41 protein-coding genes, 1 rRNA gene and 1 other RNA gene (2 of these 43 cut by a window edge) are annotated in these 57,671 nt (G+C 32.9%); 23 read left to right on the top strand and 20 right to left on the bottom strand.

The genetic code is table 11. The features are described 5' to 3' along the window. Both QWY99_RS06620 and QWY99_RS06625 read right to left on the bottom strand, forming a co-directional pair. Nucleotides 1-8,083, bottom strand: the 5' portion of a protein-coding gene (locus QWY99_RS06620) for an Ig-like domain-containing protein (RefSeq protein WP_290262967.1). 1,352 nt of this gene lie to the left of the window's left edge; the window shows 8,083 of its 9,435 coding nt (coding positions 1-8,083); it begins with the start codon at nucleotides 8,081-8,083; its stop codon lies off the left edge, out of view. Nucleotides 8,084-8,120: 37 nt separating this feature from the next. Further along, nucleotides 8,121-8,699 carry a hypothetical protein gene (locus tag QWY99_RS06625; RefSeq protein ID WP_290262970.1) on the bottom strand — a complete coding sequence of 193 codons (579 nt, stop codon included), beginning with the start codon at nucleotides 8,697-8,699 and terminating at the stop codon, nucleotides 8,121-8,123. Between the two features lie 635 nt (nucleotides 8,700-9,334). Between QWY99_RS06625 and QWY99_RS06630 the strand changes: the two genes are divergently transcribed. From QWY99_RS06630 to QWY99_RS06660, 7 genes are all read left to right on the top strand, one after another. Further along, entirely contained in the window at nucleotides 9,335-9,820 is a 486-nt protein-coding gene (locus QWY99_RS06630) for a SixA phosphatase family protein (RefSeq protein ID WP_290262972.1), read from the top strand. Further along, nucleotides 9,817-11,904 carry a polyphosphate kinase 1 gene (ppk1, locus tag QWY99_RS06635; protein ID WP_290262974.1) on the top strand — a complete coding sequence of 696 codons (2,088 nt, stop codon included), beginning with the start codon at nucleotides 9,817-9,819 and terminating at the stop codon, nucleotides 11,902-11,904. Before QWY99_RS06630 ends, ppk1 begins: the two co-directional genes overlap by 4 nt. Nucleotides 11,905-11,950: 46 nt before the next feature. Further along, entirely contained in the window at nucleotides 11,951-12,841 is an 891-nt protein-coding gene (locus QWY99_RS06640; protein ID WP_290262976.1) for a Ppx/GppA phosphatase family protein, read from the top strand. Between the two features lie 22 nt (nucleotides 12,842-12,863). After that, nucleotides 12,864-13,451 (top strand): TMEM175 family protein, encoded by a 588-nt coding sequence (locus QWY99_RS06645; protein WP_290262978.1) that lies wholly within the window; start codon nucleotides 12,864-12,866, stop codon nucleotides 13,449-13,451. A 49-nt stretch (nucleotides 13,452-13,500) separates the two neighbouring features. Beyond that, nucleotides 13,501-14,061, top strand: a complete 561-nt coding sequence (locus QWY99_RS06650; protein WP_290262980.1) for a Crp/Fnr family transcriptional regulator — start codon at nucleotides 13,501-13,503, stop codon at nucleotides 14,059-14,061. 62 nt (nucleotides 14,062-14,123) lie between these two features. After that, nucleotides 14,124-15,152 (top strand): saccharopine dehydrogenase family protein, encoded by a 1,029-nt coding sequence (locus tag QWY99_RS06655; RefSeq protein WP_290262981.1) that lies wholly within the window; start codon nucleotides 14,124-14,126, stop codon nucleotides 15,150-15,152. Nucleotides 15,153-15,158: 6 nt separating this feature from the next. Next, nucleotides 15,159-15,737: an NAD(P)H-dependent oxidoreductase gene (locus QWY99_RS06660; RefSeq protein ID WP_290262984.1), complete on the top strand. Its 579-nt coding sequence runs from the start codon at nucleotides 15,159-15,161 to the stop codon at nucleotides 15,735-15,737. Nucleotides 15,738-15,921: 184 nt separating this feature from the next. Here QWY99_RS06660 and QWY99_RS06665 read toward each other — a convergent pair whose 3' ends face one another. From QWY99_RS06665 to dnaX, 3 genes are all read right to left on the bottom strand, one after another. Next, on the bottom strand, nucleotides 15,922-16,479 hold the full coding sequence (locus QWY99_RS06665) for an acetate uptake transporter (protein WP_290262986.1): 558 nt from the start codon (nucleotides 16,477-16,479) through the stop codon (nucleotides 15,922-15,924). Nucleotides 16,480-16,599: 120 nt separating this feature from the next. Then, complete coding sequence (locus tag QWY99_RS06670) at nucleotides 16,600-16,887, bottom strand: DUF8439 domain-containing protein (protein WP_290262988.1); 288 nt, start codon at nucleotides 16,885-16,887, stop codon at nucleotides 16,600-16,602. Nucleotides 16,888-17,240: 353 nt separating this feature from the next. Continuing rightward, nucleotides 17,241-18,326 carry a DNA polymerase III subunit gamma/tau gene (dnaX, locus tag QWY99_RS06675; RefSeq protein ID WP_290262991.1) on the bottom strand — a complete coding sequence of 362 codons (1,086 nt, stop codon included), beginning with the start codon at nucleotides 18,324-18,326 and terminating at the stop codon, nucleotides 17,241-17,243. A gap of 308 nt (nucleotides 18,327-18,634) precedes the next feature. Here dnaX and QWY99_RS06680 point away from each other — a divergent pair, with 308 nt between their 5' ends. The 3 genes from QWY99_RS06680 (at nucleotide 18,635) to QWY99_RS06690 (ending at nucleotide 21,699) form a co-directional block, all read left to right on the top strand. Further along, a complete protein-coding gene (locus tag QWY99_RS06680) occupies nucleotides 18,635-19,201 on the top strand; it encodes a DUF4256 domain-containing protein (RefSeq protein ID WP_290262993.1) in 567 nt (188 codons plus the stop codon). 321 nt (nucleotides 19,202-19,522) lie between these two features. After that, nucleotides 19,523-20,401 carry a HEPN domain-containing protein gene (locus QWY99_RS06685; protein ID WP_290262996.1) on the top strand — a complete coding sequence of 293 codons (879 nt, stop codon included), beginning with the start codon at nucleotides 19,523-19,525 and terminating at the stop codon, nucleotides 20,399-20,401. Nucleotides 20,402-20,814: 413 nt separating this feature from the next. After that, nucleotides 20,815-21,699: a HEPN domain-containing protein gene (locus QWY99_RS06690; RefSeq protein ID WP_290262998.1), complete on the top strand. Its 885-nt coding sequence runs from the start codon at nucleotides 20,815-20,817 to the stop codon at nucleotides 21,697-21,699. Nucleotides 21,700-22,109: 410 nt separating this feature from the next. Here the strand turns inward: QWY99_RS06690 and QWY99_RS06695 are convergent, their stop codons facing one another. After that, nucleotides 22,110-22,403 carry an SH3 domain-containing protein gene (locus QWY99_RS06695; protein ID WP_290263000.1) on the bottom strand — a complete coding sequence of 98 codons (294 nt, stop codon included), beginning with the start codon at nucleotides 22,401-22,403 and terminating at the stop codon, nucleotides 22,110-22,112. 122 nt (nucleotides 22,404-22,525) lie between these two features. Here QWY99_RS06695 and rnpB point away from each other — a divergent pair. Both rnpB and QWY99_RS06705 read left to right on the top strand, forming a co-directional pair. Beyond that, nucleotides 22,526-22,851, top strand: an RNA gene (gene rnpB / locus QWY99_RS06700) — RNase P RNA component class A. A gap of 131 nt (nucleotides 22,852-22,982) precedes the next feature. Further along, nucleotides 22,983-23,915 carry a ketopantoate reductase family protein gene (locus QWY99_RS06705; protein WP_290263003.1) on the top strand — a complete coding sequence of 311 codons (933 nt, stop codon included), beginning with the start codon at nucleotides 22,983-22,985 and terminating at the stop codon, nucleotides 23,913-23,915. Here the strand turns inward: QWY99_RS06705 and QWY99_RS06710 are convergent. Then, on the bottom strand, nucleotides 23,912-24,601 hold the full coding sequence (locus tag QWY99_RS06710; protein ID WP_290263006.1) for a response regulator transcription factor: 690 nt from the start codon (nucleotides 24,599-24,601) through the stop codon (nucleotides 23,912-23,914). The genes QWY99_RS06705 and QWY99_RS06710 overlap by 4 nt on opposite strands. A 225-nt stretch (nucleotides 24,602-24,826) precedes the next feature. After that, a complete protein-coding gene (locus QWY99_RS06715) occupies nucleotides 24,827-26,188 on the bottom strand; it encodes a sensor histidine kinase (protein WP_290263008.1) in 1,362 nt (453 codons plus the stop codon). Nucleotides 26,189-26,324: 136 nt separating this feature from the next. Here QWY99_RS06715 and QWY99_RS06720 point away from each other — a divergent pair, with 136 nt between their 5' ends. The 4 genes from QWY99_RS06720 (at nucleotide 26,325) to QWY99_RS06735 (ending at nucleotide 30,918) form a co-directional block, all read left to right on the top strand. Next, nucleotides 26,325-27,278: a hypothetical protein gene (locus tag QWY99_RS06720; protein WP_290263010.1), complete on the top strand. Its 954-nt coding sequence runs from the start codon at nucleotides 26,325-26,327 to the stop codon at nucleotides 27,276-27,278. Beyond that, entirely contained in the window at nucleotides 27,278-29,374 is a 2,097-nt protein-coding gene (locus QWY99_RS06725) for a TonB-dependent receptor domain-containing protein (RefSeq protein ID WP_290263012.1), read from the top strand. Before QWY99_RS06720 ends, QWY99_RS06725 begins: the two co-directional genes overlap by 1 nt. A 347-nt stretch (nucleotides 29,375-29,721) precedes the next feature. Next, on the top strand, nucleotides 29,722-30,258 hold the full coding sequence (locus QWY99_RS06730; protein WP_290263015.1) for a hypothetical protein: 537 nt from the start codon (nucleotides 29,722-29,724) through the stop codon (nucleotides 30,256-30,258). Nucleotides 30,259-30,264: 6 nt separating this feature from the next. Beyond that, nucleotides 30,265-30,918: a hypothetical protein gene (locus QWY99_RS06735; RefSeq protein ID WP_290263017.1), complete on the top strand. Its 654-nt coding sequence runs from the start codon at nucleotides 30,265-30,267 to the stop codon at nucleotides 30,916-30,918. A gap of 70 nt (nucleotides 30,919-30,988) precedes the next feature. Here the strand turns inward: QWY99_RS06735 and QWY99_RS06740 are convergent, their stop codons facing one another. Both QWY99_RS06740 and QWY99_RS06745 read right to left on the bottom strand, forming a co-directional pair. Next, entirely contained in the window at nucleotides 30,989-31,591 is a 603-nt protein-coding gene (locus QWY99_RS06740; protein ID WP_290263019.1) for an RsmD family RNA methyltransferase, read from the bottom strand. Then, nucleotides 31,588-32,409 carry a DUF3822 family protein gene (locus QWY99_RS06745; protein ID WP_290263021.1) on the bottom strand — a complete coding sequence of 274 codons (822 nt, stop codon included), beginning with the start codon at nucleotides 32,407-32,409 and terminating at the stop codon, nucleotides 31,588-31,590. The genes QWY99_RS06740 and QWY99_RS06745 overlap by 4 nt, the downstream gene beginning before the upstream one ends. A gap of 153 nt (nucleotides 32,410-32,562) precedes the next feature. On the opposite strand from QWY99_RS06745, the gene QWY99_RS06750 reads away from it, so the two are divergent. Continuing rightward, nucleotides 32,563-33,987 carry an ATP-dependent DNA helicase gene (locus tag QWY99_RS06750; RefSeq protein WP_290263024.1) on the top strand — a complete coding sequence of 475 codons (1,425 nt, stop codon included), beginning with the start codon at nucleotides 32,563-32,565 and terminating at the stop codon, nucleotides 33,985-33,987. Nucleotides 33,988-34,013: 26 nt separating this feature from the next. Beyond that, on the top strand, nucleotides 34,014-34,844 hold the full coding sequence (gene ygiD, locus QWY99_RS06755) for a 4,5-DOPA-extradiol-dioxygenase (RefSeq protein WP_290263026.1): 831 nt from the start codon (nucleotides 34,014-34,016) through the stop codon (nucleotides 34,842-34,844). A gap of 293 nt (nucleotides 34,845-35,137) precedes the next feature. Here ygiD and QWY99_RS06760 read toward each other — a convergent pair whose 3' ends face one another. After that, nucleotides 35,138-36,457 (bottom strand): outer membrane protein assembly factor BamB family protein, encoded by a 1,320-nt coding sequence (locus QWY99_RS06760; protein WP_290263028.1) that lies wholly within the window; start codon nucleotides 36,455-36,457, stop codon nucleotides 35,138-35,140. A 145-nt stretch (nucleotides 36,458-36,602) separates the two neighbouring features. Between QWY99_RS06760 and kdsB the strand changes: the two genes are divergently transcribed. Beyond that, nucleotides 36,603-37,337: a 3-deoxy-manno-octulosonate cytidylyltransferase gene (gene kdsB, locus QWY99_RS06765; RefSeq protein WP_290263030.1), complete on the top strand. Its 735-nt coding sequence runs from the start codon at nucleotides 36,603-36,605 to the stop codon at nucleotides 37,335-37,337. Nucleotides 37,338-37,552: 215 nt separating this feature from the next. Here the strand turns inward: kdsB and QWY99_RS06770 are convergent, their stop codons facing one another. From QWY99_RS06770 to QWY99_RS06805, 8 genes are all read right to left on the bottom strand, one after another. Beyond that, the gene (locus QWY99_RS06770; protein ID WP_290263032.1) at nucleotides 37,553-39,958 is read right to left on the bottom strand and encodes an alpha-ketoacid dehydrogenase subunit alpha/beta; all 2,406 of its coding nucleotides are present in this window, start codon (nucleotides 39,956-39,958) and stop codon (nucleotides 37,553-37,555) included. Nucleotides 39,959-40,145: 187 nt separating this feature from the next. After that, nucleotides 40,146-42,893 (bottom strand): gluzincin family metallopeptidase, encoded by a 2,748-nt coding sequence (locus QWY99_RS06775; protein WP_290263034.1) that lies wholly within the window; start codon nucleotides 42,891-42,893, stop codon nucleotides 40,146-40,148. Between the two features lie 196 nt (nucleotides 42,894-43,089). Then, the gene (locus QWY99_RS06780; RefSeq protein ID WP_290263037.1) at nucleotides 43,090-43,818 is read right to left on the bottom strand and encodes an LOG family protein; all 729 of its coding nucleotides are present in this window, start codon (nucleotides 43,816-43,818) and stop codon (nucleotides 43,090-43,092) included. Between the two features lie 155 nt (nucleotides 43,819-43,973). Further along, entirely contained in the window at nucleotides 43,974-46,805 is a 2,832-nt protein-coding gene (uvrA, locus tag QWY99_RS06785; protein WP_290263039.1) for an excinuclease ABC subunit UvrA, read from the bottom strand. 101 nt (nucleotides 46,806-46,906) lie between these two features. Then, entirely contained in the window at nucleotides 46,907-47,860 is a 954-nt protein-coding gene (locus tag QWY99_RS06790; RefSeq protein WP_290263042.1) for a Fic family protein, read from the bottom strand. 60 nt (nucleotides 47,861-47,920) lie between these two features. Continuing rightward, nucleotides 47,921-49,705, bottom strand: a complete 1,785-nt coding sequence (locus QWY99_RS06795; RefSeq protein ID WP_290263044.1) for a chloride channel protein — start codon at nucleotides 49,703-49,705, stop codon at nucleotides 47,921-47,923. A 126-nt stretch (nucleotides 49,706-49,831) separates the two neighbouring features. Continuing rightward, a complete protein-coding gene (gene ggt / locus QWY99_RS06800) occupies nucleotides 49,832-51,517 on the bottom strand; it encodes a gamma-glutamyltransferase (RefSeq protein ID WP_290263046.1) in 1,686 nt (561 codons plus the stop codon). Further along, on the bottom strand, nucleotides 51,514-52,098 hold the full coding sequence (locus tag QWY99_RS06805) for an acyl carrier protein phosphodiesterase (RefSeq protein ID WP_290263048.1): 585 nt from the start codon (nucleotides 52,096-52,098) through the stop codon (nucleotides 51,514-51,516). The genes ggt and QWY99_RS06805 overlap by 4 nt, the downstream gene beginning before the upstream one ends. Nucleotides 52,099-52,288: 190 nt before the next feature. Here QWY99_RS06805 and glmM point away from each other — a divergent pair, with 190 nt between their 5' ends. Beyond that, nucleotides 52,289-53,677 carry a phosphoglucosamine mutase gene (gene glmM / locus QWY99_RS06810; RefSeq protein WP_290263049.1) on the top strand — a complete coding sequence of 463 codons (1,389 nt, stop codon included), beginning with the start codon at nucleotides 52,289-52,291 and terminating at the stop codon, nucleotides 53,675-53,677. A gap of 56 nt (nucleotides 53,678-53,733) precedes the next feature. On the opposite strand, the gene QWY99_RS06815 is transcribed toward glmM, so the two are convergent. Then, a complete protein-coding gene (locus QWY99_RS06815; RefSeq protein WP_290263050.1) occupies nucleotides 53,734-54,615 on the bottom strand; it encodes a lysophospholipid acyltransferase family protein in 882 nt (293 codons plus the stop codon). Between the two features lie 114 nt (nucleotides 54,616-54,729). On the opposite strand from QWY99_RS06815, the gene QWY99_RS06820 reads away from it, so the two are divergent. The 3 genes from QWY99_RS06820 to QWY99_RS06830 form a co-directional block, all read left to right on the top strand. Continuing rightward, nucleotides 54,730-55,368 carry a rhomboid family intramembrane serine protease gene (locus tag QWY99_RS06820; RefSeq protein WP_290263053.1) on the top strand — a complete coding sequence of 213 codons (639 nt, stop codon included), beginning with the start codon at nucleotides 54,730-54,732 and terminating at the stop codon, nucleotides 55,366-55,368. 48 nt (nucleotides 55,369-55,416) lie between these two features. After that, nucleotides 55,417-56,109: an SIMPL domain-containing protein gene (locus QWY99_RS06825; protein WP_290263055.1), complete on the top strand. Its 693-nt coding sequence runs from the start codon at nucleotides 55,417-55,419 to the stop codon at nucleotides 56,107-56,109. Between the two features lie 956 nt (nucleotides 56,110-57,065). Next, nucleotides 57,066-57,671, top strand: a 16S ribosomal RNA gene (locus tag QWY99_RS06830); it runs 908 nt beyond the window's last position.

Below are 57,671 nucleotides of genomic sequence, written 5' to 3' on the forward strand. Positions count from 1 at the left end.
TCCAAGTTGGTTTAGTAGTATCTTCGATAGTAATCACTTGCGTGAAAGTATCCGAAACATTACCACAATTATCAGTAACTGTCCAAGTGTTAGTGTATGTTCCAGAGTTACCACAAGACGTAGAAGCTACAAACGCACCAGTTACTTTTGCAATATTTGCTATATCCGTATCACAATTATCAGTTGCAGTAGGGAAAGTTGCTTGCGCAGTTGCTAATCCTTCGGCATCGCTACATTGTAATGTTGTATTAAGAGCAGTTGCATTAGTAGACCATACTGGTTTAGTACTGTCTTCGATAGTGATTACTTGCGTGAAAGTATCCGAAACATTACCGCAATTATCAATAACCGTCCAAGTGTTAGTATATGTTCCAGAGTTAGCACAAGACGTAGAAGCTACAAACGCACCAGTTACTTTTGTAATGTTTGCTACATCAGTATCACAATTATCAGTTGCTGTAGGGAAAGTTGCTTGCGCAGTTGCTAATCCTTCGGCATCGCTACATTGTAAAGTTGTGTTAAGCGCAGTTGCATTAGTAGACCAAGTTGGTTTAGTAGTGTCTTCAATAGTAATCACTTGTGTGAAAGTATCCGAAACATTACCACAATTATCAGTAACCGTCCAAGTGTTAGTATATGTTCCAGAGTTACCACAAGATTCAGACGCTACAAACGCACCAGTTACTTTTGTAATGTTTGCTACATCAGTATCACAATTATCAGTTGCTGTAGGAAAAGTTGCTTGCGCAGTTACTAATCCTTCGGCATCGCTACATTGTAATGTTGTGTTAAGCGCAGTTGCGTTAGTAGACCATACTGGTTTAGTACTGTCTTCGATAGTGATTACTTGCGTGAAAGTATCCGAAACATTACCGCAATTATCAATAACCGTCCAAGTGTTAGTATATGTTCCAGAGTTAGCACAAGATTCAGAAGCTACAAACGCACCAGTTACTTTTGTAATGTTTGCTATATCAGTATCACAATTATCAGTTGCTGTAGGGAAAGTTGCTTGCGCAGTTGCTAATCCTTCGGCATCGCTACATTGTAATGTTGTATTAAGAGCAGTTACATTAGTAGACCAAGTTGGTTTAGTAGTGTCTTCGATAGTAATCACTTGTGTAAAAGCTGCTGTGATATTACCGCAATCATCTTTAGCAACCCAAGTGTTAGTGTAAGTTCCACTGTTAGCACATGATTGTGATGGTGAAAACAAACCACTTGTTTTAGTATAAGTTACTATTGAGCAATTTGCAGTAGCAGAAGGCTCTTGATTCTGTGCAGTTGCTAAACCTGCAGTATCGCTACATTGTAATGTAATGTCTAATGTTCCAGCTTGAGTAATCCAATTTGGAATAGCAGTGTCTTCAATAGTTATAACTTGAGTAAAAGTATCAGAAACATTACCACAACTATCAGTTGCTGTCCATGTATTAGTGTATGTTCCTGTGCTTCCACAAGCTCCTCTTTGAAGAATACCAGTTGTTTTTGTATAACTAACAGTTCCGCAATTATCAGTAGCAACTGGAGCACTAGCTTGAGCATTGTTTAACCCTTCAGTATCGCTACATTGTAAAGTTACATTAAGAGCAGTTGCATTAGTTGTCCAAGTTGGTTTAGTAGTGTCTTCAATAGTAATCACTTGCGTGAAAGTATCCGAAACATTACCACAATTATCAGTAACCGTCCAAGTGTTAGTGTATGTTCCAGAGTTAGCACAAGACGTAGAAGGTACAAACGCACCAGTTACTTTTGTAATGTTTGCTACATCAGTATCGCAATTATCAGTTGCTGTAGGGAAAGTTGCTTGCGCAGTTGCTAAACCTGCAGTATCGCTACATTGTAATGTTGTATTAAGAGCAGTTGCATTAGTAGACCATATTGGTTTAGTAGTGTCTTCGATAGTAATCACTTGTGTGAAAGTATCCGAAACATTACCACAATTATCAGTAACCGTCCAAGTGTTAGTATATGTTCCAGAGTTAGCACAAGACGTAGAAGCTACAAACACACCAGTTACTTTTGTAATGTTTGCTACATCAGTATCACAATTATCAGTTGCTGTAGGGAAAGTTGCTTGTGCAGTTGCTAATCCTTCGGCATCGCTACATTGTAAAGTTGTATTAAGCGCAGTTGCATTAGTAGACCATACTGGTTTAGTAGTGTCTTCGATAGTAATCACTTGCGTGAAAGTATCCGAAACATTACCACAATTATCAGTAACCGTCCAAGTGTTAGTGTATGTTCCAGAGTTAGCACAAGATTCAGAAGCTACAAACGCACCAGTTACTTTTGTAATGTTTGCTACATCAGTATCACAATTATCAGTTGCTGTAGGGAAAGTTGCTTGCGCAGTTGCTAATCCTTCGGCATCGCTACATTGTAAAGTTGTGTTAAGCGCAGTTGCATTAGTAGACCAAGTTGGTTTAGTAGTGTCTTGGATAGTAATCACTTGTGTGAAAGCTGCTGTGATATTACCGCAATCATCTTTAGCAACCCAAGTGTTAGTATAAGTTCCACTGTTAGCACATGATTGTGATGGTGAAAACAAACCACTTGTTTTAGTATAAGTTACTATTGAGCAATTTGCAGTAGCAGAAGGCTCTTGATTCTGTGCAGTTGCTAAACCTGAAGTATCGCTACATTGTAATGTAATATCTAATGTTCCAGCTTGAGTAATCCAATTTGGAATAGCAGTGTCTTCAATAGTTATAACTTGAGTAAAAGTATCCGAAACATTACCACAACTATCAGTTGCTGTCCATGTATTAGTGTATGTTCCTGTGCTTCCACAAGCTCCTCTTTGAAGAATACCAGTTGTTTTTGTATAACTAACAGTTCCGCAATTATCAGTAGCAACTGGAGCACTAGCTTGAGCATTGTTTAACCCTTCAGTATCGCTACATTGTAATGTTGTATTAAGAGCAGTTGCATTAGTAGACCATACTGGTTTAGTAGTATCTTCGATAGTGATCACTTGCGTGAAAGTATCCGAAACATTACCACAATTATCAGTAACCGTCCAAGTGTTAGTATATGTTCCAGAGTTAGCACAAGACGTAGAAGCTACAAACACACCAGTTACTTTTGTAATGTTTGCTACATCAGTATCGCAATTATCAGTTGCTGTAGGGAAAGTTGCTTGCGCAGTTGCTAAACCTGCAGTATCGCTACATTGTAATGTTGTATTAAGAGCAGTTGCATTAGTAGACCATATTGGTTTAGTAGTGTCTTCAATAGTAATCACTTGTGTGAAAGTATCCGAAACATTACCACAATTATCAGTAACCGTCCAAGTGTTAGTATATGTTCCAGAGTTAGCACAAGATGTAGAAGCTACAAACACACCAGTTACTTTTGTAATGTTTGCTACATCAGTATCACAATTATCAGTTGCTGTAGGGAAAGTTGCTTGCGCAGTTGCTAAACCTGCAGTATCGCTACATTGTAATGTAGTGTTAAGGGCAGTTGCATTAGTAGACCATACTGGTTTAGTAGTATCTTGAATAGTTATTACTTGTGTAAAAGTTGTAGAAGAATTATTACACACATCTTTAGCAACCCAAGTATTAGTATATGTTCCTGCATTAGCACAAGTTGTAGAAACTGCAAAAGTTCCAGATACTTTAGTGTAAGTAACAGTTCCGTTACAAGAATCAGTTGCTACAGGAGCACTTGCTTGAGCAGTAGTTAAACCAGCAGTATCGCTACATTGTAAAGTAACATTAAGAGCCGTTGGTGCAGTAGTCCAAGTTGGAGGCGTTGTATCTTGAATAGTTATTACTTGTGTAAAAGTTGTAGATGAATTGTTACATACATCCTTAGCAACCCAAGTGTTAGTATACGTCCCTGCATTAGCACAAGTTGTAGAAACTGCAAAAGTTCCAGATACTTTAGTGTAAGTAACAGTTCCGCTACAAGAATCAGTTGCTACAGGAGCACTTGCTTGAGCAGTAGTTAAACCAGCAGTATCACTACATTGTAAAGTAACATTAAGAGCCGTTGGTGCCGTAGTCCAAGTTGGAGGCGTTGTATCTTGAATAGTTATTACTTGTGTAAAAGTTGTAGATGAATTGTTACATACATCCTTAGCAACCCAAGTATTAGTATAAGTTCCTGCATTAGCACAAGTTGTAGAAACTGCAAAAGTTCCAGATACCTTAGTGTAAGTAACAGTTCCACTACAAGAATCAGTTGCTACAGGAGCACTTGCTTGAGCAGTAGTTAAACCAGCAGTATCACTACATTGTAAAGTAACATTAAGAGCCGTTGGTGCCGTAGTCCAAGTTGGAGGCGTTGTATCTTGAATAGTTATTACTTGTGTGAAAGTTGTAGAAGAATTATTACATACATCTTTAGCAACCCAAGTGTTAGTATACGTACCTGCATTAGCACAAGTTGTAGAAACTGCAAAAGTTCCAGATACTTTAGTGTAAGTAACAGTTCCGCTACAAGAATCAGTTGCTACAGGAGCACTTGCTTGAGCAGTAGTTAAACCAGCAGTATCACTACATTGTAAAGTAACATTAAGAGCCGTTGGTGCCGTAGTCCAAGTTGGAGGCGTTGTATCTTGAATAGTTATTACTTGTGTAAAAGTTGTAGATGAATTGTTACATACATCCTTAGCAACCCAAGTATTAGTATAAGTTCCTGCATTAGCACAAGTTGTAGAAACTGCAAAAGTTCCAGATACCTTAGTGTAAGTAACAGTTCCACTACAAGAATCAGTTGCTACAGGAGCACTTGCTTGAGCAGTAGTTAAACCAGCAGTATCACTACATTGTAAAGTAACATTAAGAGCCGTTGGTGCCGTAGTCCAAGTTGGAGGCGTTGTATCTTGAATAGTTATTACTTGTGTGAAAGTTGTAGAAGAATTATTACATACATCTTTAGCAACCCAAGTATTAGTATATGTTCCTGCATTAGCACAAGTTGTAGAAACTGCAAAAGTTCCAGATACCTTAGTGTAAGTAACAGTTCCACTACAAGAATCAGTTGCTACAGGAGCACTTGCTTGAGCAGTAGTTAAACCAGCAGTATCACTACATTGTAAAGTAACATTAAGAGCCGTTGGTGCAGTAGTCCAAGTTGGAGGCGTTGTATCTTGAATAGTTATTACTTGTGTAAAAGTTGTAGATGAATTGTTACATACATCCTTAGCAACCCAAGTGTTAGTATAAGTTCCAGCATTAGCACAAGTTGTAGAAACTGCAAAAGTTCCAGATACTTTAGTGTAAGTAACAGTTCCGCTACAAGAATCAGTTGCTACAGGAGCATTTGCTTGAGCAGTAGTTAAACCAGCAGTATCATTACATTGCAAAGTAACATTAAGAGCCGTTGGTGCAGTAGTCCAAGTTGGAGGCGTTGTATCTTGAATAGTTATTACTTGTGTGAAAGTTGTAGAAGAATTGTTACATACATCCTTAGCAACCCAAGTATTAGTATACGTCCCTGCATTAGCACAAGTTGGAGAAACTGCAAAAGTTCCAGATACTTTAGTGTAAGTAACAGTTCCACTACAAGAATCAGTTGCTACAGGAGCATTTGCTTGAGCAGTAGTTAAACCAGCAGCGTCGCTACATTGTAGAGTTACATTAAGAGCCGTTGGTGCCGTAGTCCAAGTTGGAGGCGTTGTATCTTGAATAGTTATTACTTGTGTGAAAGTTGTAGAAGAATTGTTACATACATCCTTAGCAACCCAAGTGTTAGTATAAGTTCCAGCATTAGCACAAGTTGTAGAAACTGCAAAAGTTCCAGATACTTTAGTGTAAGTAACAGTTCCGCTACAAGAATCAGTTGCTACAGGAGCACTTGCTTGAGCAGTAGTTAAACCAGCAGTATCACTACATTGCAAAGTAACATTAAGAGCCGTTGGTGCCGTAGTCCAAGTTGGAGGCGTTGTATCTTGAATAGTTATTACTTGTGTGAAAGTTGTAGAAGAATTGTTACATACATCTTTAGCAACCCAAGTATTAGTATACGTACCTGCATTAGCGCAAGTTGTAGAAACTGCAAAAGTTCCAGATACTTTAGTGTAAGTAACAGTTCCGCTACAAGAATCAGTTGCTACAGGAGCATTTGCTTGCGCAGTAGTTAAACCAGCAGTATCGCTACATTGTAAAGTAACATTAAGAGCCGTTGGTGCAGTAGTCCAAGTTGGAGGCGTTGTATCTTGAATAGTTATTACTTGTGTAAAAGTTGTAGAAGAATTATTACATACATCTTTAGCAACCCAAGTATTAGTATACGTACCTGCATTAGCGCAAGTTGTAGAAACTGCAAAAGTTCCAGATACTTTAGTGTAAGTAACCGTTCCATTACAATTATCAGTTGCAACAGGAGCTTGACCTTGAGCTGTTGTTAAGCCAGCTGTATCACTACATTGTAAAGTCGTATTAAGAGCCGTTGGTGCCGTAGTCCAAGTTGGAGCAGTTGTATCTTGAATCGTTATTGTTTGATTAGCGGTTACATTACCACAACCTGCAGTAACTTTGTAAGTTCTAGTTACGATTATTGGACAAGTGCCAGTTGTTGTATCAGAGTACGATATAGTATAAGTACCAATTGAACCACTATTGGCTAATGAGCCTCCTGCAGTATTTAATTGAGCAAGAGTAATGTTTACGCTTGTAGCACTAAAAGGAAGACCTGTTATTGCATTTGTCCCACAACCTGCTATAGTTGAATTTGCAGGTGCCACTAGAGCAGCTGCAGGACTTATAGTTACTACTGATGGTGCAGAAGTTAATTCACAGTTTGTAGTTCCATTTTTTACTTTCACAGTATATGACCCACTTGCTGTTGCAACTAGTGTAGAAGAAGTTTGTCCGTTTATAACGATATTATCTTTAAGCCAGATATAAGTTGGAGAAGTTGCATTTGTAGTTGCAGTTAGTGTTGTTGAACCGCAAGCATTTAAAAGCCCTGTAATTACTGGGGCACACGGAACAAAATAGGGTAATGTTGTAATAGGAGTAGTACCATTGGCACAGGTAGAATTTTGATAAGTTAAACTAGATGTACTAACTGTTTGAGAACCACATGCCGTTCCATTTGGAGTTAATTGATAATTTAAAGTAATAGTCTCAGAATTTAAAAAATCTGTATTCCAAGTAATTACTTGCCCAGCTGTAGAGGTTGTTCCTTTACTTATTGTGACAGCTCCTATTGTGAAGCCTGCAATTACTGTTTCTTTTTCAACTAAACTTTGGGCAACCCATGATATTTGAGTTGCTATCTGATTGTATATTGCAGTTAAATTAGCACCGCTTTGTGTGATATAAGCAGGACTTCCTTGAATTCCATCTAGAGTAAATTTAGCTACATATTGATCGCTTCCTACAGTATTTATATTACCAGGAATACCACCAAACAAACCAACAGAAAAAACTTGATTGTTATAGGTGATAGAAGATTTCACAGTAGTTTTTGCATTGGTAGCGGCAGTTATAGCACTGGTAACACAAGTAGATGTTGTACTAGTATTGCAACTAGTATTACCACTAGTTCCAGTTAAGTTGGTTACACCATCGGTTAGTAAAATAATTGCTCTTGCTGTTTCACAATTAAATCTACCTTTGCTTTCTAATTCTGTTTCTGCTTTTACTAGACCGTCTTGAATATTAGTCCCGCTAAGCGGAACCAAAGCATCAATTTTTGCGTTTATAGCAAGTACACCTGCTGCAGTCAAATTAGTTAAACCAATTTCTAACTTAGCAGTTGTTGTGTATGATACTATAGAAATTCGATTATTAGTATTTGTAGCAGCTTGATTAACGTAAGCTTTAGCCGCCGCTTTAGCGTAATCCATAGAGGTATTCATGTCATTATTAATGGCAAAACCCATACTACCAGATACATCTATAACCAAAATTACATCAGAGTTACGAGATGGCGGATTAGAACCAGTAATGTCTACTTTTACATTAATAACACCGCAATTAGTTGCATTTGCAGTTATTGTTTTGTTAGTGTTTATTGATTGAGCAAAACCAAATAAAGAAGACAGAAGAAATAATATTACAAAGTATATTTTTTTTATATCTCGTAAATAATTGCTAGAAGAGTGTAATAGTTTTTCCATTTTTAATTATTTTAAGGGAATACTTGATATATTTATTTTAATCATTAGCTGGATTAATGACGTAGGTATGTAAAACGGTAGAAATTGAATAATTGGTACAGTTTTTTGAAGTCGCAGTAACCTGATTACAAGACCATTTTTCTACAGGAGTTCCCATCGGTAAAGTAACATGGATATAAAATTTTGCAGATTGTCCTGCGCCTATAGTAATTTGACTAATATCATTTTTTTCAGAATCAATAAAATCAGTATTGATAATTACATTTTTGGATGTAGGACTACCGTCGGTATTTGAACAGCTGGTATTTATGTTCTTAGCATCTAAAATGTATGTGTCAGTGGATGAGCTATTGTTAGTGAGAATCATTGAATAGTAAGTTCCATTGGGAGGAGTACTTCTATTGTTTCCGTTATTTTCGACGACAAGAGTTGCATTACAGGAACCTCTTTGTGCAAATGAAAATGTTGAAGTTAGTATGACAATTAATACCAAAATAAATTTTGAATTAATTTTTGAAACTGGATTTGTATCAATTAAATCTTTTATTGAATATAAATTTAGCTTACAGAATCCTTTAGTTTTTGTTGTCGCTTTAAGAGTAGTTTTAGTTCCCATATTATTAGCTTTATATTTTATTAAATTTTTAATTTTTTAACATAATCAAAGTTATATAGTCTACTTTTAATTGATTTTTTTTCCTTTAAATAACCCAAATACTCGTTGAAATGTATTTTTTTGTTGAAAAAACCAAAAAAAACACCCTTTTTTTTTGTAAAATATATTTTTTTTTATCCTAATTTTTAGAAAAAAATAGTCCGAAATTAAAAAACAAAAACTAGTCTAATTAATTAATAATCAAGTGTTTAGATAATCGTCTTTGTCAGAAAAAAATATCGACGAAATACATTTATCATAGATTAAATACATGTTTTCTTAAAAATATTTTTAATATTTCCTTGGAAAGTTAAAATTTATTAGTATTCGCAATTTTAGAAATTGTTGTCGAAATCGGAAGATTTTTGTTTAAGGATTTATTATGATAAGTTATTTAACTATATAATCTGAAATATAAAAAATCGATAAAAGAGATGCCTTTATAAAATTCTTTTGTAAATTGTAGCTAAATTTTCAACACTGTTTTTGAGGTTTAATCATAAAGTATCTTTTTTTAGTAGTGATTTAAAAAAGAATATACTCAAGTCATAAAATTTAAAAGCATCTTCTTTATAAAAACAAATAGCATTCGTAATATGAAAAACTTAATATTAATCAGACATGCAAAATCAAGTTGGGAGGCACCTTTAAAAGATTTTGATCGGCCTTTGATGAAAAAGGGAATTCTTGATGCACACAACGTTTCAGCTAATATTTCAAAATTTCTGCCTAAGACCTTTTTGATATGGAGTAGTACTGCGGCGAGGGCTCTAGAAACAGCACTTATTTTTGCGCAAAACATTTCATATCCTTTAGAAAGTATCATTTACAAAGACGATCTTTATACATTTGATGAGAAACAATTAGAAAAGGTTATTAAATCATGTGATAATGCTTTCGAAAGTGTTATTCTTTTTGGACATAACGAGGCTATTACAAATTTTGTTAATAAATTTGGGGATGTTTTCATCGACAATGTGCCTACTTCAGGTTTTGTATCGTTACAATTTGATGCAGAAAGTTGGGACGAAATAGATAAAGGCAGAACCCAAAAAACCATTTTCCCTAAAGATTTAAAATGAATACAGTGTACGAACAAAAATATATAGATAGAGAAAAAAGTTGGCTAGCATTTAATGCAAGAGTATTACAAGAAGCAGCCGATATTACAGTACCACTTTTAGACAGATTACGTTTTTTAGGAATTTTTTCGAATAACTTAGATGAATTTTTTAGAGTTCGTTATGCCGCTATTCGTAGACTAAGTCTTTCAGGCATTTCAGGCGAAAAATATTTAGGAGGTATATCTGCCCAACAATTAGTTAAAGACATTACCGAAATTGTGATTCAGCAACAATCGGAGAGTTTAAGAATATTGAGCAATATTGAAGCTGAACTCGAAACAGAGAATATCTTTATTATTACCGAAAATGAGATTACAAAAGATCAAGAAGAATATCTAAAGAATTTTTTCATTGAAAAATTAAGTCCTGAATTGGTTACAATCATATTAAATGATTTAGCCGAATTTCCTGTTTTAAAAGATACCTTAGGTTATTTGGCAGTACGTTTAGAAATGAATCATACTGGAGAAGTTAGATATGCTGTAATCGAAATACCTAAAACAATCAATCGATTTGTTGTTTTACCATCTCATGACGATAAGAATTATATTATTCTGATAGATGACGTTATTAGACACAATTTGAGTAGCATTTTTACCATTTTTGATTACAAGAGTGTCTCTGCACATATGATAAAAATTACTCGTGATGCACAATTGGATATCGATAGTGATTTGAGTAAGAGTATGTTGGAGAAAATTGCGTCATCAGTAAAAGATAGACGTATTGGTGAACCAGTTCGTTTTATTTACGATCAATTGATTGAACCAGATACATTGCAGTTTTTTCTCGAAAAAATGAAAATCATTTCTACTGATAGTATAATTCCAGGAGGTAGATATCATAACCGACGTGATTACATGAATTTTCCTAATTTAGGGAGGTATGATTTGTTATATAAAACAAATTTACCATTGCCAATTCCAGGGCTAAGTATGGAAGGAAGCATATTAGAAAAAATTGGAAAAAAAGATTATTTACTTAATGCACCATATCAGTCGTTTTCATACGTGACTAAGTTTTTACGTGAAGCAGCTTTAGACCCAAAAGTTACATCCATTAAGATTACGTTATATCGTTTGGCTAAGAACTCACAAATTATTAGTTCGTTAATCAATGCGGCTAAAAACGGAAAAAAAGTAATTGTACAAATAGAATTACAGGCAAGATTTGACGAAGCTTCGAATATTTCGTATGCTGAGCAAATGCAAATGGAAGGAATTGAGCTAATTTTTGGAATTAAAGGACTAAAAGTGCACAGTAAAATATGTGTGATTGAAAGAGTTGATGAAGGGAAAACCAAAAGATATGGATTTATTTCGACAGGTAATTTCAATGAATCAACGGCTAAAATTTATACTGATGTTACCTTATTTACAAGTCATCAACAAATTCTAAAAGATATATCTAAGATATTCGAATTCTTTGATATCAATTATAGAGTTCACCGTTACAAACATTTAATTGTATCGCCTCATTATACAAGAACTAAATTTGTAAAATTAATCGACAGAGAGATTCTACATGCTTTGGCAGGTCGTAAGACATATATAAAGCTTAAAATGAATAGTTTGTCAGATTTTAAAATGATAGATAAATTATACGAAGCAAGTAATGCTGGAGTGAAGATACAATTACAAGTAAGAGGAATTTGTTCTTTGATTCCCGGAATACCTGGAATGAGCGAAAATATAGAAGCAATAAGTATTGTCGATAACTATCTAGAACATTCAAGAGTTTACATTTTTGGAAATGCAGGATTAAGCGAAGTGTATATATCATCTGCCGATTTTATGACAAGAAATCTAGATGGAAGGGTAGAAGTGACCTGTCCTATTTATGATCAATCGATTAAAAATGACTTAATTGATAATTTTAATATTGCTTGGAAAGGAAATGTAAAAGTGCGTTATCATTCTTATAAGTTAGATAACAAATACAAAGCTAGAAATCATCATGCTGTGTTTAGGGCACAATTAGAAACATACAAATATTATCAAAACAAAGTAAATGCTATAGATGAAGTTGCTTTAAAACAATAAAAGCAACACTTATATCAAAATACTAAATTTCAAATCATAAGCGAGAATGATTAAAATAAAAAAATATGGAGCAATCGATATTGGATCAAATGCCATGCGATTGCTGATTTCCAATGTTGTAGAACAAGAGGGGAAGGAACCTCAATTTAATAAAAGTTCCCTAGTACGTGTGCCAATTCGTTTAGGTCAAGATGCCTTTACAGTTGGAGAAATATCTCAAGAAAATATCGAAAGAATGTGCGATGCAATGAAAGCATTTAATCTTTTGATGAAAGTACATAAAGTGGAGCATTATAGAGCATTTGCAACATCTGCAATGAGAGAAGCCTATAATGGAAAAGAAGTGGTAGAAATAATCAAGAAAAAGGCAGATATAAAGATTGAAATTATTGACGGTAAAAAAGAAGCAGCTATTATAGCTTCAACAGATTTACATCATTTGTTAAAAACAGATCAAACCTATCTTTTTGTAGATGTTGGAGGTGGTAGTACTGAATTTACTTTATTTTCTAATGGTAAAATGGTTACTTCGAGGTCATTTAAAGCTGGAACAGTACGATTGTTAAATGGTATGGTTTGCGATGTCGTATGGAATGAAATTGAAAAATGGATTAGAACAAATACAGAAGAATACGAAGAAGTTACTCTTATAGGATCAGGAGGGAATATTAATAAATTATTCAAAATGTCTGGTAAACAGCAAGAAAAGCCATTGTCATACATTTATGTGAACTCACAATATGCTTTCTTAAATTCCCTAACATATGATCAGAGAATTGCCGAATTAGGACTTAATCCCGATCGTGCCGATGTAATCATTCCAGCAACAAGAATCTATCTTAATGCTATGAAATGGAGTGGAGCAAGACAAATTTATGTTCCAAAAATTGGTCTTTCAGATGGTATTGTAAAAGCAATGTATTACGAAAAAATATAATTTTATATAAAATAAATAATTTATGAATAAAACAAGATTAGAGGCATTTAGTGATGGCGTCTTGGCAATTATAATTACCATAATGATTCTTGAAATAAAAGTGCCTGAGAAAGAAAGTTTTAGTGACTTAATGCCTCTAATTCCTAAGTTTTTAAGTTATGTTTTAAGTTTTATCTATGTTGGTATTTACTGGAACAATCATCATTATTTATTACATGGATTATCAAAAGTAAACGGAAAAATCCTTTGGGCTAATTTGCATTTACTTTTTTGGTTGTCGCTAATTCCTGTTTCTACAGGTTGGATGGGAGAACATAATTTTGCAAAAGCTTCAATGGCATTGTATGGAATTATCTTAATGCTTTGTGCCATTGCATATAACATACTTCAAAGATATATTATCTTGAATGAAGGAAAAGATGCTGCTTTAACTAAAGCATTAGGGAAAGATTTAAAAGGAAAAATTTCTATAGTTTTGTATTTTATCGGAATAGTTTCTTCTTTTTATAACGAATGGATATCAGGTTCATGCTATATAATAGTTGCTTTTTTATGGTTGATTCCTGATGTAAGAATCGAGAGAATTTTTAACACAATCGAAAAAGAATAGAGTCTTAAAGACTAATCAATAAGAAGGACTTTATTTATATAAAAATACAATGAAATCAATATTTCAATCTCTTCAAGTTTTACCTCTAAAGGAATTAGATAAATTAGATGGTTTAATCACTAAAAAGAAATTAAAAAAAGGAGATTTTTTAATTCAAGAATCACAAATTTCTCAAGAAATTGTTTTGATAAAATCGGGTGCCTTACGCTCATTTTATATCAATACCGAAGGAGAAGAGATTACAAATTGCATTACATTTCAAAATGAATTCATGGCTGCCTTTTCCAGTTTTATTACTCAAAAACCCACCGAAGAAAATATTCAAGCCTTATTTGATACTGAACTCGAAGTGATTAATCATGCTAATATAGAGCAACTTTATGAGAATAGTATTCATTGGCAAAAAGTAGGACGAATAGTAGCCGAAATGCAATATATGAATTTAGAAAAACGCATTTTATCTTTTCAGAAACTTACAGGAAAAGAGCGCTACGAAACATTATTTAAAAATCACCCTAATTATATTCAGTTAATTCCATTACAATATTTAGCTTCATTTTTAGGAGTTACTCCAAGGCATTTAAGCCGTATTCGCAAAGCAGTTTTATAGGACATTTGTCCAGTTACAAAGGAAAGTCTCATTATTATATTTGCCGAAAACAATAGATAATAATGAAAAAAAATATTTTAGTAATTGGAGGAACGGGATTAGTTGGTAAAGTTATTTTGCGTATCCTTCAAGAACGAAATCCTGACTTTAATTTGTTTGTCGGAAGTCGAAATTTAGGAAATTCTAGTAATGATTTAGTCATTGATGTAACAAGTCCTAATACTTTTAATTGCATCACAGATAACAAAATCGATTTGATTGTTATGTGTACAAAAGATAGTGATAACGTAATTTTACAGTTTGCAATCAAAAACGAATTGGATTATATTGATATCACAAAGCCAACGCCAGATTTAGCAATAGCATACGATTTAGCCAATACAAATGAGCAAAATATAAAAAATCATATTGTTTTTGGTTCAGGTTGGATGGGAGGCATTGTAGGTAGTTTAATTGATTTTGTTGAGCCAGAGAAGCATAAAATTCAAGAAGTAAATCTTTATATCTATTATTCAATAAAAGATTTAGCAGGCAAAAGTTCCGCTAATTTTTTGGCCGAAAATGTATGTAAGCCCTATATTGTTTATAATAATAACAAACCTCAAAAAGTAAAACATTTTCTAAACTCAGAAAAATTTAATTTTTCATTCGAAATAGGAAAACGACAAGTTTATAATCTTGATGTTCCGGAGTTGTTTATTTTGAATCAGATAGAAAAGATACCGACAGTTTCAGTCAAGATGACGTATAATTCTAAATTCGTTACCCGTTTAATGGGATATTTTCAGTCACTTAAGATTTTTAATATAATGTCTTTAAGAGAAAGAAAGTTGTTGTTTGGAGGAAGCGGAAATGGAGATCAAACTATTTTTGAAATTGTTGTTAAAACTCAAAATAAGACCAAAAAAATAAGTTTGCAAAGCGTAAAAGGCCAAGCTGAATTAACTGCATTTTCAACAGTTTTGCATATCGAAAAGATGTTGAATGATTCTTTGGTTGGTGGAATTTATTTTGGTCATCAAATACATACTTCAAAAGAAATTTTCGAAGCATTACATAATTATAACTCTATTAATCTTAAATTAAGTTAATTGAACATGAAAAATATTCTTATAATCAACGGGCACCCTAATCCTTCAAGTTTTAATTTTGCTTTAGCAGAAGCTTATAAAAAAGGAGCTTTAGAGACCGATGCAAAAGTTGAAACAATTACAATTGCAGATTTAGAGTTTAACCCTAATTTGCAATTTGGTTATCAAAAAAGAACCGAATTAGAACCTGATTTATTAGAATCTTGGGAAAAAATAAAAAGAGCAGATCATCTGGTTTGGATTCACCCCGTTTGGTGGGGAGGTTTACCAGCAATTACAAAAGGATTTATTGATCGACTTTTTTTACCTGGAATGGCTTTTCAATATCGTGAAAACTCAATTTGGTGGGATAAATTATTAAAAGGTAAAACAGCTCACATTATTACAACTTTAGATCAGCCAGGATGGTATTACAGATTGTTTTTTGGAAGACCAAGTGTTAATCAATTGAAGAAATCTACTTTAGAGTTTTGTGGTGTAAAGCCAGTTAAAGTTAGTTATATTGGAGTTATTAAAACATCAAATAGTAATCAAAAAGATAAGTGGCTGAATAAAGTTTATAATTTTGGATTGAAAAATAGATAAAGATTAACCCGTTGTGTGTAATACGTCAAGTGGTATTTAATACATATTCCCGCTAGCTATCAGGATTATGTGTTGAAATGATTACACCCAACGGGTTTGAATTTTATCACAATACCAAGAAATAAAAGTTTTATTTGGATTGTGATAAAAAAAAATTTAGGATAATTTGAATTATTGAGAGGTATTAATAAGGTAAAACTTTTCTCTGTTTTATTTCTTCTAATAGTTCTGCCATTGCTAAGTAAAAAGCGCTACTACCACAAATGACACCAACGACTCCTGCAATGGTTGCAATTGATTTAATTCCTGTCCATTTTTCGATAGCTAATAAAAAGAATAAAATAGTTAAAGAAAGAAAAACAAAACGTAGTACTCTACTTGTTCCCCATGTTCCATACCACATAAAACCAGTGAATAATCCCCAGAGGGCTAAATAACATGCTAAAAAGGAGTCAGGAGTAGCACTTGCTAATGTAATTCCAGTATTTGGTAGCATCCATATAGCTACTAATGTGAGCCAGAAAAAACCATAAGAAGTGAATGCAGTTGCTGCAAAAATATTTCCTTTTTTAAAAGAAATAAGCCCAGCAATTACTTGAGCTATTCCTCCATAAAAAAGTCCCATTGCTATAATTACAGCGCTAATAGGGAAAAAACCCATATTATGGATATTTAGTAAAATCGTGGTCATTCCGAAGCCTAATAATCCTAAAGGACCTGGGTTTGCAAATTGTTTTTCCATTTTTTTTAATTTAAAAAAGATTACTAATCTTTCAAAAATATAAAAAATAGATTACAGGGCAATTATTTTATGTAAGAATATTTGTTTTTTTTAATTGGATGTAAATTTTAAACAAAATATTTAAGTATGTAAATCCAATCCAAAAGTAGTTCTTAAAAGCTCTATGTTTGGATTTATTTCTAATAAACGATTGTAGCGATCTTGATCGTTAAGACTTTTTTTGAATTCAAAACTTTCATTTACAATAACATTAATAGTGACGTCGTGATTATGTAAATGCCCTCTTAAGTGTCCTAATAAACCATTCATCTCTTTTTCAAAATCTAGCTTAGAACCTTCATTAGGTAGTTCTATAGAGATGATTGTTCCGTTTAAAACAGGATCATTTATAAGCAATAGTGATTCCATTATTTTAAAACCTTTCTCTCCTAAACGTTGTGCGTATTTATTCCATTGCAACAACATTTCGGTTTCTGTAAACTCCTCAGTAGGTAAATGAGTTGTTGGTTTTACATATGATTTGTTGCTTTCCTCTAATTCTTTTTTCTTACGAATGCTTGATAATGAAAATACAGAAACACCAGGTTTTACAGTATTTGCAGCTACAGGTTTAGCTTCAGCTACTTTTTCGGGAGCTTGAGTTTCAGACTTTACAGGGTCTGGAGTTGAATTTTGGGTTGCAACAGTTTCTGCTTTCTTCTCGGCAGGAGCCTTAAGTTCTGTGATTGAGAAAGTAGGATTTCTATAATAAGTAGGCGGAATTATGTATTGGTTAACTTTTTTTTTTCTCCATCATAATTGATAGAGGCTAATTGCATTAAACAAAGTTCGACCAATAAGCGTTGATTCTGACTCAGTTTGTATTTTAAATCACAATCATTAGCGATTTCGATTCCTTTTAAAAGAAATTCTTGACTCGTTTTTTGAGATTGCGACGCATACATTTGTTGTGCTTGTTCACCAACTTCAAGAAGAGCTATAGTAGCAGGAGTTTTGCTAACTAATAAATCTCTAAAGTGAGATGCTAGTCCAGCAATAAAATGATGACCGTCAAAACCTTTGGCTAAGATGTCATTGTAAGCAACTAATAATTCAGGAATTTTATTTTCAAGTATAAAATCAGTAATAGCAATATAAGTTTCGTAATCTAAAACGTTTAGGTTTTCGGTAACTGCCTGACGTGTTAAATTAGTACCGCAATAAGAAACAACTCGGTCAAAAATAGACAAAGCGTCACGCATTGCTCCATCAGCCTTTTGTGCAATAATGTGTAGTGCATCGTCTTCATAAACGACACCTTGACTAGTTGCAACTTCAGCTAGGTGCTCTTTTGCATCTTTTACTGTGATTCTTTTGAAGTCAAAAATTTGACAACGAGATAAAATCGTTGGAATGATTTTATGCTTCTCGGTTGTTGCTAATATAAAGATGGCATGTTTAGGCGGTTCTTCTAATGTTTTCAAAAAAGCATTAAAAGCGGCCGAAGATAACATGTGCACCTCGTCAATAATATAAACTTTGTATTGTCCTGTTTGTGGAGGGATTCTAACTTGATCAATCAAACTACGAATATCATCAACAGAGTTGTTTGAAGCAGCATCTAATTCAAAAACGTTAAATGCAAAATCTTCATTTGGATCATCATAACCAGGCTGATTTATTTTTCGAGCAAGAATACGTGCACAAGTTGTTTTACCAACTCCACGCGGTCCAGTAAATAATAAAGCCGAAGCTAGGTGATTACTTTCTATGGCATTTAGTAAAGTGTTGGTAATGGCTTTTTGTCCCACAACATCTTTAAATGTCTGTGGGCGATATTTACGAGCCGATACTACAAATTGTTCCATAGATTGTTTATTGGATAGCAAAGATAGATTATAATTTAAAGATTTAAAAATTTAAATTTTGAAAGATTTACAGTGTTTTTATAGCCACTGATTTTTAAAGAATTACTAATTAATACTATCTCTTTATTTTTATCTTGTTGTTATATTTCGCTAATTTATGATTCACTTTTAGAAAGTTAATTTGTAATGGAAAAATGAATTATTTTAGCTAGATATTAAGCCATTCTTTATTGTTTAAGCAGTATAAAATGATTTAATCTTGTTATTTAGAAGAATTGTTTAATCGTGATTTTATAAAATTGAATAACATGAAGAATAATAAAAAAGAGTTATCACCAGAACAAAGTTCAGAACTACTTAAGATATTGAAAGCTCGTTTTGAGAAAAATAAGAATCGTCATGAAGCCATTGATTGGGTTAAAGTACAAACAAAACTAGAAGCAAGTCCCGAAAAATTATGGGTGCTCAATGAAATGGAAATAACAGAGGGCGAACCAGATGTTGTAGGTTTTGATACTGTGACCAATGAATATATTTTTTACGATTGTTCAGCCGAAAGTCCAAAAGGACGCAGAAGTATTTGTTACGATCATGAAGCACTAGAAAAAAGAAAAGAGAACAAACCAAAAGATAGCGCTGTGAATATAGCGGCTAATATGGGAATTGAGATTTTGAATGAAACCGAATATCGCCAGTTACAGCAACTTGGAAACTTTGATGCTAAAACATCGAGTTGGATTGTAACACCTGCTAATATAAGAAAACTAGGAGGCGCTCTCTTTTCGGATTTTCGCTATGATACTGTTTTTGTATATCATAACGGGGCAGATTCTTATTATGCTGCCAGAGGATTTAGAGGATCTTTAAGAGTTTAGGTTTTTCTCTCAATCCTCTCATATTATTAGAAGGAAGTGTCTCACAAAGTGATTCGAAATAGTTTAAGGAGCATCTTTATGAGATTTCTCATTCTTCGAAATGACAAAATTGAGAGGGGAAAAGTATCATTGTAATTGCCATAAACAGTCATAATCTTGTCACACTGACGAAGGAAGTGTCTCATAAAATGACTCGCTTTTTTTTTGATAATATTTTCTTTATTTTGTATTATTTTTCTGTAAATTGCAGCATTCAAAAATTTTCACTTCTAAAATAGAAGGAGAATATAATTATCTTTGTTTCATAATAATAATCGCTCAATGAAGAATTCTATTGCTTACCTGCCACAAAAGAAACAAAGAGATCTCGTTCGTTTTGTAGAAGAAATAACAAAAAGACTTCCGAAAACTCAGATGATTATTCTTTACGGAAGTTATGCAAGAAACGAATATGTAAATCATGATGAAAAAGTAGAATTTGGTATTCCTACTTCATTCAGAAGTGATTATGATATTCTCGTAGTAACAGATAGTGTAACAGATCAACGTGCAAGCCGAATGCTTGATGCGATTGATAATATGTATTATCGGGATCCAGATTTGCAAACTCCAGTTGAGTTTATTCATGAAAACATCAAGCGATTAAATGAATATATCGATGCAGGGAGATATTTTTATACTCAAATAAAAGAAGAAGGAATTTTACTTTATAACAGTGAGAAATTTACTCTTGCCGAACAACGCCCGCTTCGTTTTGATGAAATAAAAGAGCAGGCAGAAGAATATTTTAAAGATAAATTTGAAAAAGCAAATTTCTTTTTTGAAGATGCAATATTAAACTATGAAAAAGAACGCTATCAAATGGCTTCTTTTTATTTGCATCAAGCTTGCGAAAACAGTTTTCAGACAATTCGATTGGTACATACGTTAACAAACCCAAAGCAACATAATTTGGAAAAATTGTTTTCTTTCACAAGAAAATATTCAACAGATTTACCTTCTGTTTTTCCCAATGATAATCCCGAAGAAAAACGATTATTCGAACTCCTGAAAAGTGCTTATATCGAGGCTCGTTATAATCCTAAGTTCATCGTAACCAAAGAAGATATCGATGCATTGTTGCCTAAAGTAAAACGTTTGTTAGAAATAACAAAGCGAATATGTGAAGCTAAAATCGCCGAATACGCAAAACAGGTATAATCTTATAACGCTGACAAAGGAAGTGCCTTATGAAGAGATTCGATTCAGTTTGACGGTTAATTAACACGTAGGGTTTATTCTCAATCCGCAAAGACCTAACAGGTTTTAAAAACCTGTTAGGTCTGATAAAGTGATTCGATATAGCTTGGGGGGGCTTGATGAGATTTACTTCGTCTATTCGCTAAGGCTCGGGTCTCGTTCCTCGAAATGACAAGAATCCGCTTAATCCGCATTCCATCAACCCAATCTTGTCACACTGACGAAGGAAGTGTCTCATAAAATGACTCGCTTTTTTTTTGATAATATTTTCTTTATTTTGTATTATTTTTCTGTAAATTGCAGCATTCAAAAATTTTCACTTCTAAAATAGAAGGAGAATATAATTATCTTTGTTTCATAATAATAATCGCTCAATGAAGAATTCTATTGCTTACCTGCCACAAAAGAAACAAAGAGATCTCGTTCGTTTTGTAGAAGAAATAACAAAAAGACTTCCGAAAACTCAGATGATTATTCTCTACGGAAGTTATGCAAGAAACGAATATGTTAATCATGATGAAAAAGTAGAATTTGGTATTCCTACTTCATTCAGAAGTGATTATGATATTCTCGTAGTAACAGATGGTGTAACAGATCAACGTGCAAGCCGAATGCTTGATGCGATTGATAATATGTATTATCGGGACCCAGATTTGCAAACTCCAGTTGAGTTTATTCATGAAAACATCAAGCGATTAAATGAATATATCGATGCAGGCAGGTATTTTTATACCGAAATTAAAGAAGAAGGAATTTTACTTTACGATAGCGGAAAATTTACTCTTGCAGAACAACGCCCGCTTCGTTTTGATGAAATAAAAGAACAGGCAGAAGAATATTTTAAAGATAAATTTAGCAGAGCCAATAGTTTTATGAGAAGTTCTATGCATGGTTATAATGATAAAGATTTTAGAATAGTTTCTTTTTATCTTCATCAAGCTTGCGAAAATAGTTTTCAGACAATTCGATTGGTACATACATTAACAAATCCGAAGCAACATAATTTGGAAAAATTATTTTCTTTCACAAGAAAATATTCAACAGATTTACCTTCTATTTTTCCCAATGATAATCCCGAAGAAAAACGATTATTCGAACTCCTGAAAAGTGCTTATATCGAGGCTCGTTATAATCCTAAGTTCATCGTAACCAAAGAAGATATCGATGCATTGTTGCCTAAAGTAAAACGTTTGTTAGAAATAACAAAGCGAATATGTGAAGCTCAAATCGCCGAATACGCAAAACAGGTGCAATCTTAGAATACTGACGTAGGAAGTGTTACATAAGTAGCTCAGCAAATTACTTCCCCAATCTTGTCACACTGACGCAGGAAGTGTCTCATAAAGAGATTCGATATAGTTTGGCGTTAGTTAGTACGTTGAATTTATTCTCAATCCGCAAAGACCTAACAGGTTTTTAAAACCTGTTAGGTCTGATAAAGATACTCGATTCAGTTTGAGGAGTTACTTGTTGAGATTACTTCGTCTATTCGCTATCGGCTCGGGTCTTCGTTCCTCAGGAAGAAAATATTGCAAAGAAAAATGCATAATTGAATCACTATCATTTTATGAAAACGATTGCCCTAGCCCTGATGGGAGCGGCATCCTTTTTCTGTTCGCCTCAACGAACAGAAAAAGATACAGCGGACAGCAGGAATAGCTCCTGAAAATTATCGTCCTCTTATGCTCAAGTCACTTAATATTTTGGCTGTTTCGGAATCTGTATCTGCTGAAAAACCAGCTACGTAAACTCCTTTTTTGCCCGATGTGGATTTTATTCCATAAACCACTGCTTCGTCTCCAGGATCGGAGTTGCCTTCGTATCGATACACATGTACGATTTCAAATTTTTCAGGATTTTTTTTAATTACATCTTCATTTAGATTAAAATCATATGTAAATCCTTTCTCGTTTAATTGATCCAAAGCCTTGGATACAGTTGCGTAATGATACATTCTAATCATAATAAATGAAATTTTAGTGGTTAACGCTTAAAGATAACTATTTTAAGATTAAGTGTTTGCAAAAGAGTGTTAAAGTAAATTTTGTAATGCTCGTAAGTATCCTATAAAAATGCTAAATTTGCACCGCAGACCGCCTTATCGTCGTTTTGAGAAATCAAAAGGGAGGAAAGTCCGGACACCAAAGAGAAGCATAGCGGGTAACACCCGCCGGTCCCGATAACCATCGGGATTAGGACAAGTGCAACAGAAAGTATGTACAGGTAATGCTGTAGTGAAACCAGGTAAACTCTATGCGGTGAAATATCAAGTATATCAGCATTTAAGGGCTTCTCGTCCGTTGCTGAAGGGTAGATAGCTTGAACTTATGAGTAATTGTAAGTCTAGATAAATGATAAGGTATTGTTAGTAATAACAAGAACAGAATCCGGCTTACAGGTCTGCATTTTTTTTATTTTCGTGAGAGTATTAAATTAATTTTCATGAATGTATCTTCTTCAAATTATTTCTGAAAATTCAAATAAACAGGTTTGTAGTTCTTAATTAGCTGGAATCTTTTTTATTTGTGCAAAAAATATCATAATGAAAACAAGAATCGGAATTTTAGGATTGGGTGGAGTAGGTGGCTATTTTGGTGGACTTTTGGCGAAAGCTTACGCTGGATCGGATGCTGTAGAAGTAGTTTTTATTGCTCGAGGAAAAGCCATGGAAGTTATTGCTGAATCTGGTTTGAAAATTTGTACTGACGAAGGTGAAACTACCGTTTTCCCAAGCGTAGTATCAAATGTTCCTGAGGTTATCGGTAAACTTGATTTTCTTATTTGTGCTACAAAAACCTATGATATCGAAGAAAGTCTTGAGGCTATAAGTAAATGTATTACTAAGAATACTGTTTTTCTTCCTTTATATAATGGTGTTGATGCTACGGAACGCATTAGTACTATGTTTCCTGACAACGAAGTCCTGCAAGGATGTGTTTATATTGTTTCGATGATTACTTCCCCTGGTGTTATTAAGAAAGTTGGGGTTTACGAAAAGTTGTTTTTTGGTTCTGATAGCGCTTCTATTTACAAGATGAAAGCGTTACAAACAATTTTTGAGAACGCTAAAATCGAAAGCTATTTGGTAGAGAATATCGAAGATACGGTTTGGGAGAAGTTTGTGTTTATTTCGTCATTGGCTTCGGCTACTTCTTATTTAAATCAGAATATTGGTGAAATTTTAGAAAGTGCTGCTGGTCGAAATTTATATGTTTCTTTACTGAATGAAATCACAATGATTGCTGCCGTAAAAGGACTGAATTTGCCCAATGATATTGTTATGCAAACAATTGTCAAATTGGAGAAATCGCCTCGTGAAGCAACTTCGTCTATGCATCGTGATTTATTGGCAGGAAGAAAAATTGAACTTTCTTCGCTTACAGAGTTTGTTGTAAATGAAGGTTTAAAGTACGAAATCGATACGCCAACTTATCAGATGGTTTTGGATAAATTAACGGAACAGGAAAGCAACTAATCGGTTATTTTAAATTCTAATCCGATATTGCGGATGCTATCAATACTTATTCGAGAATCGTCTTTAAAGTATTTTCGAATTTTACTGATGTAAACATCCATGCTTCTTCCTGAGAAAAAGTCGTCATTGTGCCAAATTGATTTTAGAATTTGTTCTCTTTTTAGCATTTGATTTTTATGTTGATAAAAGAAATGAATAAGTGCAGCTTCCTTTTCAGTAAGCTGTTGCGTTATGCTGTCTTTCTTTAGGCATAAACGTTTGGTATCGAATAAATAATTTCCAATTTGTAACTCGCTGGTCTTGTCAAAATGAAGCGTTTTTTGTTGGGTTCTTTTTAAGATATTATTGAGTCGTAAGATTAGTTCTTCGGCTTCAAAAGGCTTAACGATATAATCGTCTGCTCCCAGTTTTAATCCAATAATTTTGTCTTCTTTTAGCTTTCGGGCTGTCAAAAAGATGAATGGTATTTCGAGGTTTATTTTAATGATTTTTTCGGCAAGTGTAAATCCGTCGATAATAGGCATCATAACATCAAACACACAAATGTCGAATGTTGAGGTTTGAAAAATAGCTAAAGCTTCCTGACCATTTTCTGCCCAAGTAACTTCATAATCATACAATTCGAGGTATTGTTTGAGTACGTTTGCAAAATCGGAATCGTCTTCGGCTAAAAGTATTTTTTTCATTTTGAACTCTAAAATTATTTTGTAAATAAGACACAATGTTTGTGTTGAAATCTACCCTTTGGTAATATTGTGAAAAATCTTTTTACACATAAAGACATAGACTTTATGTGTAAAAAAGGATGCAACAAGAAATAAATTTCTTTTACATAGCTATCACGTTAGGACTGAAAACTGTCCTTCGACTCCGCTCAGGATGACAGTGCGACTGAAAACTCAATTAAAAACTTAATTCAACGGAATACTGATGTAAAATTGAGCTCCTTTTCCTAAATCGCTCATTACGGCAATTGATCCTTGATGGGCTTTGATGATTTGATTTACATAATAGAGTCCTAGACCTAATCCTTTTGTATTGTGTAGGTTGCCTTGTTCTACTCGGTAAAATTTATCAAAGAGTAAGGAATGTTTGTTTTTAGAAATTCCAATTCCGTTATCCTGAATGCTCAAACTAAATTGGTTTTTATCTAATGTTGTTTTTATCGTAATTGTATTTGAACCATATTTTACTGCGTTTTCAAGTACATTTAAAATGGCAGTTGTTAAATGAAACTTGTCTAATACCAAAATGGTTTCGCTTGTAGCAAAATAGGTTTGAATGTTAACCTTTGGGTATGCAATCTTAAAATCTTCAATAATCGAATTTAAGAAGGATTCGGCAACGATTCTTTCTTTCTGCATATCCATTTCATTTTCATCTAGTGAATTTGCCAAAACTTGATCGATTAAACTCTGTAAACGATTATTTTGGCGTGAAATAGTATTAAGAATTGATGTGAAATGAATTTCGTTATCACGAATGTCTTTTCGCTCTAGTATTTTGGTCGAAATAGCCAGAGTTGTTAGTGGCGTTTTGAGTTCGTGGGTGATGTTATTAATAAAATCAGTTTTAATGTCACTTACCTTTTTTTGCTTGATTAATGCCCTTAGAGCAATTACAAAAAGTGTAATTAGAGTTAGAATTGATACCAGGGATAAGAACAAAATTAGGCTCATTCTTTTTAGTATTATCATTTCCCAATCAACTACCGAAACATACATAGAATCTTCGGTAAGCAAATTGTAATCTTGCATTTGTGTAGTTACAGTTGCGGTGCTAGCATAATTTCGAACTAAAAAAGCATGGTCTAATGAAGCTAGATTGCCATATAATTTGTTTTTTATAAATGGCTTTTCGGAGAAAATAGTATCTGCTTTTTGTGTGCTATTGTAAATAATGAATTTGTTGAGGACAATAGCAAAATCAATAGAGAAATTAGGAATCTCTCTTTCGAACTTCAGTTGTAATTTTCGGGTTAGTTCGCTTCGGAATTCATTTTGAAGTAAAGCTGTTGTAATATCCGATTTAGTCTTTTTATTATGAACATAATTCTCGGCTAATCGCTTGTATAGATGTTCTTTTTTGTAAACAATTGTCGAATCAATGTCATTATAATCATTTGTGATGCTGGCGATTTCATTTTTTATCTCAGCATGAAATTGTGCTACTTTATAATCATAAGTCGTTTTTACTAAATAGCATTGCACTACAGATAATGCGACCAAGGCAAGAGCTGAAAAAAAGATTAATAGATTGATTCTGTGTTTCATTGTTATCAAAAATACATTTCAAAAATAAGCCTTTTATTTTTTAGTTGATACATTAACGTCGCGTTAACCTACGATTAACTCAGAATAGTAATTTTTAGAGCAATTTTTGCAATCTAATTAATTGAGAATATAAACTATGAAAAAACGATTGTTAATGTTGTTTCTACTTGGAATTACATTTTGTTATGGACAAAAACTCGAGAAAGTTACAGTTGATTACTTAGATACGAGTGATTTATATGTAAACGATGGAGATTTTAATGCTTTGCATTATTATAAAATGGTTCCGAAAAATAAAATCATTGGGGCTTTGGTTATTTTGCCTTCTGGTGGGGAAACTACAGAGAATTTATTGAAACAAATAACATTACATCAACTTGCTGTTGAAAAAGGAATCTTAGTAATTATTCCTTCGGTCAATTTAGGAACAGATACACGAGAGGCTGAGTTTCAATTTTTAGATAAAATTTTTAGCGAGATTGTTGAAAAATATAAGGTTTCAAAAGATAAATTCATTTTGGGTGGATTATCAAATGGAGGTATGATTTCATTAACGTATGCCGAACAAGCAGTAAAAAATCCAAATAAATTTTTCTTAATTCCTAAAGGTGTCTTTGCATTAGATGCGCCATTAGATCAAGCGCGTTTTTATAATTATTGTGAAAGAGAGATTAAAAGAAATTTTTCTGAAGCTGGTGCTAATGAAGCAAATTGGATAAAAAGTAATTATGATAGTTTGTATGGAGGTTCACCAGATAAATTTAGAGAAAAATATATCGAGGCTTCTATTTTTTCTTACGGAGCAGAAGAAGGTGGAAATGCTAAATATTTAAAAAATGTGCCTATCCGAATGTACACTGACTTAGATGTTGATTGGCTATTAAATGAACGTCACCGTGATTTGTATGATTGGAACGGAATTGATATAGTCGCTATGATTAACCAATTAAAAGTTATGGGGAATAAAGATGCAAATGTAATTGTTTCTCAAGCTAAAGGAGTGAGATTAGACGGTAGTAAAAATCCGCATTCTTGGTCAATAATGGATTCTGGAGATTGTTTGAATTGGATTTTAAATTTGCTTAAATAATGAATAGTATTAAAATAATTATCATTTTCTTTTTTATTTCTGGATTTGCTTATGCGCAAAATGAAACTCCAAAAGACAGTATTTCGAATAAGTTAAAAGAAGTTGTTATCGATGCTAAAACAAAAACGTTTACCAATAAAAATGGAAATATAAAGGTAGATGTTGCGAATTCTATTTATAATTCGATTCCTAATACTTTGGATTTACTATCTAAATTACCTAAAGTTCTTTTAAGTCCCAATAAAGAGAATATTTCGATAGTAGGTAAAGGAACGCCACTAATTTATATTGATAACCAAAAGGTAGGTATTAATGATTTAAATGCTCTTTCTGTTGATGATATTAAGAGCATAGAAATTATACAGAATCCATCTGTGAAATATGAAGCTGATGGAAGAGCAGTAATTTTGATTACAAGAAAGTTTAGTAAAAAAGAAGGCTTCAAGACAATTTTATCTGAAACAGCTTCTTTTAAGAAAGACTTTAATAATTATATTGGATTTAATTCTAGTTTTAAGAAAGGTAAACTAGAATGGAAGGCTAATTTTAATTACAATCAGTTGCAACCTTGGGAATACCAGAGCGTCGATTATGCAATTCCGAGTGCTTCTATTGTCTCCAATTATGATGTTGATGCTTTTACTAAAAGGAAACAGTTTGTGTTTGGAGGTAGTATGTTTTATAAGATAAATGAGGATGATTATCTGTCATTTACTGTTAGTAGTAAGTTACAAGGTGATACGTTTGGTATTAATTCAAATACTTATAATAAAAAAGAGGATGTCATAAACAATGTTTTAACTTATACAGATAACGATAATAACAAGGACTTTGTAAATTCTTTTTTAAATTATTCTAAAAAAATAAAATCTATTGATACGCAAATTTTTACAGGGATTTTGTACTCAAACTTTAATCAAGGTTTGTTTAGTGAAATTGAAAATAACTATAATAATACTGAGTTTGAATTAACGCAAATTAGAGACCAAAAGTTTAAAGTTGATTTTTTTTCAGGAAGAGTTGATATTGAGAAAAAGTTCAAAAATGAAATGCTAGTTGAAATTGGTGGTTTGTACTCTTCTGCAAATTCAAAGTCGGATTTTGATATTTTCAGCTATGACACAAATCAAAACATACGGAGTCATTATGATTTTAAAGAGCAAAATCTAGCTGGATATGGTCAGTTATCAGGGAAAATTAATAAAATCGATTTTGCGGTTGGACTAAGGGTTGAGAATACTAATGCAAACGGAAAATATAAAACAGATGTAACGCCTCTAATTGAAAAAAACTATACCAATTTTTTTCCGAAAGTAGAATTTACATTTCCGATAGACAGCACAAAAAGTATCAGTGTAAATTATTCTAAAAGTATTTCTAGACCTAACTATTCCTCTTTAAGCCAAGGAACAACTTATATTAATCCTTATTTTGTATATGCGCGAAATATTAATATTGATCCGACATTCAATAATGAGATTTCTACCGTTTTTCAGTATCATGATAAATCTGTTAAGCTAGGTTATTATCGAAATATAAACCCGGTTTATAGTAGTTTTAGTTATGATAAAGAGCAGAATATATTGACCTTTAAAGATGTGAATTTCGATAGAGAATCAGGATTTTCGGTTGATTTTACCTTGCCTTTTAGTTATAAATTTTGGACAACGACAAATTCATTAATTTTTATTTTAGAGAAAATTGAGGACAAATCGGCTCTGTTTTTATCTTCAAAACCTCATTTGTTTTATTATTCAAGTAACGAATTTAAACTTCCAAAAGGATATACTTTTTCTGTTTTTTGTTGGGGAATAACCAAACAAAATATTGGAATATTAGAAAAAAATGAAAGGTTTGTTATGGATATGGGGCTTTCTAAAACTTTTTTTAAAAACTGGAATTGTACTTTGAGTTTTAATAATGTGTTTAATGATAGAGAAATGAAAGAACAATTTGTTGTTAATAATATAAACTCACAAACAAGATATTTGCTAGATTCTCAGGAAATTTCTTTTGCAGTAAAATATTCTTTTGGTAAAATGAAAGACACTGAATTTAAAGGAAAAAGCATAGATGATTCAGGTAGGATTAGGTAGTATTTGTATAAAAATGAGTTAAATATAATAAGCCCTCTTGATAATTCAAGAGGGCTTATTGTTTTATGATAAATTAGGTTTAATTACCCTTCGTCATCTTCAGTGCTTTTTCTAGAAGATTCATTGTTTATTTCTTTATTCTCGGAGGTATTAGATGCCTTGTAACTAGCAAACGAAGTATCACATTTTTTTCTTAATGGAGTATATGCTCAATTGTTTTTTTATTATTCTCTAAATTTTAAATATAAGTTTTTATTTACTTTATTTGTTATATTTCTATGTAATATTGTTTTATTGTAAGGTAATTATGTATTTTTGAATTTAATCTATTAAAAATGATAACAATTATGAGTAAATATTATATTATGGTATTGAGTATTTTGGGAATATATAGTTTATCTGCCCAATCTAGATCTTCCGTCGAGAAAAATCAATTTAAGATTAATGTTTTGTCGCCAGGTTTTGTTTATGAACACGGTTTTAATGCAAAAAATACATTACATTCCGAAGTAAGGACTTGGTTTGGCTTTCGTAGCAATTATTATGGAGGTTCGTCATGGTTCCTTTTTTCTACTATTAATGAGCAGTTTCGTCATTATTATAATTTGGATAAAAGAGCTTTAAAAGGAAAAAGGACAGCTCATAATTCAGGTAATTTTGTTGCGTTAAATGCGATTTATAATTTTAAAGCAATTTCTTTAAATGATGGTTTTTTTGAAAAGATTTCATCTATTACAATTGCGCCAGTTTGGGGATTTCAGCGTACATATAAAGGTAATTTTAATCTAGGTTTGGTTTTAGGTGTTGGATATAATATTGATAAATATGAAAAGGAATTGATTCCAGTAATCAATTTTTCTCTAGGCTGGGTGATAAGTAAATAAAATAAGATGAAGAACATAATTTATATTTTGGTTTTTATGTTTTCGATAAATGTAACTGCACAAAGGATGCGTCCTTTTATAGGAGGAACAGCTTATTTACACACTGATTTTGAAAGGTCTAGTTTTGTGAATTTTTCATTAGGTTCAGAAATTAAAGTGATTAAATTTTTTAGTCCTGAAATTGAAGTAAGCTACATGTTTGGAACCCTTCAAGAGGTTGTAATTAGGGATGAAAAAGGACTAACAATGAGTATTTCAAAAAAATCGTCCTCAGCGATAAATTATAGTTTTTGTCCAAAAATAATAATAGGGGATTATGAAGAAGACTCAGCATACTTACAAATACTTCCAAGATATACGTTTTCTAGAATTGAAGCTAAAAGAGAATTTGCTTCAAGGAATCCTATTGATCTTTCAAAACCAATTTTTATAACTGAAAAAACATCAAATACGCAACATTCATTAGGAATAGGAGTTGGCTATCTCTATAATTTTTCAGGAGAATATTCAAATTCTTTAGCATTGAATTTATATTATAATGGGGTTAATTTAGGAAAAGCTCTTAATAAGTTAAATTCAGGTAGTTATAGTTACGGTACTCAAGATGTTATGGGATTGGGAATAAATTTTTATTTTGGTTTAAAAAAGGAAAAAGAATAAGAAGCCATTTAAAAGTAAAGCCCTCTTGATATTTCAAGAGGGCTTTTTGGTGTATTATGATAACTAGGTTTTAACCTTCGTCGTCTTCGGTACTTTTTGTTGAAGATTCATTGTTTATTTCTTCATCTTCTAATGAATCAAATTCGAAGAAACTAAAGAATGAACCACCGTAACTTTTCTTGAATGAGAAATTACTTAAATGATCAAGTTTTGTGTATTTAGAATGTTCGATAATCATCATTCCATCTTCTTGCAATAGTTCTCTTTCGAAAACAAGCATTACAATTTTTTCAAATGTAGCTTGATCCATTGCATATGGAGGATCTGCAAAAATAATGTCGTAAGATGTTTTACTGCTCTCTAAGAATTTAAAAACATCACTCTTAGTAGCTGCAATATTAAAGTCATATTCTGCGGCAACTTGCTTGATGAATTTTACACAACCAAAATCACCATCTACAGAGGTGATTGGAGTGCATCCACGAGAAGCAAATTCATAACTGATGTTTCCAGTTCCTGCAAATAAATCTAATATTTTTAAGCCTTCAAAACTAAAATGGTTATTCAAAACATTAAATAATGCTTCTTTAGACATGTCAGTTGTAGGTCTTACTGGAAGGTTTTTTGGTGGAAAAATGCGTCTTCCTTTGTGTTTTCCTGAAATGATTCTCATGATTGAAAAAGTATAAAATGTTGTTGATTTTGAGCTGTTGTAAAAGAATTTTTTCTTTTTAAATTAGATACGTCAAATAGGGATACATTTCGGATATACTTATAAACAATTTTAAAAAAGTCATCTTCTTCAGAAATCGTACCTAGTAATTCTAGTTTAAAAATCTCTGGGTTCATATTAAGCTGTTCTGCCGTAAACAGTATGTAGTAAATAAAATCCTCAGGAGTTTGATATTCAAAAGAATTAAATAATAATAGTTTTTTGTTTTGCACAACGATGATTTCAAAATGACCTAAATTAAAATTGACAATCATTGTTTTCTCGTCATTGTTTTTGGATACATCCAAAAGTTTTTCTACAAGAATACTATTGGCATGTTTGTATTCGAAAGAACCAAACTGGTCAATAAAAAAGTTATTGATATTTACATACGGAATGTAAACAGCATTCATTTGATAATTAGGAATTGTATCGAAAGCAAAAAAATCGGTTTCAAAAACCTTGGTGTTATACTGTAAATAACTGCCTAAATAGTTTTCATCAAAAAGAGCACTAGGAACAAAAGTTGACAAATTGTTGTTATGAACAACCGTAATTTCGTCATACGTATCTTTCAACTCAGGATATTTGTTGAAAGCATCAGCAAATAAATCTTCAATTTTGGTAGTTTTATGAAACGTATCAAAAGTAACCTCGCTTAAAGATAAGATGGTATCGTTTAAAGTATCAATACAACAAAATGAAAGCCCCGCCAGAGAAACCTGAATGGAAAGTTTTTTGTATTTTTTTGATGTTATATTTGTATTCTGTGATTGCATAAATGATTTTGAAATTCAATTCTTGTTAAGAATCAAGATTGAATTATTCGTGATGACAAACTTACAATTTTTTTTTATTCATTTGGTGTTTTATGTGGTTCCCTCATGTTTGATGCCTATATTTGATGATAATTTTACATTAAAATAACTGTTATGAGTTCTTCCCTGTTTTATAGTCTTTTACAAAAAAAGTTTCCTTTTTCTCCTACATACAAACAGGATATTTTTTTTCAAAAGATTGCTATATTTTTAACCGATACAGCAAATGAAACAATTTTTGTGCTTAAAGGATATGCAGGAACGGGAAAAACGACAGTAATTTCTACTATTGTAAACAATTTACTAGAGATTGATAAAAAATATGTTTTGCTTGCACCAACTGGTCGAGCGGCTAAAGTAATTGCAAATTATTCGAGTAAGCCAGCTTTTACAATCCATAAAAAAATATATTTCCCTAAAAAAGCCTCAGGTGGAGGCGTTTCTTTTACCATTCAGCAAAACAAACATAAAAACACCGTTTTTATCGTCGATGAGGCTTCGATGATTTCAGATAGCAATTCGGATTCTAAATTATATGAAAATGGTTCTTTATTGGATGATTTAATATCATATGTCTATTCGGGAACCAATTGTAAAATGATTCTTTTGGGAGATACGGCTCAGTTGCCTCCAGTAAATTTAGATATTAGTCCAGCTCTAGATATTCATACATTGAGTGTTCACTATAATAAAGAGATTGAACATATCGAACTTGACGAAGTAATGCGTCAAGAAGAAAATTCAGGAATCTTATTTAATGCTACTGAATTACGTGAATTGCTTAAAGATAGTTTTATTACTGAATTTAGATTTGATTTAAAAAAGTTTAAAGATATCGTTCGATTAACTGATGGTTACGACATACAAGATGCAATTAATTCGGCTTATAGCAATTATAGTATTGAAGATACAGCATTTATTGTACGTTCTAATAAAAGAGCCAATCAGTATAATGAGCAAATCAGAACTAAGATTTTATTTAAGGAAAGCGAGCTTTCTACAGGTGATTTCTTGATGGTGGTTAAGAATAATTATTTTTGGCTAAAGGATTCAGATGAAGCTGGTTTTATAGCCAATGGAGATATTATCGAAATTCTTGAAATTTTCAGTATTCAGGAGTTATACGGATTCAAATTTGCCAAAGTAAAAATACGAATGGTCGATTATCCAAATCAAAAACCCTTTGAAACCGTTTTATTATTAGATACCATTAAAAGTGAATCTCCTTCACTAACTTTTGAAGAATCAAATCGATTGTATGAAGAGGTTATGAAGGATTATGAAGATGAAACAACTAAGTATAAGAGATTTCAGAAAGTGAAAGCCAATGAATATTTTAATGGTTTACAGGTAAAATTCTCTTATGCGATAACGTGTCATAAATCACAAGGTGGACAATGGGATACAGTATTTATTGAGCAACCTTATTTACCAAACGGAATCGACAGAGATTATATTCGCTGGTTGTACACTGCTATGACAAGAGCTAAAAATAAATTATATTTGATAGGTTTTAAAGACGAACATTTTGTTGAGTAATCAATGAGATTAATCTAATATAGATTATGAACACACTAAACGATTTACATAGTATTTCACAAACTTTTTCGAATACCGATAAAATGCCCGTTTTGTTTCTAGGACATGGTAGTCCGATGAACGCTATCGAAGAAAATGAGTTTGTTGCAGGATTCAGAAACTTAGCAAAAACATTACCACAGCCCAATGCAATTTTATGTATCTCCGCGCATTGGTACACCAAAGGAACAAAGGTTACGGCTATGGAAATGCCTAAGACTATTCATGATTTTGGAGGTTTTCCTCAAGCTTTGTTTGATGTGCAATATCCTGCCAAAGGAAGTCCTGAATTGGCTATTGAAACCAAAAGAATATTAAGTCCTGTTGAGATAGAATTAGATGAAACATGGGGTTTGGATCATGGGGCATGGAGTGTGATAAAGCATTTATATCCTGAGGCAAATGTGCCAGTGATTCAGCTAAGTATTGATTATACAAGATCTGGACAATATCATTTTGAATTGGCTCAAAAACTACAATCGCTACGTCATAAAGGTGTTTTGATTATTGGTAGTGGTAATATTGTTCATAATTTAAGACTGATTGATTTTCATAACTACGACAAGGATAATTATGGTTTTGATTGGGCGATTGAAGCTCGACAAACAATTAATGATTATTTGTTAGACGGAAATTTCCAACCGCTTATCAATTTTGAAAAAATGGATCGCGCGATACAATTAGCAATCCCAACGCCCGACCATTATTTACCTTTGCTTTATACTTTAGGATTAAAAGAAAAATCAGAAGAACTAAGTTTATTTAACGATAAGTTGATCGCAGGTTCATTGAGCATGACATCGGTTAAGATTATTTAGTTTTCAAGTTTTCAGTCGCAGTATTCAGTATTCAGTATTCAGTATTCAGTATTCAGTATTCAGTATTCAGTATTCAGTATTCAGTATTCAGTATTCAGTTCCCAGTCCCAGTATTCAGTTGTATGATGCGAGTGTAAACTGATAACAACGTCAGCATACTGTTTAAAGTTTCAAGTTTTGTACTGAGACTGCAAACTGAATACTGAATACTGAGAACTGTAAACTGTTTTAGGTTTTGTACTGTGACTGTAAACTGTGCCTGTAAACTGAATACTGAGACTGTAAACTGAAAACTAATAACCTGTTGTTAGTCCAATTGCATAAAAATAGCCATCGGCACTACCAAAATAAACAGTATTGTTGCTAATAAATGGCGATGAAACAATCGGTCCAAGTTTATAGAATTCATCCATAACTTTTTTGGAGTCTTTGTATTGTGATAAATCAGAGCCTTTAGCGGCATAAGTAAAATCTAGATTGTCATTGTTTAATATTTCGCTTGCATGTTTTTTTCTGGCATCAGTACTTATAAAATTTGATATTTTGCCCGCTGAAAGAATGTCTAGAGAAAAGAAGTTACCTGTAAAGTCTCCAAAGTAAATTGTGTTTCCTGCAATTGCTGGTGACGAATAAACGTATCCACTAGTTCTAAAGCGATAGCGTTCTCTACCTGTTTTAGAATCTAAAGCAAGTAAAGCATAGGTGTCTGAAGTGCCAACATATAAAATGTTGTTTAATACTACTGCTGAGCTTAGGATCCATGAATTTTCGGCATCATATCTCCAAATTTCCTTTCCTGTTTCGGAGTCTAAAGCAAAAAGGTAAGGATCTCTTGCTCCAAAATAGACCATCCCATCAGCAACTGCTACAGACGATTGAATCCCTTTGAATCCTGTTTTTGTTCCAGTAGAAAACTTCCACTTTTCTTTTCCTGTTGTGCAGTTGATCGCATACAAATTAGCGTCCCATCCGCCAATATATACTATGTTTTTGTCGATAACTGGTGTACTATGTATTGGACCGTCGGTTTTAAATTTCCAATTAAGAATTCCCTTTTTTGCATCAAGTGAATATACATTTCCATCACTGCTTCCAAAAAGAACAGAAGCTTGCTTGTTGTCTTTGTAAATTACAGGTGAAGATAAAAAATAATCCCATAAATCGGCCATTGTATTGCCAATACCAATTTCTCCATACCAGTTTTCTCCACCAGTTTTGAATTTCCAAATCTCTTTGCCTGTTTTGGCATTTACAGCATAATAGTAACCATCAAAGCTTCCATAATAAATAATGTTTTCATAAATACTTGGCGAACTATGAACTGCACCATTTGTTTTAAATTTCCATTTTAAATTTCCATTTATTTCATCGATAGCATAGAGATAACCGTCTTCGCTACCAATAAAAACGATTCCCTCTTTTGCTATTGTTGAAGAAAAGATTTTGCCATCGGTTTTAAACTTCCATTTTACATCCCCTAAAGGCAGATAACCGTGACCAGTAAAGACTCTGTCGGAGAACGAATTTATAATTGATGCCTCATTTTTTTGTGCAAAGGTGCTATGAATAACTAAAAAGAAAAAGATAGGGAGAAATGCTAATGATCTTTTCATGAGTTTGTTTTTTGTATAAAAATAAAAAATTTATAATTCATTAAACTTCAGTTATTTAATAAATATGTTATAATTAAATTTTTAAAACCTGATTGTGAATAAGTATATTTGTTTTCAGGATTGAACATTAATAATACTATCAAAAATGAAAATAATAGCAGTTATTCCCGCACGTTACGCTTCTACACGATTTCCAGCGAAACTAATGCAAGATTTGGGAGGTAAAACAGTAATTTTAAGAACCTATCAAGCTGCAATGCAAACCAACTTGTTTGATGATGTATTTGTTGTGACCGATTCGGATATTATATTCGATGAAATTGTTTCTAATGGAGGTAAGGCCATAATGAGCATCAAAGAGCATGAATCGGGAAGTGATAGAATTGCCGAAGCCATACAAGGTTTAGATGTAGATATTGTAATAAATGTTCAAGGTGACGAGCCTTTTATAGATGCTGAACCATTGGCTAAGGTTATTGAGGTTTTTAGAAATGATTTGGATAAAAAAGTTGATTTAGCTTCTTTAATGCGTGAAATCAAAGACGAAGCAGAAATTAATAATCCAAATAATGTAAAGGTAGTTGTGGATCAAAGCGGATTTGCTTTGTATTTTTCTCGCTCAGTAATTCCGTATCCTAGAGACAAAGATGTAGGAGTGCGTTACTTTCAGCATATCGGAATTTATGCTTTTAGAAAACAGGCCTTATTAGATTTTTATAGCCTTCCGATGAAATCTCTTGAAGCTTCAGAGAAGTTAGAACAATTACGTTATTTGGAGTTCGGGAAACGCATTAAAATGATTGAAACGACTCATGTAGGAATTGGTATTGATACGCCAGAAGATTTAGAAAGAGCAAAAGTACTTTTAGCTTCGAAGTAGTTTTTTTGAGTTACTAAGATTTAGGAGAGGTTCAAAGTTGCAAAGGCTCAAAGTTACAGAGGTTTTAAGGTTTAAAAAGGTGAAACTATAAATGAAGAGTTTCTTAGTATATTTCTCTCCCTAGTATTCGTAAAAATAAAACGCAATGAAACCAAAAAAGCTCCAAATCGTACTGATTTGGAGCTTTTTTATATTTAAATCGAGATTGAACTCTCTTAGTATAAATTTGGATATTTAGATGGGTTTACCTCATTCATCATGCTATATACTTTTTCATAAATGTCTTCAGTAGAAGGTTTAGAAAAGTAATCTCCATCAGTACCGTAAGCAGGTCTGTGTGCTTTAGCAGTTAATGTTTGTGGTTTGCTATCTAAATGTAAATAAGCGTCTTGTTGTTCAACAATTTGTTGCAAGATAAAAGCAGAAGCTCCACCAGGTAAATCTTCATCGATAACCAATAGGCGATTAGTTTTTGCGATACTCTTTACAATATCTTGATTAACATCAAACGGAAGTAGAGATTGTAAATCAATAATTTCACAATCGATACCAGCTTGAAGTAATTCAGTAGCCGCTTGTTCTACTAATCTTAAAGTTGAACCGTATGAAACTAGCGTAATATCTTTACCTTCTTTTAGAGTCTCAATAACTCCAATTGGGGTTTTGAATTCTCCGTAATTGCTTGGTGCTTTTTCTTTCAACCTGTATCCATTTAAGCACTCGATTACAAGAGCAGGCTCATCACATTCTAATAATGTATTATAGAAACCAGCAGCTTGAGTCATGTTTCTTGGTACTAACACATGAATTCCACGTATAGCATTTATAATCATCCCCATTGGTGAACCCGAATGCCAGATTCCTTCTAAGCGGTGACCACGTGTTCTAATGATTAATGGTGCTTTTTGTTTACCTACAGTTCTATATTGTAAAGTAGCCAAATCATCACTCATAATTTGGATTGCATATAGCAGATAATCTAAATATTGAATTTCAGCAATAGGACGTAAACCTCTTAAAGCCATTCCAATTCCTTGACCAATTATGGTTGCTTCACGAATACCAACATCGGCAACACGAAGTTCTCCATATTTTTCTTGCATGCCTTCTAATCCTTGGTTAACATCACCAATGTTACCAACATCTTCTCCAAAGATTAATGTTTCTGGATATTTAGTGAATATTGCATCAAAATTATCTCTAACAATCATTCTTCCATCAACATCTAAGGTATTGTCCTCATATTTTGGTAAAACTTTTTCTACAGAGAAAACATTTAGATCAGAGTCAGAAAATAAATTACTACTGAATTTTTCTTGTGTTGTAGCAATATAAGATGTAATCCAGTTTGCTAATTCAGTTTTACTATCTTCATTAATAATTAGACGTAATACTTTACGAGCAACAGCAAGCATTTCTTTCTTTAAAGGCGATTTAATAGTGCTTAAATCAGTAGTTAGTTTTGCTATTTCGTCTTTTTTAGCGCTTTTTGAAGCAATGTTTTCTAGTAAAGAAAGTAATTCCTTTTGATCGTGTATAATTGGATCTATAAAAGAATTCCATGCTTCTTTTTTAGCATCAAAAACTTCTTTTTTCAGCTCAAGTTCCATTTCAGCCAATTCTTCAGGAGAAGCAATATTAATTGCAATCATCCATAATTTCATCTGACGAATACAGTCAAAATCTTTTTCCCAAGCTAAACGAGCAGCATTCTTATAACGTTCGTGAGAACCAGAAGTAGAATGTCCTTGTGGCTGTGTTAATTCGTTTACGTGAATTAACACAGGAATATGTTTTTCGCGTGCAATAGCAGCTGCTTCTTCATAAGTAGCAATTAATTCAGCGTAATCCCAACCTTTTACTCTAAAGATTTCATATCCGTTAGCGTTTTCGTCGCGTTGGTATCCTTTTAATATTTCAGAGATATTTTCTTTAGTGGTTTGATGTCTTGCGTGAACAGAAATTCCGTATTCATCATCCCAAACACTCATTACCATTGGTACTTGTAATACACCAGCAGCATTAATAGTTTCAAAAAATAAACCTTCAGAAGTACTAGCGTTTCCAATAGTTCCCCAAGCAATCTCGTTACCATTAACAGAGAAATTATCTTTGATTTTTATACCATCAACATTTCGATATATTTTAGATGCTTGAGCAAGTCCTAATAATCTTGGCATTTGCCCAGCAGTAGGAGAGATATCAGCACTAGAGTTTTTTTGTTTAGTTAGATTTTTCCAAGAACCATCTTCATTTAAACTATGAGTAACAAAATGTCCACCCATTTGTCTACCTGCAGACATCGGATCAAAATCTATATCAGTATGTCCGTACAAACCAGCAAAAAACTGTTTTGGAGTTAATTGTCCAATTGCCATCATGAAAGTCTGATCGCGGTAGTATCCCGAACGGAAGTCACCATTTTTGAAAGCTTTAGCCATCGCCAATTGAGGAACTTCTTTTCCGTCACCAAAAATTCCAAATTTAGCTTTTCCTGTCAACACTTCCTTACGACCTAATAAGCTACATTCCCTGCTAATTATAGCGATTCTGTAGTCGTTCAAAACTTCAGTTTTGAAATCTTCGAAAGTAAGTGTAGTATTGTTTTTTTCTTTTATCATAATCGGGAAAGGGTCATGTTAGGTCACAAAATTACTTAAAAAGTAGCAATTATCATAATTCGTTAAAAAAAATATAATTTAATTATCTGTATTTAAATGGGTATTACAGGATGCTTTTTTTATTGTATTTTTATTGTTTTGTTTAATTTTGTGATAATAATTTATGTTTTGTTAATTTTTTATTTGATTAAAACCACTTTCTTGTAAAAAGATTGGTTAATGTTTTAGGTGATAAAGTGACTACAAATCGTATTTTTTCACCATAATTATCTTGAGAAATTTCCCATCCGTTGTTAGAATACACAGGGAAATACAATTCAAAGTAATCAGGAACAAAGTTTAAGCGTATACCACTATCGTATATAAATTTCTCAGAAAGGGCTTTGCTCTTAATAAAGCCAACGTCTCCATAGATCTCTATCCAGTTCCAAAGGGAATAACTCGCATTTAAAGTTCCTATCCATTGATTGGCAAACTGAGGAGTTAATTTTGATTTAAAACCACCTTCGGCCATTATAAATTGCTGACTAAAAACACCAGTATTTTCAGATCTACCATAATAATTATAGTCAAATAAATAATCAGTAGGGCGATCAATACCGAAACTGAAATAATCAGAATTAGTGGTGTTGTATAAAAAAGCTCCGGCGTACATTCTTAGATTAATTTGACGATTGTTTTCAAAAAGTTTTCTGAATTCTATTTCGCTGGCAAGTTTTCCAAATTGACTTGCAAATTGTACTTCCGACATAAAATTAAAATGATTCGTAATCTCCGTTTTTGTATTGTAATATCGAGCATTAAATACAGAGTAATTTGGACTAGAATTATCGGTTATATAATCACTTTTTTCTCTATTCACAATAACCTGACGAATCGTGATAAGTTGCTTTCTGTTATCACGAAAATTTTCTTCTCTAATTCGTAACTGCACCATCGGATTCAATTTTAAGTACGTTGCGTCAGGAGCATAATGAAAATAGGCCTCAGAAAAAGAATATTTAACATTGTATAAAGTACTATTTCTATAATTTTGAACAAATGAAAATATTGACGAACCTGATATAGTCTTTGCTTTTATAGAATAGGCTGGGTTAACATCAAACAGGAAAGGTTTGTCTAGTATAGTTTTATTATGAAAACGTATTCCAGGAGTAATTCCGTCATAATAATTATAATTTAGAGTTGGAATATAGATGATCTGATTGTAATAAGGATCTTCTAAGTCTTTGGCAAAATTAAACTTTATAGGACGATTAGTAGGTGAAAAACCTTTTAAAGATTTCCAGTTGTTTCTCAAATTGTATTCAGGAGCTTCATTATGGTAATTAAGAACAATTTTATCTGCATTTTTTCTTTCCACAGTAAATGTAGTATCGGTACTTTTAGTGTCCATCCATTGTTTAAACATGACTTCTTTTTTCTTCACTCCATAAATAGGAATCGGAAGATAATTGTCTGTTTTGTTTCTTATAGAAAACGTAATGCTATCTTTAGTTTTAGAAACATTATGGAATTTGTAATCAATTATTTTTCTGGAGTTAATTATAATATCAAAGAACCAATTGATGTCTTTTTTAGCATTGTAACTCATTAAGCTTTCAAAGTTTGTACGACTTACTTGCTCAATTTTATTAAGTTCGTAAAAATCCTGAATACTTGTTTGTACACTATTGTTGCCCAAATAATCGTCTAGATAGCTAAGACTTAGACCAGCTCGGTATTTACTAGCAATTTGTTCGTTAAACTTTATTAGGGTATTCTTAGGGTCTCCCAAGGGTTGATCAAGGTTTTTACGGGCCATTAGCATATAAAAATAGCTGTACTGTTCGTTAAAACTTAAATTAGTTAGTTTGTAGCTTTTTAAGATTTTCATTTTAGATAGACTCCCCATCATTTTTTGGTCTGGGTAGTTTTCTTCAATGTATTTCATCATGACATAAATCTGTATACCATCATAGATCCAGTTGTCTTTTCTAGGATCTAAACGTAAGCTGTTTTTTAAATAAGTACTTAAATAAGTCTTTAAAAACTTAATTTCAAACATAAATGCATCTGGAAATGGATTTATAAATGAAGGCAATTGATTTAAACCATAAAACGGATTTTTTTCGTAATCTATTTGCGAAACAGTAATTTTATCATGTGGATACGTGCCAATGTAAGCATTTGTGTATTCTACGATTTTACTTATCGCAAGCGCTTTCTGAATCTCATCTAAATTATTATTCTTTAAATTCGTTGCAACTTCTAGAGAACCAATTTTATAATTCTTAAAACTATTTTTAGGTTCAATAAACATACTGAAATCAGTTCTCTTATTGCCAGAATAGTTAGTATTGCTATAAGTTTCAAATTGTTCTTGCGAAACCTTATCTAAGTCGGTCGTTATAGTATAATTAGTTGGAATTTTAATTTCAACATCATAATTAGTGGTAGCATTTGCAATATCATCTAGATTGTAATTGTTGTATTTTATAAAACGATGATTCTCAAATCGAGCAGGGGTCAGGAACCAGTTTTTTAGGTTTAAACTTCCGTTTTGAGAAAATCCATATTTCGTGAATTTATCACTAGGAATTTTTACAATATAAGTAAGGTGCAAAACAATAGTTTCATTAGGAGCAAGTTTTTGGTTTAGCTTCACTACAATAAAATCGGGGTTTTTAACAGACCTTTCCCAAGCAAGTGCTCCGTCTTGAGTATCGGCTAAGCTAATAATTGTTGTGTTTCCTCGTTCTTCGGGTTTAGCAAGATGGAATCCTCTGTAAAATTCATCCGAAAAACGTTTGGCGAGTGGAGTATTTTTATCCGAAAAGGAATTGTTCCAATCATTAAGAACAACAGAAATTAAAGTGTCATTTGATACATTATTGAAAGTAATCTCCTGTCTGATATTTAATGTTTTTAGCTCGAGATTTACTGCAACCATCATTTTAGAATGGTGCTGAGCGTATTGTTTTATCGAGCTAAATAAAACAAGAGTACAAATAATAAGTTTCGAAAGTATCTTCAATGATTATCCTTAAATATTTAATTACGAAATAAATATACTATTAATTGTGGATTTATGAAACTTAATAGAAAGAAAAAAACATAAAAAAAGCTGTTATTACACAGCTTTTTAAAATTTAGAAATTTGGACTTAAATCATATTTCTTATAGAATTTATCCAGAGCTTCAACTACTTCATCCTCAGAATCAACGATTTTGAATAAGTCTAAATCATCAGGACTTACGGTATGTTCCTTTTCTACCAAAGTTGTTTTTATCCAATCAATTAATCCAGACCAGAATTCCGATCCGACTAAAATGATAGGGAATCTTCCAATTTTTTTTGTCTGAATCAATGTGATTGCTTCAAACATTTCATCAAGAGTTCCAAAACCACCTGGCATAACTACAAAACCTTGAGAATACTTTACAAACATTACTTTGCGTACAAAAAAGTAGTCAAAGTTTAAGTTTTTATCATGGTCAATATATGGGTTGAAATGTTGTTCAAAAGGCAATTCAATGTTCAAACCTACCGAAGTTCCTCCGCCTAAGTGAGCACCTTTATTACCAGCTTCCATGATTCCAGGGCCACCACCAGTAATTACACCGTAACCAGCTTTACTGATTTTGTAAGCAATTTTTTCAGCCAATAAATAATATTTATCATCTGGTTTTGTTCTCGCTGATCCAAAAATAGACACACACGGACCAATGCGTCCCATGTTCTCATATCCATTCACAAATTCAGCCATGATTTTAAAAATCGCCCAACTGTCATTGGTTCTGATTTCGTTCCATGTTTTTTGTTTTAATTTATCTTGGATTACTTTATCCTCGTCATTGTCAAAATCTTCTAATCTCATTTTCTTTTGTATTAATTTATTTTTTCAGAAGCATTCACCAGCTATCCGCTTTATCTTTTGATTTTTAAAGAAAAAACCAAAAGGATATCGCTACTATCTGGGCTAGAGCTTCGTCTTAAAATGGTGTTTGTTTTTTTAAAGCGGGGTGCAATATACTAAGATAATTCCTTTTTCAAAAACTGAGCCGTGTAACTTTTCTTATTTTTAATTATTTCTTCAGGAGTACCTTTAGCAACTAGTTGTCCGCCACCTTTTCCACCTTCAGGACCAATATCTATAATATAATCGGCCAATTTTATTACATCCATATTATGTTCGATAATCAAGATAGTATTTCCTTTGTCGACTAATTTATTGATTACATCCATAAGAACACGAATGTCTTCAAAATGCAATCCAGTTGTAGGTTCATCAAGTATGTAGAAAGTGTTACCAGTATCTTTTTTAGATAATTCACCTGCTAATTTAATACGTTGCGCCTCACCACCAGAAAGAGTTGTGCTTTGTTGTCCAAGAGTAATATATCCTAAACCAACATCTTGAATTGTTTTTACTTTTCGGTAAATCTTAGGAATATTTTCAAAAAACGGAACAGCTTCATCTACTGTCATATTTAAAACATCCGAGATTGATTTTCCTTTGTAACGTATTTCAAGAGTTTCGCGGTTAAAGCGTTTTCCTTGGCAAGTTTCGCATTCAACATAAACATCAGGTAAGAAGTTCATTTCGATAGTTCTTACACCTGATCCTTCGCAAGTTTCACAACGACCACCTTTTACATTAAAGCTAAAACGACCCGCTTTATAACCACGAATCATACTTTCGGAAGTCATCGTAAACAGATTTCTTATTTCAGTAAAAACCTCGGTATATGTTGCAGGATTAGAGCGAGGAGTTCGCCCAATCGGACTTTGGTCAATATCAATAACTTTATCAATATGTTCCAAGCCTTCAATTTTCTTGTACGGTTGCGGTTTCTTAACGCCATTAAAATAATAAGCGTTTAGAATAGGATAGAGTGTTTCGTTAATCAATGTCGATTTTCCACTTCCAGATACACCAGTAACGCATATCATTTTACCTAATGGTATTTCTATCGAAACATTTTTTAGATTATTTCCAGTAGCGCCGGTAAGTTTTAAAAATTTTCCATTTCCTTCACGACGTTTAGCAGGGATCTCAATTTTCATTTCACCATTTAGGTACATTGCTGTTGTGGTGTGTTGTTCTAAAATTTCTTTAGGAGTTCCTTTACTGATAATTTCTCCACCAAACTTTCCTGCTTTTGGACCAATATCAATCACATAATCGGCACGTTCAATCATATCTTTATCGTGTTCAACCACAATAACAGAGTTTCCGATATCACGTAATTGTTCCAAAGAATGAATTAGTTTTTCATTATCTCTTTGGTGTAAACCAATGCTTGGCTCATCCAGAATATACAATACACCTACTAATTGCGAACCAATTTGAGTCGCCAATCGAATACGTTGTGCTTCACCTCCAGATAGTGATTTTGAACTTCGGCTTAAAGCCAAATAATTCAAACCTACATTCATCAAGAAGTTCAGACGATCTTTTATTTCTTTGACAACCTCAGAAGCAATCAAAAGTTGTTTGTCGGATAAATGACTTTGTAGATCCATAAACCACGTTGTCAAATCCGATATATCCATATCACATAATTCGGTGATATTTTTTTCGTTTATTTTAAAAAATAAAGCTTCTTTCTTTAATCTCGAACCATGACATTCTGGACATTTAATTTCGTCCATAAAATCTTTTGCCCAACGTTTTATTGAGGTCGAAGCACTTTCGTTATGTTGATTTTTGATAAAATTTGATATTCCTTCAAAATCTATCTTATAATCTCTAGCAACACCTAAATCTTTTGAGTTTACTGTGAATTTATCTTTTCCACCATGTAAAATCATGTTCATGGCTTCTTCAGAAATTGTCTCGATAGGATCAGTGATTTTAAAACCAAACTTCTCTCCAATAACTTCTAATTGCTTAAAAATCCAAGAAGACTTATATTCACCAAGCGGAGCAAATCCACCAGCTTTAATAGATAATTTAGGATTAGGTATTATTTTTTTAATATTGATTTCGTTTACAGTTCCTAATCCGTTACAATGAGAACAAGCTCCTTTTGGGGAGTTGAACGAAAATAAGTTTGGTTCAGGATTTTGATACGATATACCAGTAGATGGACACATTAAATTACGACTAAAATAACGTACTTCGTTAGTGTCTTGATCAAGGATCATTAATACATTTTCGCCATGATTCATTGCAGTATTAATACTTTCTGATAATCGCTTTTGATTGTCAGGAGTATCTTCAATAACCATTCGGTCTACAACAATTTCGATATCATGTGTTTTATAACGATCTAGCTTCATTCCTGTAACTAAATCTTGTACTTCGCCGTTAACGCGAACTTTGATAAAACCTTGCTTTGTTATTTGTTGAAAAAGTTCAGCATAATGACCTTTACGTGCTCTAATTACTGGAGCAAGAATATTAATGCGCTTGCCATTAAAGTCATGAATGATTAAATCTTTAATTTGTTCGTCGCTATAACTAACCATTTTTTCGCCCGTATTGTAACTATAGGCATCAGCACCTCTAGCATATAACAAACGAAGGAAATCGTATATTTCAGTAATAGTTCCTACGGTAGAACGTGGACTTTTACTAGTTGTTTTTTGTTCAATAGCAATTACTGGTGAAAGTCCGTCGATTTTGTCAACATCAGGACGTTCCAAACCACCTAAAAACTGTCTGGCATAAGCCGAAAAAGTTTCTACATAACGACGTTGTCCTTCAGCATAGATGGTATCAAATGCCAAAGAAGATTTTCCCGAACCAGATAAGCCAGTAATTACTACCAGTTGCTCACGTGGAATAGAAATATCGATATTTTTTAGATTGTGAACTCTTGCACCAAGAACTTCAATAGTATTGTTTGTATCCGACATAATTTTTGCAAAAAAGCAAAGTTACCATTTTGATTTGTTCTTTTGATATTACACTGCAAAACTTTATGTTACAATTAGTAACAAAAAACGCTAACTTTTGGTTAGCGTTTTCTTTTGCGAGTTTTAATGTAGTCATCGATAGCTTCTTTGGTTGTATACCAATTTCTACCCTCTTTATAGGCGTCTATTTTACCCGTACGTGCCAATAAACTAACATATTCTTGACCGTAAGGTGCACTTGGTTCACTTACGATATCTAATATTGTTTTGTATTCGGTTTCATTATCAGGCATTGCATTTAGATAGATATTGAGTGTTCTTTCTAGTGCTTGGCTCATCAAAAGAATTAGTTTTTGATAATTACCATTATTAGCTTGGTTAAGTGCTTCGTAATATTTTTTCCTATCATTTTTTAAGACTATAGCAGGAGGAAAACCACATCGCATTAATAGTAAATTCATACTCAAGCGAACAGTACGCCCGTTACCATCAAAGAATGGATGAATCCAAACTAATTTATGATGAAAAATAGTTGCTAGCTCTATATCATTTAACCCTAATGGATTTGTGTTTACAAAATCGATTAATTCATCTAGATAATCAGAAACTTTATTTGCGTTTGGAGGGATAAAATTAGCTCCAGAAATTCGTACACCCCCATTTCGGATCCGACCGGCAAAATCATCTTCGATAGAGCGTAAAACCAAACCATGGAGTGAAAGGATGTCTATGCTTCGAAGTTTGTAATCGTCACTTACAATCGAATATAAATAATCAATAGCTTTATCGTGGTTATGGGTTTCAAAATGTTCTCGAAGTGATTTTCCTTTTATAGTGATTCCTTCCTGAATAACCATTTGGGTTTCTCTTAAGCTCATAGTGTTTCCTTCGATGCTATTGGAGTTGTATGTCCATTCTATCGATAAGCTTTCGCGGATTTTGTGCAAAGCAATGTTAGGTAATGGTCTGCTTGCTTGAAGATTTTGTCTTTTTTGGTAGAGCCTATCAAATGTTGCTTGAAATTCTGTTCTATATGTTAAGTCTATATTCCACATCGGACAAAGTTACTCTTAATATCGGATATATCAAAACAACTACCTATCCGATATTAAAATCTAATCGATTGTCATAGATTTTAATTTTGTTCTATAGGCTTCTAATGCTATAGATTTGGAAATGAATCCGTAATATTTTCCATTTTTAATTACTGGAAGAAATGCTACTTTAGATTCTTCAAATTTATTCATCACCGTTTCCATGCTATCTGTAGCGATAATAGTTGCAGGGGGAGTTTTCATGATGTCTTTTATCAAAGTATATTTTACTCTATAAACATTGAATATAATCTCACGAATGTCATTAAAGTGTACTATTCCAACTAATTCAGATTCTGAATTTATTACTGCGAAAACTACTTGATTAGAATGCGAAATATAATCAACCAATTTGCTAAGGTGTTCGTCAGGAGAAATAGTTAGATAATCTGTTTGGATGATTGAATCAATTTCAAGAGTGGATAAAATATTTGAATCTTTATTACTTGTAAATGCGTGTCCTTTTTGAGCCAAACCTTTTACATCAAGAGAATATTTTTCAAAACGTTTAGAAATAGCAAAACTAATTGAAGAAACAATCATAAGCGGAATCATTAAGCTATAACCACCTGTAATCTCCGCAATAAGGAAAATAGCAGTAAGAGGAGCATGAAACAATCCACTTAAAATTCCAGCCATTCCAACCATTGTAAAATTACTGATTGGTAATTGTGTAAGTCCAGTTAGGCTTATTAATTTTGAAAAGAAATAACCGATATAAGAACCTAAAAATAGGGAAGGAGCAAAGTTTCCTCCATTACCACCACTACCAATTGTTAAGCCAGAAGCAAAAACTTTCACCATCATGGTACATCCAACAAAAAGAAGTAAAACCCATTGATTATTTCTAAAGCTTTCAAATAGAGTATTGTCTAGTAATTTTCCGGGATCACTTTCAGATAGTGTTTTTATACTTTCATATCCCTCTCCAAAAAGAGTAGGAAAGATGAATATAAGAATTGCCAACATCGAAGATCCAAACAAGGCCTTTTTATATGCGCTCATCTTCAATTGAGAAAAATAATGTTCTACTCTCTGGAAGTTCCTAGCGTAATATACTGCAATGAATCCAGTAAGTACTCCAAGAAGGACATAAAAAGGGATATTGTGATAATCAAATGTTTGTTGTTGTTTAAAAGACAGTAAAACGCTTTCATCTAAAACAATTGCTGAAACCAAAGCTCCCGTAGCAGCAGAAATCATAATTGGGGTAAATGCAGAAATACTTACATCTACCAATAAAACCTCGATAGCAAAAAGGACACCAGCAATTGGAGCGTTAAATGCTGCAGCAATACCAGCTGCAACACCGCAACCAATAAGTAATGTTCTGTCTTTATAAGGTAATCTATAATTTTGTGCATAATTAGAACCAAAAGCAGCTCCTGTAACTACAATTGGGCTTTCTAATCCTGCAGAACCACCAAGACCAACAGTAAGGGAACTGGTGATGATTTGTGCATACATTTGCTTTTTAGGAATGATACTAGCTTTCTTAGCAACAGTATGTAAAATCTGTGAAGTACCTTTTTCAATAGTTCCGCCTAAAACTTTTTTGACCACAAACACAGTAAGTAAAATACCAATGATAGGTAAGATACTATTGATGAAACTTAGTTTTAGGATTCCATTAATGTAAGTAGCAAACGAGAATACACTATGTGCAAAAGTTTTTAATACAATTACAGCAAAGGCACACGAAATACCAACCAAAACACTGGACATGAATATGAATTGCTTTTGCGTCAATATTGATTGCAGCATAGCAATAATTGATTCGAATCTCCTGAAGTATTTTTTTAACATTATGTTTTAAAAAAGTTATATGAAAGTGCAAATTTAACCTTTAGAACCCAAATTAAACAATTTTAAAGCTGTTAATCTCCTTAAAGAAAGTAACAGCTTTAAAAAAAGTGTTTTAAATGTTATTTATTAAAATCCAACGGCAGCATCATCTCCACGATAATCAGCACCACCTTCTAGTTTTTTGTTTGGTAGAATTAAAATGGCATCTACTTTTCCTATTACTGGAGGATTTTTTTCATTGATGATGTAGTTTTTAGCCTTTAAATAATCAAGCGTTTTGGTATCAAAAGCATTAGGTTCAAAAATGACATTATCAGGTAACCATTGGTGATGAAAACGAGGAGCATTTACAGCTTCTTGCATGCTAAAATTATATTCGTGTACATTTAATATAGTTTGTAAAACAGAGGTGATAATAGTAGATCCTCCAGGAGTTCCTACTACCATATATAAACTACCGTTTTTTTCAACAATTGTTGGTGTCATAGAACTTAACATTCTTTTTTTAGGAGCAATGCTATTAGCTTCGTTTCCTACAAGTCCAAACATATTTGGCTCCCCTGGTTTAACGCTAAAATCATCCATTTCATTGTTTAGGAAAAAACCAAGTTCGTCACAGTAATATTTAGAACCGTATCCATCATTAAGAGTAGTAGTTGCTGCAATAGCATTTCCAAATTGGTCTACAATCGAATAATGAGTCGTTTCAGTACTTTCGCTGTATTTTACTTTTCCTTCTTTAATATCAGATGATAAAGTGGCTTTGTCAAAACTAAAGTTAGACATTCTTTGCTTTAGGTAATCTGCATCAAGCAATCCTTTTAATGGAATTTTCACAAAATCAGGATCACCCAAATAATAACTTCTATCAGCATACGCTCTTCTTTCAGCTTCTACAATTACTTGAATTGCCTCTGCTGAATTATGTCCCATCTTTTGTATGTCGTAAGGCTCAATCATTTTTAAAATTTGTGCCAAACAAATTCCTCCACTACTAGGTGGCGACATCGAAGTAATTTTGAGATCTTTATAATTAAAAGTCAATGGGTCTCTCCATTTAGCTTCATACAAGGCTAAATCTTTCATGGTGATAATTCCACCTTTCTTGTTAAGGTAATCAACTAATATTTTAGCCGTTTTTCCTTTGTAAAATTCATTTCGACCATTTTTTTGAATTCTTTTTAGCGTTTCTGCCAAAGCAGGATATTTGATAGTGTCTTTTTCTTTGTATACAGTAGCTAATAAAGTGTTTTTACCATTTCTTTCTATAATAGCATCACGATGACTATCTAAACGAGCTTCTTGTTTTTTGGTAACAATGACTCCTCTTTCTGCAAGAGCGATAACTGGCTCCAAAATTGTTTTCATTGGCAATGAACCAAATTTTTTGTGTACTGCAAAAACTCCAGCAATAGTTCCAGGAACTCCAATTGCTAATGGAGTTTCAGTACTTTTTCCTTTAATTACGTTTCCGTTTTTGTCTAGAAACATATCTTTAGTGGCTGCAAGAGGAGCTCTTTCTCTATAATCAAGTGAGCCCACTTCGCCATTTGCTTTTCGGTATACCATAAATCCACCACCACCTATATTTCCTGCATAAGGAAATGCGACTGCTAAAGCTAATTCGGTAGCAATCATCGCGTCAAATGCATTTCCTCCCTTTTTCATGATGTCAGCACCAATTTTAGATGCCTCTTCTCGTGCTGAGACGACCATCGCTTTGCTGGTAACCAATCCTGTTGGTTGATTGGTTGTGCTCTGTGCAAAAGAGGTAAGAGAAATAAAGTAGCATAAAAAGGTAATCTTTTTCATAATGAAAGTAATTTGTGATTAACATGTTGTTTTAATTCTTCAAAAAAAGCAGTGAATTCTGTTTCAAATTCGGTATAATATTCCTTTAATTCGTTACTGGCGAACTGCATTTTTGAAGTGTTTTTTGTTCTACGATCCATTTGGGTTAGAATATGATGAATTCCTTCAATGGTCTGATAACTAACGAGCCAATTTTCTCTAAACATTATTGGCATCATATGTTGTGTCTTTTCAGTTAAAAGAGTGTGGTTTTCTGTTAAGGAATCATAAAACCTTTTAACGAAATCCTCGAGATTTTCATCAGAATAGACTTTCCAGTTTTTAGCTAAATAATGATCGTAAAACACATCAATGATTACACCTGCGTAATGATGGTATTTTTCATGGAGTTTTTTGGTGCTTTGTCTAAATATAGGATGAGCATCGGTATAAGTATCTATAGCACGATGTAAGATTATACCTTTTTGAATCTCTGCAGGAAAAGTTTCAAATTGTTTCCCTCGAATTCCATCGGCCATAAAATTGCCTATTTTGATTAAATCATTATTGCCAGAGAGATATATATGAGCTAGGAAATTCATTTTTATTGGAGTTACTAACACTGTAAAAACGTAGAGCGTTAAGTTTACTATTGTAAAAGTAATAAAAACTTTTCAACTCATTTGCTTAAAAACACAGCGTTTTAGATACTTTTTATAAATCTTACTCTCTAATTCTTCTACTTACTCAGCAACTTTTTTATATTTGTAGCAATAACCGTAACTCAACATAATGACTTTAATAAAATCGATATCAGGGATAAGAGGAACAATAGGTGGTAAAGTAGGTGATAATCTAACACCGGTTGATGCAGTTAAATTTGCTTCGGCTTATGGAACATTCCTTAAAAATAATAATAAAAAAGAAAAGCTAACAGTTGTTATTGGTCGTGATGCAAGGATCTCAGGACCTATGATTCATAATCTAGTTGTGAATACATTAATCGGTTTAGGGATAAACGTTATAGATTTAGGTCTTTCGACAACGCCAACTGTAGAAGTTGCTGTTCCTTTAGAAAAAGCTGATGGAGGAATAATACTTACTGCATCACATAATCCAAAACAGTGGAATGCACTAAAGTTATTAAATGAAAAAGGAGAATTCTTAAACGGAGCTGAAGGAGCAAAAATTTTGGAGATTGCCGAAGCAGAAGCTTTTGATTTTTCGGATGTAGATAGCTTAGGAGAAATTACAGTAAATGATGCTTATATGGATATTCACATCGATGAGGTTTTAAACTTGCCTTTAGTTGATGTTGAAGCTGTAAAAGCGGCAAAATTTAAAGTTGTTGTTGATGGAGTAAATTCATCAGGAGGGATAATTATTCCAAAATTATTAGAATTAATGGGTGTTGAGGTCGTAAAATTATATTGCGAGCCAAACGGGCATTTCCCTCATAATCCTGAGCCGTTAAAAGAACATCTAACAGATATTTCAGAATTAGTGGTTAAAGAAAAAGCAGATTTAGGAGTTGTAGTAGATCCAGATGTAGACCGCTTGGCTTTTATTTGCGAAGACGGAGAAATGTTTGGTGAAGAATATACTTTGGTAGCTTGTGCTGATTATGTTTTGAGTAAAACACCAGGAAATACCGTTTCGAATATGTCATCATCTCGTGCTTTAAGAGATGTAACAGTTTCTCATAATGGTAAATATGAAGCTAGTGCGGTAGGGGAAGTGAATGTAGTAGAATTAATGAAAAAGAATAATGCTATCATTGGTGGAGAAGGAAATGGAGGAATCATTTATCCAGAGTCCCATTATGGACGTGATAGTTTGGTAGGAGTTGCATTGTTCTTGACACACTTGGCAAATAAAAAAATGAGTGTTTCTGCTTTGCGTGCTTCCTATCCAGAATATTATATGAGTAAAAACAAAATCGAATTAACACCTCAGATTGATGTTGATGCAATTTTGGTTGCAATGATAGAAAAATATAAAAATGAAGACATTACAACCATTGACGGAGTAAAAATTGATTTTGCTACAGAATGGGTTCATTTAAGAAAATCAAATACAGAGCCAATAATCCGTATTTATACAGAAGCTCCATCGCAAGAAAAAGCGGATGTTTTAGCTTTAAGAATTATAGATGAAATAAAAGCTATTGCTGGAATTTAATCTAGTTATTGCTTTTAATAAAAAATGCCCGAAATGTTATTTCGGGCATTTTTGTTTTATGATATGTTATCTCTTCTGTGTTTCCATCTTTTATGTGTCCATAAATAGTATTCCGGAGCTTCTAGAATTTGTTTTTCAACTTCTCTTAAGTATGCGTGGGTAATTTCAAACCCATCAGCTTTTTTAGGAGTATCACAAATACGAATGAAAGTTGCTTCATAATAACCACGTTTTACTTTTTTTACTTTTACAAATAAAACACTCAAATTGTATTTTCTTGCTAGCATTTCGGCACCAGTATGAACAGGAACTTCAATCCCCATAAAAGAATCCCAATGAAAAGCTCTATCTAGTTTTGGCGATTGATCACTTGCTAGGCCATACATACTTAAGATGCCATCTCTTTGGTTTTGTGCCATGAGTGGGATTATTTTTTTAGTTTCAACTAATTCAGCATCATATTTAGAACGTATTTTTCTTACTAATTTGTCAAAATAGGGATTAACAATTTTCTTATAAACGCCAATTCCTCTAAATTTAATTTGAGAGTTTATAGTTAATAACCATTCCCAACTGGCATAGTGAGAAGCGAACAAAATAACGCTTTGGCCTTTTTCTTCGTACTCTTTTATAAGTTCAATGTTGGTTATTTTAAAACGTTTATGCATTTCTTCTGGCGAAATAGTCATTGTTTTGATCATCTCCATGAACATATCACACATATGTTGGTAGAATTTTTTCTCAATTACTTTTCTTTCAGTCTCATTAAGATGGGGTAGTGCAAGAGCTAAGTTATTTTTAACTGTTTTTCTTCGGTATCCAACCAAGTAATAAACGATAAAATAAACAATATCGGAAAGTAAATAAAAAATTCGAAATGGTAGTATAGATATAATCCAAAGTAATGGATATGATAATATGTAAACAAGAAATTGCATGCGGTATAATTTTTTTACAAATATAACTCAAAAATGAATAACGTATATATTTTAATCGGTAACTGTGGAGTCTATGAGAATTACTATATTTACAACTCACAATAAATAGAGAATATGAATAGCATTTTGATAGGAATAATTATTGCCAATGTATTAGTTAGTTATAAAGGATTTAATGATCTTTCCTTTTTTAGAAAATATGAATTTCATATCGGAAGCATTCGTTCCGGTGAGCAAATAAGAATGCTAACATCTGGTTTCTTGCATGTTGATATGATGCATTTGCTTTTTAATATGTTAACCCTTTGGTTTTTTGCACCAGTTGTTATTAATCACTTAGGGAATTTTTCGTTTGCATTGATCTATATAGGGAGCTTAGTTTTTGGAAGTTTACTAACAATGGTATTTCATAAAAATGATTATAGTTATCGTGCGGTAGGAGCATCGGGAGCTGTAACAGGGGTTTTATATTCAGCAATATTATTGCAACCAAACATGATGTTAGGAATATTTTTTATAATTCCTATGCCAGCTTATCTATTTGGAATCATGTATTTATTGTATTCAATATATGGAATGAAGGCAAAAAATGATAACATTGGACATACAGCTCATTTTGGAGGAGCCATTGGAGGTTATTTTATTACTTTAATAAAAGAGCCTACTTTGGTAGTTGATCATTCATTGATGGTCATTTTGTTAGCTATTCCAATCGTAATACTTTTTATAATGGCAAAGCTTGGGAAGTTATAATGGCACAACTTTTGAAAAGGATTAACAAAACAATAAAATGATTTAAATATGAAAAAAGTAGCTTTATTTTTAACCCTTATGTTTATGACTATGACCTACGCTCAAGAAACTAAACAAATTCCTCAAATTAGTGTGTCTGGTGAGGGGAAAGTAAAAGTTGCGCCAGATCAAGCAACAATTTTAGCAACTGTTGAAACTAAAGGAACTAATGCTAAAGAGGTAAAAAAGCAAAACGATCAAAAAATGGATGCAGTTTTAAAATTCATCAAAAAAATGAATATCCCAACTGCAGATTTTAAAACAAAACAAGTTTCGCTAAATCCTCAATATGATTATGAAAAGAAAAAACATAATTATAATGCGACTCAAACAGTTGAAATCTTGTTGAAAGATCTAACGAAGTACGATGAGTTAATGGAAGGTTTAGTAGGTCAAGGAATCAATCGTATCGATAATGTAGCTTTTGAATCTTCAAAATTAGCACAACATGAGTCTGAAGCTAGAAAACTAGCTATTAAAGATGCAAAGTCAAAAGCAGAGGATTATGTTTCTGTTTTAGGTCAAAAAGTTGGTAAGGCAATTGTTATTTCAGATAACTCTCAAGGATATCGTCCGCAACCAATTTATGCAGCTATGAAATCTATGGCTATGGATAGTGCTGGCGCAGCTTCAAACGAAACATTAGCAATAGGAGAAATTGAAATCGTATCAAATGTAAGTGTGAGTTTTATTTTAGAATAATTAGAACACTCCTTATATATAGTAGATCCCGTCATTTTAAAGTGACGGGATTTTTTTTACGCTTAAATGGATGAAAGGTTGTTGTGACTTCGGGATATGTTGAGCGTGGAGAGGTTTTTGATTTTTCTACCTTATATATAGGTTTGATTACTCATTTTATAATAGGATACACGAATCAAAAGAAGTGATCATACCGATTTCTAGGAGCTTTTACCTGCTATGCGCTTCAATCTTGTCCTTTTTAAAGAAAAAAGGGCAAGGATTTCCGCTTCTATCAGGGCTAGGAAGGGTAAAATACAGGATAAACTGCATGTTTAACGACAATATAATAAGCTTTGTGTCTTTGCGTCTTCGCGAGAACCCCAGTAAAAGCGAGTGAAAACAGGGAAAGAGAATGCTGCCCAGCAGAAAAACCTCATAAAACGCAAAAACACTCAAATGTTAAAATTAACGTTATCAATACATTAAGAAATAAACTTAAAATAAAGACAAAAACACGATCAAAAAGTATTGTTTATCTAGAAAAAGGTGGTAGTTTTGCACCCGCAACAAACAAGACGTTCACTGAAATACTGACAAGCAAACAATCAAAAATAGAAACGAAAGTTTTAAAAATAAAGATTAAAAAAAGCTTGTGAGTTTGGAAAACGAAAGTTACATTTGCACCCCGCAAAAGAAGCGAAGTTCCTTGAAATACTGCTAAGATAAGAAGTGAAATTAGAAATAAAAATTTCTAAAAAAAAACTTCAAAAATATCTTGCCAGTTAAAAAGGAGTTCATTACTTTTGCACCCGCTTTGAGAAACAAGCGACACAAAAATAAAGAGAAAGTTCTTAGACATATTGAATTGACAGCCGTTTCGAAAGAGATTTCGAAACAAATAATAAAGAGTAATAGAATCGCAAGATTTGAATATAACCGATAGAATCTGAGTCGCAATATAATATAAAAAATATACGATGAAGAGTTTGATCCTGGCTCAGGATGAACGCTAGCGGCAGGCTTAACACATGCAAGTCGAGGGGTATGCTTCTTCGGGAGCAGAGACCGGCGCACGGGTGCGTAACGCGTATGCAATCTACCTTTTACAGAGGGATAGCCCAGAGAAATTTGGATTAATACCTCATAGCATTGCAGAATGGCATCATTCAGCAATTAAAGTCACAACGGTAAAAGATGAGCATGCGTCCCATTAGCTAGTTGGTAAGGTAACGGCTTACCAAGGCTACGATGGGTAGGGGTCCTGAGAGGGAGATCCCCCACACTGGTACTGAGACACGGACCAGACTCCTACGGGAGGCAGCAGTGAGGAATATTGGACAATGGGCGCAAGCCTGATCCAGCCATGCCGCGTGCAGGATGACGGTCCTATGGATTGTAAACTGCTTTTATACAGGAAGAAACCCTGGTTCGTGAACCAGCTTGACGGTACTGTAAGAATAAGGATCGGCTAACTCCGTGCCAGCAGCCGCGGTAATACGGAGGATCCAAGCGTTATCCGGAATCATTGGGTTTAAAGGGTCCGTAGGCGGTTTAGTAAGTCAGTGGTGAAAGCCCATCGC

Source organism: Flavobacterium branchiarum (genome assembly GCF_030409845.1).
GTDB lineage: Bacteria > Bacteroidota > Bacteroidia > Flavobacteriales > Flavobacteriaceae > Flavobacterium > Flavobacterium branchiarum.

Excerpts from the sequence above, each read along its gene's own strand:
- QWY99_RS06630 (WP_290262972.1), top strand. The coding sequence starts at position 9,335 with ATGAAAAACTTAATATTAATCAGACATGCAAAATCAAGTTGGGAGGCA.
- QWY99_RS06740 (WP_290263019.1), bottom strand. The coding sequence starts at position 31,591 with ATGAGAATCATTTCAGGAAAACACAAAGGAAGACGCATTTTTCCACCA.
- glmM (WP_290263049.1), top strand. The coding sequence starts at position 52,289 with ATGACTTTAATAAAATCGATATCAGGGATAAGAGGAACAATAGGTGGT.
- QWY99_RS06670 (WP_290262988.1), bottom strand. The coding sequence starts at position 16,887 with ATGGAATCACTATTGCTTATAAATGATCCTGTTTTAAACGGAACAATC.
- kdsB (WP_290263030.1), top strand. The coding sequence starts at position 36,603 with ATGAAAATAATAGCAGTTATTCCCGCACGTTACGCTTCTACACGATTT.
- QWY99_RS06665 (WP_290262986.1), bottom strand. The coding sequence starts at position 16,479 with ATGGAAAAACAATTTGCAAACCCAGGTCCTTTAGGATTATTAGGCTTC.
- QWY99_RS06710 (WP_290263006.1), bottom strand. The coding sequence starts at position 24,601 with ATGAAAAAAATACTTTTAGCCGAAGACGATTCCGATTTTGCAAACGTA.
- QWY99_RS06725 (WP_290263012.1), top strand. The coding sequence starts at position 27,278 with ATGAATAGTATTAAAATAATTATCATTTTCTTTTTTATTTCTGGATTT.
- QWY99_RS06760 (WP_290263028.1), bottom strand. The coding sequence starts at position 36,457 with ATGAAAAGATCATTAGCATTTCTCCCTATCTTTTTCTTTTTAGTTATT.
- QWY99_RS06690 (WP_290262998.1), top strand. The coding sequence starts at position 20,815 with ATGAAGAATTCTATTGCTTACCTGCCACAAAAGAAACAAAGAGATCTC.
- QWY99_RS06735 (WP_290263017.1), top strand. The coding sequence starts at position 30,265 with ATGAAGAACATAATTTATATTTTGGTTTTTATGTTTTCGATAAATGTA.
- ygiD (WP_290263026.1), top strand. The coding sequence starts at position 34,014 with ATGAACACACTAAACGATTTACATAGTATTTCACAAACTTTTTCGAAT.
- QWY99_RS06705 (WP_290263003.1), top strand. The coding sequence starts at position 22,983 with ATGAAAACAAGAATCGGAATTTTAGGATTGGGTGGAGTAGGTGGCTAT.
- ggt (WP_290263046.1), bottom strand. The coding sequence starts at position 51,517 with ATGAAAAAGATTACCTTTTTATGCTACTTTATTTCTCTTACCTCTTTT.
- QWY99_RS06685 (WP_290262996.1), top strand. The coding sequence starts at position 19,523 with ATGAAGAATTCTATTGCTTACCTGCCACAAAAGAAACAAAGAGATCTC.
- QWY99_RS06695 (WP_290263000.1), bottom strand. The coding sequence starts at position 22,403 with ATGATTAGAATGTATCATTACGCAACTGTATCCAAGGCTTTGGATCAA.
- QWY99_RS06745 (WP_290263021.1), bottom strand. The coding sequence starts at position 32,409 with ATGCAATCACAGAATACAAATATAACATCAAAAAAATACAAAAAACTT.
- QWY99_RS06655 (WP_290262981.1), top strand. The coding sequence starts at position 14,124 with ATGAAAAAAAATATTTTAGTAATTGGAGGAACGGGATTAGTTGGTAAA.
- QWY99_RS06820 (WP_290263053.1), top strand. The coding sequence starts at position 54,730 with ATGAATAGCATTTTGATAGGAATAATTATTGCCAATGTATTAGTTAGT.
- QWY99_RS06780 (WP_290263037.1), bottom strand. The coding sequence starts at position 43,818 with ATGAGATTAGAAGATTTTGACAATGACGAGGATAAAGTAATCCAAGAT.
- QWY99_RS06660 (WP_290262984.1), top strand. The coding sequence starts at position 15,159 with ATGAAAAATATTCTTATAATCAACGGGCACCCTAATCCTTCAAGTTTT.
- QWY99_RS06680 (WP_290262993.1), top strand. The coding sequence starts at position 18,635 with ATGAAGAATAATAAAAAAGAGTTATCACCAGAACAAAGTTCAGAACTA.
- QWY99_RS06815 (WP_290263050.1), bottom strand. The coding sequence starts at position 54,615 with ATGCAATTTCTTGTTTACATATTATCATATCCATTACTTTGGATTATA.
- QWY99_RS06640 (WP_290262976.1), top strand. The coding sequence starts at position 11,951 with ATGATTAAAATAAAAAAATATGGAGCAATCGATATTGGATCAAATGCC.
- QWY99_RS06715 (WP_290263008.1), bottom strand. The coding sequence starts at position 26,188 with ATGAAACACAGAATCAATCTATTAATCTTTTTTTCAGCTCTTGCCTTG.
- QWY99_RS06825 (WP_290263055.1), top strand. The coding sequence starts at position 55,417 with ATGAAAAAAGTAGCTTTATTTTTAACCCTTATGTTTATGACTATGACC.
- QWY99_RS06720 (WP_290263010.1), top strand. The coding sequence starts at position 26,325 with ATGAAAAAACGATTGTTAATGTTGTTTCTACTTGGAATTACATTTTGT.
- QWY99_RS06750 (WP_290263024.1), top strand. The coding sequence starts at position 32,563 with ATGAGTTCTTCCCTGTTTTATAGTCTTTTACAAAAAAAGTTTCCTTTT.
- QWY99_RS06770 (WP_290263032.1), bottom strand. The coding sequence starts at position 39,958 with ATGATAAAAGAAAAAAACAATACTACACTTACTTTCGAAGATTTCAAA.
- QWY99_RS06730 (WP_290263015.1), top strand. The coding sequence starts at position 29,722 with ATGAGTAAATATTATATTATGGTATTGAGTATTTTGGGAATATATAGT.
- QWY99_RS06625 (WP_290262970.1), bottom strand. The coding sequence starts at position 8,699 with ATGGGAACTAAAACTACTCTTAAAGCGACAACAAAAACTAAAGGATTC.
- ppk1 (WP_290262974.1), top strand. The coding sequence starts at position 9,817 with ATGAATACAGTGTACGAACAAAAATATATAGATAGAGAAAAAAGTTGG.
- QWY99_RS06790 (WP_290263042.1), bottom strand. The coding sequence starts at position 47,860 with ATGTGGAATATAGACTTAACATATAGAACAGAATTTCAAGCAACATTT.
- QWY99_RS06795 (WP_290263044.1), bottom strand. The coding sequence starts at position 49,705 with ATGTTAAAAAAATACTTCAGGAGATTCGAATCAATTATTGCTATGCTG.
- dnaX (WP_290262991.1), bottom strand. The coding sequence starts at position 18,326 with ATGGAACAATTTGTAGTATCGGCTCGTAAATATCGCCCACAGACATTT.
- QWY99_RS06650 (WP_290262980.1), top strand. The coding sequence starts at position 13,501 with ATGAAATCAATATTTCAATCTCTTCAAGTTTTACCTCTAAAGGAATTA.
- QWY99_RS06805 (WP_290263048.1), bottom strand. The coding sequence starts at position 52,098 with ATGAATTTCCTAGCTCATATATATCTCTCTGGCAATAATGATTTAATC.
- QWY99_RS06645 (WP_290262978.1), top strand. The coding sequence starts at position 12,864 with ATGAATAAAACAAGATTAGAGGCATTTAGTGATGGCGTCTTGGCAATT.
- uvrA (WP_290263039.1), bottom strand. The coding sequence starts at position 46,805 with ATGTCGGATACAAACAATACTATTGAAGTTCTTGGTGCAAGAGTTCAC.
- QWY99_RS06775 (WP_290263034.1), bottom strand. The coding sequence starts at position 42,893 with ATGATGGTTGCAGTAAATCTCGAGCTAAAAACATTAAATATCAGACAG.